The following is a 55,458-nucleotide window of genomic DNA, read 5'->3' as shown; positions in this document are numbered from 1 at the left end:
GCAGGAGATTGACGAAAGCTTCGGCCATTACCGGAAGCATCGATCGGATGCCGAAGCACAGGCCAAGGCCCTTCGAATACCTAGTGGCCACGTCAGACCAGTCGTTGTTAAGCACCTGCTCGACGCTTGCGATGTCGGGCATTGCGTCGTCCTCGGGTCGAAGATTCAAAGCGTTGAGTTCGCGGAGGAGCGAGTCGACTGAACTACGGATTCGCTGATACGGATTCACGAATTCGGTCCAGTCCTCGAGCGACTTTCGCAACTGAGCCATCTGCTGGCCGTGACTCGCAAAGTCAGCCTTGATCTGGGTGGCAAGATCTGGCATGTCCGCCTGGCTGATGCCAGGGACGTCAATAAGGACAACGGCGGTTCAGAAGTTCATCCCCTGGAACAGCACCCAACCAGTAGACATCCGTAGCATCCACTCCCAGTGGATCAAATTCTCCGAGCTGTCATTCCGCAAGAGGTTTTGCGGGCCATTCGGAACACCGAATCGAGCGCGGAAGTAGCAGTACAGATCGGCTGGCGCGACTTCGTTTCTGAGGGCAAGAAACGTCGACTTAGGTTTTCGATTTTTGCGTTGCAACTCAGCGACGATCTCGGTGAGCAGGGGGCATTCGAGATCAGCAACGAAATTGGTGGGAAGTGACATAGCAACTCGTCGACGGTGGACAGATGCCTAGGATAAGAACGGCACGATTGGAACACCGGCAGTCTACGCTTTGCGGACCGGCCGTTCGTGGCCGATGACAATCAGATGCGTCTCGCATAAGGCGACGCTACATCGAAACGAGGCAACTGGCCGAGCGCGACCCGCAGCGACCTCTCGACATTCTCCAGTGCGGACTTATCGTCCACGAATCAAACCGATGTCGTCGGGTCCTCACCAGAAGCTGCATCCCCGGCACCAATCGTTACCACTTCGATCCAAGCCTTAGGAATCGCGCGTCCCCACGCGGCGTAAATAGGAGCAAAAGCAATTTGCGCTTCATCTAGAAACGTTTCCGTCTCCCCCAGGGCTACGCTACCGTCTTCGCGCGCAATCAGCGCACGCAGTTCAACGGGAACACCGGTTTGGGTTACGAGGACGGCTGTTAGATACTCTGTTCTTTCAGGCGCGTCGACTGCCCGACGATAAGGATTGTTCGAATCATAGGGCGCGCACCAGACCTCACTGAGGAGGATCACTCCATCTGCACCATATTTGATCACCTCGTTCGCCAGCATTCTCATGAGAAGGTATTTTTCCCCGTGCTCTTGAGGAGCCAGTTGCATCAAATTTACGGGACGTGCGCCCTTCAGGAGGAAGGCAATGGTGTCGTGATGACCATCCACGGAAAACATCTTTCTGGCTGCATCGAACAGACCGTTCAACGTAGCTTCCGGCGCGGGGTCTGTCGACGGGAACATCTCCTTTGGATTGAGCCCGTATTTGCCTGCGGCCTGTTCCGCTCCCTTTCGGTCGAATTCAACAGCTTTCCGTTCGATCTCAATTGGCTGTCCCGTAGCAAGCCAGACATGGTGGCTACGAGCGTCGTCATGACCGATCATGCAGGGCAATCTTCCCCCTCGGGATTCTTCCCCCTCCGTGCGGTCGATGTCGCCGACCATCGTGGAAGGAGGTTCCAAGCCCAATTGTCGGTGCGCATCAGCCACTAACTGGGCGACCTTCCCATAGGCGATCCCTACAGCGTCTAAGAGCTCGTACTCTGGCAAGCTGTTTTCTACCCAACGCCTTTGAATACGTAGGATGCCATCTTTGAATACATGCTTTCGCAATGCTTCGGTGGGAATGCTGCTGATCAGTTCAACTGGACTCTGGAAGAGCTCGGCTGGGACCTCCATCCGTGGCCCTTCCTCGTAGTACGACGCCATGACCTCGGCTCGAACAAAGCTATGAGCTTCCAGATCGCCTTGCTTCTCGATTTTGTTGCGTGCATCCACCATCCAACGCATCAAGGAGTCAGCACGCAACCTGTTTTGCCACGACTCATACCAAGGATCGAAGTTGGTGAAGAGCCGCTTATTACTTTGCACAATGAAAGTGACGGTGCGCAGTGTCTGAATCGCGGTCTGAATCGAGACTCTAAAACTTTCGGGGTCAAAGTATCCACGTTCAGCCTCGTGCCATTGCCGGTGGACGTCCGCGAGCCGTCGGTCCACCGCGCTCAACGGACAGCGATTTTCATGCGCTGCTTCGGCCATCTCAATACCCCGCACAGAAACGCCTCGAATATCATCCGAGACCAAGAACTTAGCCTCGATTGAGCTACGCTTTGACATCCGTCCCGATTGTCAACGAATGGTACGCTGTTGTCGAATGTCTCATGTTGGCCGGCTAGCGACCTGCGCCGACCGGACCGTACCTTGGCCGCCACTTCCCGACGCCGCGTCTACTTTGGTAACCTCCACTCGCCCGCCCAGAGGTCGAAATACGCAAAGGCCGAGATGCGGCCGAGCACGATTTGCTCTCCAATGTCATCGACGACTTTGGATGGGACCGAAATCCCGGAATTGCCCTCCGGCAATGGAAAGATCTCGGCGAATGGCGCCGCATTGCCCAATTTCTCAACCACCTCCGCATGGCTCCCGGCCACAACCACGATTTGGATGCCCATCAGCGCTTGAACTCCACTGTGGCCACATCGCAGAGTTGCGCTCGGACTAGATCGATTGTCAGTTCACTCACCGTTTGCCCCCGCACATCGTAGACAAGTCGACATTTCCAAGACTCTGAAGGCAGGTGCGACCGACCATGCAGGATGCGTGCTCGGTTGTACTCGACGCTTAGCCGAGCGGCCTCCGTCGATTCCAAGCTGTGGTTGGCGACCAAAACGAATTCGCCCAACTCGTTGCTTACAAACTCCGGTGTGAACATCTGAGTCCTCTCCGCGACAAGGATACGATCCCACAGGTTTCGCCGAGTTTTAGCGGCGGCTTCTGGGCTGGTAAGCTTGCCCTTGTTCCACTGCGCACGGTGGACAACGACGACATTCTCGGATTCCATGACAATCTCCTCACAGGCGAAGGCGAGATTTAGTGTGCGCCTCTTCCGGCGGGCGCTATCCGGCCCTGAGCAGCCCTTGACAGTGAATGGCCGTTTAACGATGTGCTTATTCTCGCGCCCGCGAGTATGCTAAGAATCATAGCGGGCCAAAACGGCACCCGCCATCGCGCCCTCTAGCTTCCTGTGGGACCAAAAGCTACCCCACGACCGCGCCATCAGCGCCGTAAACTTCGCACTCTTCGCCTTGCACCTTTGCGCCGAGCCTCTGAGCTAACTGCCACATCTTTCCGAGGATCATGCTGTCCGGATTCTTGACTACCACATTGCCATTCCGAAAATCGAACCACGCCATATTTCCGTTCACGCCATTTCCTGCGTAAGCGATCCAGACAGCCAGCCCTTCGCTGTCTACCCTCAGGACACTGCCGTCACCCACGACCACGCTCGCATACCCGTCGAGACGCATGTCCGAGTCGGACTGAGCGATCGCCTTCCACTCGTCGATACCGATCTTGGGTCCGCTTTCATCGAACCAGTTTGACGTGCGTGTGATGTGAACGTCGTATCCCATAGTTGTCCTTCGAACTCTCAATTGGAAGCGTGTGACATTGAAATTTTCTCAGATCCAGACGTCGTTGTCGGCCGCCCGCTCCTGACGAACTTGGCCTCATGCAATCAGTATCATGGCGGAAGCCTAGCGCAGTGACGGAGGAACACGCCAACTCTACTTTCCTGCGCCTTTCACCCCATCGGCAGCTAACGAAATCCATAGGTCAATTTTGCGCTGTGTCTCCTCCGGGACTCTCGTGCGCAGGGCAGGCCAGAGCTGCCCCATGCCCTCGATCGCCTTTGCGATGAAAGGCATGCAGTACTGGAGTGGCAGTGACATGAGATAACTGCATTATCACGTTGAGGTAATAATCGTGAGTGATCCCGCTCACCTGATTGCGATCGCTCTGGATGCGGATGTACGCGGGCGCTTCGTTGACAGTAATTTTCTGTTGGACCTTTCTTGAAAGATTTCGGTAGAACGGATGAGCCATCGCCGCGTCATGTAGCCTTTTCGCGTCGTCCCGGCTTTGCTCAACATCCGGGCCTTCCGTTCCGATACATCTAACATAGTCAGCCGATGTCCCTTATCGTGAAGCTCCCATAACAGGATTCGCATTTCTCGTTCGGGATCAGTCACAGTTGCAAAGCGATATATCCCAGTAGCGCGGCGTTTTCGCGGCCTAGGCGTGGGAACACGGGTCGTCTTCGATTCGCTTTGGAAATATCCCGACCCGTGGCAGATATGGCACGTCAGGCAAAATTTGGGAGCAGCTGCGTTCTGGGCAAAGGTTATCCCAGTTATCTCCGCGGGTCAGTACGTCGTTCACTCTCTGCAGATTAAAGACTGCAATGCGACGCTGTACCGGTTCGACCGGTGAAAAAACGTTCGTCCGGGTGCGGCCAACATCGGTCGATCGACGTGTGGCGTAGGATTGCCAGGGATCGCGCTGCTTATACGCAAGCTACGGGGGCTCGTCATGATCGAACTGCTTGAGCCCTTCTCTCGCCAAATGGCGGGAGACCTTCTCTCAGTGTCTTTCCGAACTGGAGGGGCCATATTTCTATTGTTGCCAGCGCTGGAGAGAACTTCTTCAACGTTCGAGTGCCGTCGCTCGCAGGATCAAGAGGTGGCCCCTTGGAGGTTTCTTCTTTATACAACGATGAGGTGACGGTTTTCTACGCGACAACCCATCGGCATTTTTTCTCCGTGCTGGGCAAAGCTGACGAGGCCTGTGGTGCAGTCGACTTCATCCGGAAGATACTCGCCGAACAACTTGCCGTGGTCTCATACATTTGCACCGGCGACTCAACCATACAAGATGGGGTTTTTTCAAGCGTCGCGGTTCCGGCGGACAACATTCCACGCGCAAACTATGAGTATTACTACACTACGTCGATGCGCGTGCGCTCTTGGAAGGGCACTTACGACGCCGACTTCGCCGCTCCGTACGTCAGAGACAAGCCAACGGGCAAGGATGGGCGAGCGTCAAGATAATTCTGAATTGCTTCGGGTCGGGCTGCGGCCTCCCGGTGCGCCGAGCGTCGAAGCGGCGATGTCGGTCCGGGTGCGGCCATGAGCGGCCCTTCGACAAAGCCACCTAGTTCACTGACAATCCCCTCTTCCTGCATCCCGTTTTGCCATGGAGGCCGCTGATGGTGGGGGTGATAAGAAAAATCGCCGTCGTGGTCTTTTGCCTGATTGGTGTTTTCACTGTGGCATCGGGGGCCTTCCATTTTCGATCGCAGCGCACGTCGGGCGAAAAGCCCGAAGCTATCAAATCGCTCCGATCGCCGAATGGGTCCTATCAGGCGATACTGCTGACCTGGGCAGGAGGCGGTGGTTTGGCGCCATTTTGTCGCCAAGCGCTATATGTTGTTCCTAGCTCGATTGACGCCACCTTGAGCCATCTAGACAAACTTTATGAGGTGTACTCTGGGGTATGCGACGACTTTGCGGACCACAGCGCATCTCCCAAGGTTGTCTGGCGGTCTAATGAAGATTTAGATGTGTCATTCTCGATCAATCGTACCGCAGCGTTTCCCGGTACAGTGACCCTGAAAAAGATTGACGTGTCGGGGAACGTGAAGGTTCGTTTTAACGTGGAATAGTAGGCACATCGTGATTGATCCTTTCCCAAGTAGCTGAGTCGGCACGCGAGCGGCTGCTATCGGGAGAGACGGCCGTCCGCAACGGGGTCGTTTGCTGTCCTTGCGCAGGGGCAAAGCCGTCACTCGAAGAAGCCGCTGGTCCGACGACGGCAAAGCAACATATAACGGTTGTTAGCTGCCGCTCGGCCCGACGACCCTAAACGCCAAGAAGAGGACAGCTAGCTCCGATTTCCCGAATTGACCCACAGTTCGAACCACACCGCACCCCTGATGTTGCGTGGCCCCCTGGGCGAACAAAAATGCAAAGAAACCCAGTCAAAGCTCACATAGTGGGTAAAGCCCAAAGGTACCAGACATTGAAATCTAGTCGGCGAGCTATGCTCGATGCTAGCGGTTCGTAGTAAGCGTGTCGTGAGCGCCGTCTTGACGACAGCCCGGTGATGTTCAGGCGTGGTTACGAAGTTGCTCAGCCACAACCCACGGCATGAGTTGATCGACACGGTTGATCGCGTGATCAGCGATGCGAGCAAGTACGAAGCGCAGATATGCCTCGGGATCGATGTCGTTGAGCTTTGCTGTCCCGATGAGGCTGTAGATTGCCGTCGCGCGCTCGCCGCCAGAGTCAGCGCCGGCGAACAGGTAATTCCGCCTTCCGATGGCCACTCCGCGCAACGCGCGCTCAACCGGCAGATTATCGATCTCGAGTCGACCGTCGTCGCAATAGCGCGTGAGCGCAGCCCAACGGTTGAGCGCGTAGAGAATCGCGCGGCTGGTATCGGATTTGCGCGAGAGCGTGTCGAGCACTTCCCCCAGCCAAGTATGGAGCTGATCGAGTAACGGCTTCGCGTGCGCCTGGCGATAGGCTCGGCGCTCATCGGGAGGCTTGCCGCGGATGGCCTCTTCGATTTTGTAGAGTGCTCCGATTCGCTCGAGTGCTTCGGTATTGAAGGCATTCGGCCGAGCGGCGTGCAACTCATAGATCTGTCGCCTCGCGTGAGCCCAACACGCCGCTTCGACTACGCGTCCGGTTTCGTAAATGGCTTGATAGCCACCGTACGCATCGGCCTGTAGCGTGCCGGCAAACGATGCGAGATGTTGCTGCGGACGAATGCCCTTGCGGTCAGGCGTGTAGGTGAACCATACGGCAGCCGGCGTTGCATCGCCTGACGGTCGATCGTCGCGTACGTAAACCCAAAGTCGCCCGGTCTTGGTTGTGCCGTTGCCAGGTGCGAGCACGGGCACAGGGGTGTCGTCAGCGTGCAGTTTCGATGCCGCCATCACGTGGCGACGAATGGCTTCGACGAGTGGTTGCAACAGTGCCGCGCTATGACCGACCCACTTCGCCAGCGTCGCACGCTCGAGCTCAACACCTTCGCGTGCATAGATGACCGATTGTCGGTAAAGCGGCACATGGTCAGCGAACTTGGAGACGAGCACGTGTGCGAGCAATCCGGGGCCGGCGAGGCCGCGTTCGATGGGGCGGCTCGGTGCGCTCGCTTGCGCAATGTGATCGCAGCACGTGCATGCGAACTTCGGTCGTACATGCCGGATCACCCTGAAGCTCGCCGGTACGTACTCGAGCTGCTCCGAAACGTCTTCGCCGAGTCGCTTCATCGTGGCGCCGCATTGCATGCAACGCTCGGCCGATTCCGGCAGATATGTGCGCGTGTCGCGCGGCAGATGATCGGGTAACGGTTTGCGGTGCGGTGCTTCCGGCGCGGTGCGCGCCGTCTTCGGGATCTCGACGGGAGCAGCCCCCTCGTCGGCCTGCAGGTCCTCCAGACGTAGCTCGAGCTGCTCGATCTGGCGATCCAACTTCTCCGATTTGCGGCCGAACTGCATGCGGCGCAACTTGGCAATGAGCAGCTTCAGGTGTTCGACCTCGGCCGCCCGCGAAGCCAGTGCCGCTTCTTGCGACTCCACTCTTTCTTGTAATTTGGCGACCTGGACGTCACGTTCGCGAAGCGCCGCTGCCTGCTCGAGCAGCATGGCCTTGAGCGTTTCAACGTCGTCGGGAAGTGGGCTCGCGCGCGTCATGGGCGCAGTTTACGCGCCTGTACTGACGTTTACAACGCTGAAGTCGGTCGCGCAGTTCTCGTCGGTTGTCGCCAGTCGATGCCTTCAAGCAACATCGACAGTTGCGCCGGGCTAAGGCAAATGACGCCGCTGTCCGCCTGAGGCCAAATGAAGCGTCCCTTCTCGAGCCGCTTCATCAGCAAACACATACCGTCGCCACTCCACCACAGCACCTTGAGCAGGTCACCGCGTTTGCCGCGAAACACGAACACGTGACCAGAGAATGGATCGCGCTCCAGCACGGTTTGCACTTTAGCGGCAAGGCTGTTGAAGCCGGCTCGCATGTCGGTCGCGCCGGCGGCCAGCCATACGCGCGTCCCTGCGGGCAGACCAATCACGAAGCCGACCGCAACGTTGTCAGCACCGTCCTGAGCACGCCCAGGTCAAGTGGTCCATCGAAGCGCACCCGTACGGCGCCACATTCGACGACGAGACTGGACGTCACTTGCGCCGACACCGGCAACTGCACAGGAATGAACGTTTCGGACGGCCGCGCATGCGTGGCCGAATGGTTGCGCTCATGCAGGCGCCGCCAGCGCGCGATCATGTTGGCATTCAGGCCATGCTCATTCGCCACATCCGCAATGGAACGAGAAGGATCGTTAGCTTGCGCCACGACCATTGCCCGGAATTCCTTCGGGTAGTTCTTGGACCCAAGCCGTCGACCCCGTGCCTTCGTTTCCATCGTTCTGATTCCCACTTGATCTGGTGGGAATTAGGTTGCCGACTTCATGCCCTCATGAACAGACGGTGATGAGGCAACGCTTACGGTTCGTATAAAGTTCTCGTCAGCGGTGAGGAGGACATATGACAGCTAGAAATCGATTGATCGTTGGGAAATATTATTGGGTCATTCCGGCGCCAGCGCCGTCAGCAAATAGCGCGTGGGAAGACGGACCGCAGCCCGCCCGCTTCGTTGGTCGAGACTCAAATGGCGCGCCTCTTTGGAGCTGCGTCGGAATAGAACGCCCCACGAATTGGCCAATGCGCTGGATCGGGAATCGGATCCACGAGCCAACCAGAGCAATCGAACTGCTGGCGGAATTGCGGTAGACGGCATGCCGAGTTCTACACGCGCCCACCTCATTAGCCCGCAGCTTAACGTCCGCTTCCCGCTGCGTTGATGTAGGTCAGAACGGCCCAAGCTCGGTTCACTGATGCTGTCGGCCCCCCGGTGCGACCATGACAGCAGGAACGCCGTCGCCAACTGATCAAGGCTCAATATCCGAGACGCCGTCTCGCATTTTTCGGCCACGACCTTCGGTGGCAATTTCCTCGGAAATCCGGTCTGGCTGGTCCGCCAAATAGAACAGGCGCATCTGCTCCAGGTTATCAGTGCCAAGGGCTTCAGTAACGGCTCACGACGTGGCTCCTGATTGGCAAAGCAGGAGGTTACCTGATGCGCGGCGATTGGGGCTGAATCGCGGATCTCGCTCGAGCACGCGGCAACCGTTGCGCCAGCCCTAACCCCAAATCCTTAGCGCCGTAAAAACAAGCATCCCAACAACGATCGTGCCGAGCATGCTACGCCGCCAGAGAAACCAGGCGAGCCCGGCAAGCGTGCCATAGAGCGCATGATTGCCGAGCGCGACGGATAACCCCTGAGGCGTTTCGAGCACGTCAGGCACGATCACGGCGACGAGCGCGGCCGCCGGCGCATAGCGCAGCGCGCGCTGCACGCGCTCGGGCAGCGTGGCGCGCTCACCGCCGAGTAGAAAGAACGCGCGCGTCACCGCAGTGACGACCGTCATACCCGCAATGGTGAGCCAGATCTGCATCGCGCTCACGGCGCCTTCTCCTCGCGCACGCCAGGACCGGCCTCAGTGCCCATGCGGCGCCCGGCCGCCCGGTCAGCGAGCAGATCGGCGACACTTCCCGCGCCGAGCGCCGCGAAGACCGCGAGCGGCAGCCCGAGCCGGAACGGCAGATCGATCGCGACGATCGCGATGACGGCAGCCACGGCGACAGCCGCGAGCGTCGACCGGTTGGCAATCGCCGCCACGACGAGCGGCACGAGCGCAAGCGTGCCGGCGAGTTCGAGCCCCCAGTTGTCGGGAAAAATGCTCCCAAGCACGATGCCGGCAATCGACGACACCTGCCAGCTCGTCCAGCTGACGGCCGCCATCCCCCAGAAATAGGCTTCCTTGCCGGGTACGCGCCCCGTCGGGAACGACTTTTTCAGGAAGAGCAGATAGACGATGTCGCCGTTGAAGTAGCCGAGCGCGACGCGCCGCCAGAACGACAGATAGGAGAAGTGCGGCACGAGGCCGGCGCTGAAGATGACGAACCGGAGATTGACCATCGCCGCCGTCAGCAGAATGGTCCAGATCGGCAGTTTCGCGGCAAGGAGCGGCAGGATGGCAAGCTGCGACGAGCCGGCGTAAACCAGCACCGACATCACGAGCGCCTGCGGCATCGTCAGCACCGATTTGCTCATCGCGATCCCCGTCACGAGGCCCCACGAGATCAACGCCATCACCGTCGGGGAGTACGTGCGCGCGCCGTCGAGAAAAGCGGCACGGTCAGTCGGGCTTAGGCGGGAGAGCATGGGACAAAGAACGGCGGAACCGGCAAGCGCCCGATTATATCGCCCCTTTGCGCGCTCCATGTCCGGAATGAGTGCAAAAGACGCTAAAATGGCGCATTTACCGGACGGGGCCCACCCGCTAGGAGATTACGAATGTCAATGGCCGACCGCGACGGCAAGATCTGGATGGACGGCAAGCTGATCGAGTGGCGCGATGCCACGATCCACGTCCTCACCCATACGCTGCACTACGGCATGGGCGTCTTCGAGGGCGTGCGCGCCTACAAGACGGCCGACGGCAGCACGGCGATCTTCCGCCTCAAAGAGCATACGAAACGGCTCTTCAATTCGGCGAAGATCTTCCAGATGGATATTCCGTTCGATCGCGAAACGCTGATCGCCGCCCAAGCCGAGGTCGTGCGCGCGAACGGGCTCGAGTCGGCTTATATCCGGCCGATCGCCTGGGTCGGCTCGGAAAAGCTCGGCGTGTCGGCACGCGGCAACACCATTCACGTCGCGATCGCGGCCTGGCCCTGGGGGGCCTACCTCGGCGAGGAAGGCATCACGAAAGGTATTCGCGTGAAAACGTCGTCGTTCACGCGCCACCACGTCAACGTCTCGATGGTGCGCGCGAAGGCATCAGGCTGGTACGTCAACTCGATCCTCGCGAACCAGGAAGCGACGGCCGACGGCTACGACGAAGCGCTTTTGCTCGACGTCGACGGCTACGTTTCCGAAGGCTCGGGCGAAAACTTCTTCCTCGTGAACAACGGAAAGATCTACACGCCTGACCTCTCGTCGTGCCTCGACGGCATCACCCGCGACACCATCATCACGCTTGCGCGGGAAGCCGGCATCGAAGTCATCGAAAAGCGGATCACGCGCGACGAAGTCTATACGGCCGACGAAGCGTTCTTCACCGGCACGGCCGCCGAAGTGACGCCGATTCGCGAACTCGACAATCGGACGATCGGCAACGGCGTGCGCGGCCCGATCACCGAGAAGCTGCAATCGGCCTTCTTCGATATCGTCTCGGGCAAGAACGCCAAGTACGCCCATTGGCTCACGAAGGTGTGACGCGCGGCCCGCGCCGCGACGCCGGCAATGGTCCGGCGTCGTTTGCCGCGCCCGCATCGCCGCAGCATATCGCATACAACGAGAACTGGTCCTCATGAGCACCATCAAAGAAATGCCGCTGATCGAGCTGTCAGCGAAAGATCTGCCCGCTTATTGCCCCAACCCCTCGATGCCGCGCTGGAGCGCGCATCCGCGTGTATTCATCGACGTCTCGCACGGCGAAGCCCGCTGCCCCTACTGCGGCACGCGCTATAAGCTGCGCGACGGAGAAGTCGTCAAGGGCCATCATTGACGGCACACTCGACGCCGCATTGAATCATTGAAGCCGCAGCGCCCCGCTCGGACCGAACGGGCGGCGCGTGGCTTCGCTCGATTTCACTGCCTCCTGCGGCCCCATGAACGGCCGCGTTTGACCTGGACCTCGGATACTCACACTGATGCGTCGCGCGTTGGTTATCGCACCGAACTGGATCGGTGACGCATTGATGGCGCAGCCGCTTTTCGCGCTGCTGAGGCAGCTGCATCCGCGCATCGTCATCGATGCGCTCGCGCCCGCCTGGGTCGCGCCCGTCCTCGAGCGCATGCCCGAAATCCACGAGGTCCACGCCACCGACCTCGCTCACGGCAAGCTGCAGCTCATGCGGCGCTGGCAACTCGCCGCCGATTTGCGCGACGTAGGCTACGACGCGGCCTATGTGTTGCCGAATTCGCTGAAGTCGGCGTTCATTCCGTGGCTCGCCGGCATCCGTCTGCGGATCGGCTATACGGGTGAGCGGCGCTATGGGCTGCTCAACGTCCGCCACGCGAACCCAAGCAAGGACGCGCGCGGGCCGATGGCCGCGCATTACGCCGCGCTGGCCTATGCGCCGGGCGCCAACCTGTCCGACCTGTCGGCGCGCCTGCCGACGCCCCGTCTCGAGACCGACCTGAACGAGTCGATGCGCGTATCGACGCGCTTCAATCTCGACACGCGCGTGCCGCTCGTCGTCTTTTGTCCGGGCGCCGAGTACGGCAACGCCAAGCGCTGGCCTGCCGAGCATTTCGCGTCCCTCGCGCAGATGATCGGGCAATCGTTCCCTTATACGCAGATCGTCGCACTGGGCTCCGGCAAGGACGCGCCGCTCGCGCAGGCCATCGCCGAGCGAGCGCCGGCGCTGCGCAACCTCTGCGGCCAAACTTCGCTCGGGGAAGCCTGCGCGCTCATCGCGCGCGCGAGCGCCGTCGTCAGCAACGACTCCGGGCTCATGCACGTCGCCGCGGCGCTGCGGCGCCCGCTCGTCGCCGTTTTCGGCTCGAGCGATCCGCGCCACACACCGCCGTTATCGGACCTTGCGAAGGTACAATGGCTCCACCTCGAATGCAGCCCCTGCTTTGCGCGCGAATGCCCGCTCGGTCACTTGCGGTGCCTGCGTGAGCTCACCGCCGAGCAAGTGTTCGGCGATTTGCGCGGGATGCTGCTCGGCGAGCGCTGACGCACGGACGCCGCACCCGCCTTCGTGCGTTCATAGAGCGAGGGCGCGACACGGCGGGCGGAAGAACTGGGCTTGGCCGGCGGCGAACGCACATCGTTGCAGCGTGCGCATACGCCGACCAAGCCAGCCGAACCAAGCGCCTTGGTGCGCGAGAAAAAACCTGGACGAGCTATCCGATGCCACGCTTTGCCCGACTCTTCGAAGCCGCAGCCGACACACTGAACGCCTACTACCAGACCGTCGCTGAAAACGATATCGACGGCCTGATGGCCCTGTGGATCGACGAGGACTTCGCGAGCTTCATCGACGCGAGCGGGTCACATTGGCATGGCATCGACAGCATTCGTGCGGGGCTTGCGCAATTGGCGGCCGGGCAGGCGCTGCCGGCCGCGGTCGAGCCGCTCGACGTCCGTGTCTACGACAGCCTCGGAACCGTCGTCTATGCCGTCGCGGAAGCGCACCGGCTGCGTGACCCGCTCGCGCCACCGCGCATGGTCTACACGACCTACGTGATGGTTCACGAGCGCGGCGAATGGCGCATCGCGCACGTTCATGCGAGCACGATGCCGAACGAGACGGCCAACGAGTTCGTCGCGAAAATGCGGCAAGGACAGGGCGCATTGCACTAAGCGGGACGGCTTGCCGCCGCCCGCCGCGTTTTGGTGTTGGGGAAAGCAATGAGCACGGCAAACGGGAAGTCAACTTCGGTTCCGGCAGCGAGCCGGGTAGCCGCCGAGACGCTCATCGATCTGCTCTACTGCCCACCGCGATGGCTGCCGACGAACCACGCGCAGACGATCATCCCGGCGCTCTTCGCACGCCTGCCCGCCATCGATTACCGGCGGGAGCGGTGGACGACCCCCGATGGCGACTTCATCGAGCTCGACTGGATCGCCTACCCCGAGGGCAGCGCGGCGGCGCCCCCGCCCGACGCGCCGCTTTTCGTGTTGTTCCACGGTCTCGAGGGCAGCTCCGATTCGCACTATGCGCGCGTGCTGATGGCTACGGCGCGCGGTTTCGGCTGGCACGGCGTGGTGCCGCACTTTCGCAGTTGCAGCGGCCCGCTCAATCTCGCGCCGCGCTTTTATCACCTCGCCGACAGCGACGAGGTGGACTGGGTGCTGCGCCGCCTACGAGACGGACATCGCGGGCCCATCGTCGTCGCAGGCGTTTCGCTCGGCGGCAACGTGCTTTTGCACTGGCTCGGCGAGCGCGGCACGGACGCGGCATTCGTCGCCGCCGCGGCGGCCATCTCGACGCCGCTCGATGTTCACGCCGGCGGGCGGGCGCTTTCGCAGGGCTTCGCGCTCGTCTACACATTGAGCTTCCTGAAAACGCTCAAGAAGAAGGCGCTGCAAAAGCTCGAGCAATATCCGGGGCTCTTCGACCGCGACGCGATGCTTGCGAGCCGCACGATGTACGATTACGACAACGTTGTGACGGCGCCGCTGCACGGATTCCGCAATACGGACGATTACTGGACGCGTGCGACGACCAGGCCGCTTTTGCCAGACGTAGTCGTGCCGACGCTCGTCCTCAACGCGCGCAACGACCCGTTTCTTCCGAGCACGGCGTTGCCGACGCGCGCCGAGGTCTCGCCGGCCATCGAGCTCGATCAGCCCGAAGCCGGCGGGCACGTCGGTTTCATGACCGGGCCGTTTCCCGGGCGCATGGACTGGCTGCCGCGGCGCGTTTTCTCGTTTCTAGAGCCACACACGAAAAATGGATGACATCGTCAAGGCCGCGCTCGCGAAGTGGCCGAACGTGCCGCACTGCACAGGCTGGCTACTGCTCGACAGACGCGGCGCCTGGCGCATGCGCGACGAACGCGCCCAAGCGCTCGGCGAACTCGGCGCGCCTGTCAGGCATGTCGCGCTCTTAGGCTTCATCAACCGCAACTACGAATGCGACGAGCGCGGCATGTGGTTCTTCCAGAATGGGCCGCAACGCGTCTATGTCGAGCTTGCCTATACGCCATGGGTCGTGCGCCTCGCGCTCACCGATCGAGATGGAAAGCGCACGCTGACGCTCACCGATCAGACCGGCGGCGCATTCGAGCCTCGCTCGGCGCTGATCGACGAAGACGGCGCCGTTCTGTTGGTCGATGCGGCAACGCGGCCGCGCGTGGCGTTGCTGCACGATCACGATCTCGACCTTTTCAGCGACTTTGCCTCGCTCGACGACGCTGGGGGTGTGGGCCGCTTCCATTGGCGCGACGGACAAGACCTGCCGATCGAGACCATTGCCCGAGCCGATGTCGCCAGTCGCTTCGGCTTCGTCGCGAGCCCCGCCTCCGTGGGTGTCGGCGCGACACATTCGTCAGGCGATTGACGCCAAGTCGAGCGGCCTGCCGAGGTGCAATCGTTGCAACGAGCGCCTACACTCCATTAAAGGCGCGTCTCCTATAGATATACAAATGACTAGTTGACCAACGGGCTGTTCTTCGAAGGAGAAGGGGCGCGCCGGATATCGAGGGACGGAAGATGTCGATCGACACTCGCTTGCCGCGCTATCAACGGCTTCGCGACGAACTCGCCGGGCAGATCGCCGAACACCGTTGGGCGCCTGGCCAAGCGATCCCGACCGAGCACGAACTCGCCAACACTTATGGCCTCGCGATCGGCACCGTTCGCAAGGCCATCGATCGGCTCGTCGCCGACGGCTTGCTCGAACGTTTTCAGGGCCGCGGCACGTTCGTGCGCCGGCCGAACTTCGACGGCTCGCTTCTGCGCTTTTTTCGCTTGCACGACGAACGGCACGATCGATCCGTTCGTACGAGCCGGATTTTGATGCGGGAGGTGACGGAGGCGCCTTCGGAAGTCTGCGCCACGTTGCGAATCGAGCGATCCGCGCGAGTGATTCACATGTCGCGGCTGCGGCTTGTCGGCGACGCGCCGATCCTGGCCGAGGAAATCTGGTTGCCTTACAAGCCTTTCGCGGCATTCGCCATGCTCGATACGAGCGAGATCGGCGATCTTCTTTATCCGGTCTATGAAATGTATTGCCACCAGGTGATCGCCTCAGCGAGGGAGACACTGACGATCGAGATCGTCGACATGATGCACGCGCGGCTCTTGCGCATCGATCCGGGCACGCCCGTGGTCGTCGTCGAGCGGCTCGCCTATGGCTATGACCGTCGCCCACTGGAATGGCGCCGCTCGCGCGGACCGGCGAGCGAATTCGCTTATCAGGTCGAGATCCGCTGACCGATGCTGGGTGGCGCGGATCCGCGCATACTAGGTTCGACTGATCCAGCCGCCCGCACCTCGACCAGCTCGGCTAGCGCCGAGCGCGCGGGCGGCTGCTAACATAGGCGCCCTCTTAAGGAGCCCACGTGATGGCGGAACTGACACATTTCGATGCGGCCGGTCAGGCGCACATGGTGGACGTCGGCGGGAAGGATGAAACGAAACGCATTGCGGTCGCGCGCGGCTCGATCCGCATGCTGCCGGAGACGCTCGCGCTGATTCGCGGCGGCACCGCGAAGAAAGGCGATGTGCTCGGCGTCGCACGCATCGCCGCGATTCAGGGTGCCAAGCGGACGGCGGATCTGATCCCGCTCTGTCATCCGCTTGCGTTGACGCGCGTGGCGGTTGATTTCGCGCTCGACGATGCCCTGCCCGGCGTGCATTGCACGGCGCAAGTGGAAACGCTCGGACGCACCGGCGTGGAGATGGAAGCGCTGACGGCCGTGCAGATCGGCCTGCTGACGATCTACGACATGTGCAAGGCGGTGGATCGGGGGATGACGATTACCGACGTCGGCGTGCGCGAAAAGCACGGCGGGAAGTCGGGGGACTGGACGGCGCGGGGCTAAGAACCTGGTTCCGTCAGTCGAAGTGAAGCCGAAGCGAATACACTCCCGAGACTCAATGAATGTGGACGCTGCGCCCGCCAACGACGGGCTGGCGGCACTCGATAGATGTTTGAACGGCAAGATCGTCCGCATGATGACGACATGCGACGATGCACGATGGAACAACCAGGATGCGGACCCTCGCGCCGCCCAAACCCCATCTGGGGTATAATTTCCCTCCAAACGGAGATCGTCATGCTAACGACCGTCAAATCATCGCATCGCAGAAAAGCCTTGGAACCCGAGGCGACGAGCTCGTTGGTCGAGGAGTTCTATCTCCATGGCGATAAGCCGAAGAGAGGCCACGTCGTGCCTTCGACGAATCTGATCGCCGCGGTCTACGCGATCGAGCCGCAGACGCGCATTCATATCATTAAGAAAGGTGTCAGCCCGAAGATCTTTCTGATCTTGGCAAAATCGATGGCCTACAGCAAAGAAGAACTGGCGGAGACGCTGGGTTTATCCACGACGACCATCGACCGCAAGGCCAAATCGGGCGAGAGCCTATCTCCAGACCAAAGCGAACGAATCGTGGCAATGGCCAAGTTGATTGGCCAAGTACAAGCAATAGTCGAACAATCGGGCGACGCAACGGATTTCGACGCGGCCAAGTGGGTAGCTCGCTGGCTCGAGGAACCGCTGCCGGCGCTTGGCGGGCAACGACCGGCCGAACTTATGGATACAGCGGAAGGCCGGGAGGTAGTTTCGAACCTGCTCGCCATGAGCCAGTCGGGGGCCTACGCTTGAGGACGACAACTGCTGCACCTATCAATATTTGGCGAATTGCCACTGATACCACCGAATACGTCGCAGACGACCGAACCGGCGCCGGCGCAAAAGCAACGGGCGGCCGTTGGAATACAAAGGGCACGCCGATGCTTTACTGTTCCGAGAACATCGCGCTAGCCTGCCTGGAAACGCTCGTTCATATCAAGGCTGGGTCGCTTCCGTTGAACCGATACGTTGTACGAATTGAAGTGCCGCACGACTTGTGGAGCGGCGCGTTGGAACTGGATGCGCACGGCCACCCCGGCTGGGACGCCATTCCGTTCGGAATGGTTAGCCAGCGGGCCGGCCAGAAATGGGTTGCCAGTAGTGCAAGCGCGCTCTATAAGGTGCCATCTGTCATCGTGCCACAGGAACGGAACGTTCTCATCAACCCTCGGCATCCCGATGCCGCCAAGCTGCGCTTCCACAAATCGCGCAACCGGTGGACGTACGATAGTCGCCTGAGATAGCGGGTCGCGGCTGCTCGATGCAGGACGCCATTCAGTACCGAGAAGCGCTACGCGCAGACCGTGCGGCTCCCGAGCAACGCCGCGAACTTCTCGGCGTCCTGCGGCCGCCCGAGCAAAAAGCCCTGCACTTCGTCACACTTGAGCGCTTTCAGCCGCTCCAGTTGTGACGCCGTTTCGACTCCCTCCGCGACCACGTCCATCTGCAGCGAATGCGCCAGTGCGATGATGGCCTGCACGATCGCGCCGCCTTCATAGCCGTCCGCGTCGAGCCCGCTCGTGAAGAAGCGGTCGATCTTCAGTTGCTTCGCGCGGAATCGCTGCAGGTAGGCGAGGCTCGAGTAGCCGGTACCGAAATCGTCGATCGCGATCTCGAAACCGCTCTCCTGAAACGCCCGGATCATCTCGGTCGTGCGCGGTGCATCCTGCATCGCAACGGTCTCCGTGATCTCGAACATCAAATGTTCGGGCGCGACCTGCTCCGCACGCACGATGTCGAGGATCGACGCGATGAGATCCGGTTGCGCCAACTGCCGCGGTGAAAGGTTGATGGCAATGCGAACCGTCGGAAGCCCCTCCGCTCGCCAGCGCCGCATCTGCCGGCATGTCTCCCGCACGACCCAATAGCCGATCTGCACGATCTGGCCCGAGCGTTCCGCAATGGGAATGAACTCTTGCGGCGCGAGTACGCCCAGTTCCGGATGCGAGAGTCTCAGCAAAGCCTCCGCGCCCGCGAGATCGGCATTGGCGCCGCGGAATTTCGGCTGAAAATGCAGCGCGAAGTGACCTGATCGAAGCGCATCGTGCAACGCGCGCTGAATCTCCAGGGTGCGCGTGGCTGCCTCATTCATCGCCGTCTCGAAGAATCGGTACATGCTGCGTCCACCGCGCTTCGCTTCGTACATCGCCGCATCGGCGTTCTTCAGCAACGCTTCGGCGGTATCGCCGTCTTGCGGATACAGCGCTATGCCGATGCTGGGCGTCACCTGCAACCGTTGGCCGACGACGCGAAGCCCTTTGCGCATGCGCTGGAGCAAACTCTCCGCCATCCGGCGAGCATCGTCGCGCGCGGTGATGTCTTCAAGCAGCACGACGAATTCGTCTCCCCCGAGCCGAGCAACGGTGTCCGTTCCGCGAACGCAGTTTCGCAGCCGCCACGCAAAGGCTTTCAGCACCTCGTCGCCCATCGAGTGGCCCAACGAGTCGTTGATGGTCTTGAAACCGTCGAGATCCATGAACAGGATTGCGAACCGCGTATCGGCCGCGCTCGCCCTCGCGATCGCCCGTTCCAACCGCTCGTTCAGCGTCCGGCGGTTCGGCAAGTCCGTGAGGCTATCGAAGGTGGCCATCCGCACGATCTGCCCGTTCAGTTGTGAGACGGAGCTCGAGAGGAACGCAGTCCGCGCATCGAAGCGCGACAGGATGAGCGTGACGATCAGAATCGCGAACGTGAACAGCGTGACTGTCGTCGCGAGCCAATACATGTCGATACCGCTGGCCGCGCCGCATACCGAACCGGGCAGGAATGTGGCCGCGACGGTGCCGGTGTAGTGCATTCCGGTGATCGCGAGCCCCATCACACACGCGGCTGCCAGACGCTTGCGGCTCAAGTGACGCTGCGCCGCGTCGCTGAGCGTACGCGCGATCCATAGCGCGGCGCCCGAGGCAACGATTGCAATGACGACCGACAAGGCGAGCAGCGTCGGGTCGTATATGATCCCAGGCCGCATCAGCATCGCCGCGTCACCGGTATAGTGCATCCCGGCAATACCGAAGCCCATCAGGACGCTGCCGGCGGCAAGGCGCCGCCACGTCAGCCGCGCGCCGGTGATCACATAGAGCGCAAATCCCGAGACGAGTATCGCAATCAGCAGCGAGACGCCCGTGAGCGTGAGGTCGTAACCGATGGGAATCGGCAGCGAGAACGACAGTACACCGATGAAGTGCATCGACCAAATGCCGATGCCCATCGCGGTAGCGCCGCCGCCAAGCCAGGCGAGACGCAATCGCGTGTTCCCGAGCAGCACGATGCGGCCCGACAAGTCCAGCGCCGTGTACGACGCGAGCGTCGCGACAACGAGCGACAGCGCGACGAGCGGCAGATTGTAGGTGCCGTGCATGCCAATTCTCTTACCAGAACCCCGGTGAACCCCTTGTTACTTGATATCGGCACGGCGGGGCGCTTGCTTGAGAACAGTTAACCCCTACTCGTCATCGCCCTCGTCATCGTGTCCCGTTTCCGGCGGATTGCCGTATCGTTTTGCGAGTTCGGCCTTGAATCCAGCCAGCTTCGGTTCGTCGTCGCAAAGCTCGTAAAGCCCCGAAAGCTGGGCCGGCCAGTCGTGCAGTACGGTGGCAAAGATCTTCAGTCGTTCGACGGTATCGAGCGCGTCGGCCTGCCGGCCATCGAGCGCTTGCAACACCGCGTAGCGCCTCAGCACTGTCTCGCCCGGGAGCAGTGCGATCGCCCGTTTGTGCATCGCGAGCTTCGTCTGGAGATCGTTGCTATCGATCGGGAGCAGCGTCGCCATCCCGTATTCACCCCACGCGCCGAACAGGAACGACGGTGCCGCGCGATATTGCTCCCCCGGCCGGGCGCCGTAATAGAGCACCTCGGCGCGCGCATAGTCCCGATGGATCGGCTCGAGCGCCGCGAGCCCGGCGATAACGATGAGCGTATGCAGCGCCAAAGACGCGCGCGGCGGCACGAAGCTGAGCGGTTTCGTCTCCAGGATGCCGAGTACGAACATCGCGGGCAGCAGGAAGAACATGTACTGCTGCGGGTACTCGACGAGCGCATGCATGAGGAGCACGCCGATGAGCGAGAGGCCGAATACACGCGAACGCGTGTGCCGCACGCGCAGCACACGCACGAGCCAGGCGAGGAGGCCGATCAGCACCACGCCAAGGCCGATCACACCCGTCTTCGCAAGCAGATCTATGAAAACGTCGTGCGAGTTGTTGGCGATCTCCACGTCGCCGAGCGTCTTCACGAGCTCGAACTGATAACGCGGAAACTCGCCCCAGCCGACGCCGAGCCACGGATGCTGCTCGAACATCGTCCACCCGTATTTCCACATGGCGAGCCGCGGCGCGATTTGACCTATGTCATGGAAGCGGTGCGCCGCGGACACGTCGAGGTTAAGGTGATAGCGAACGTTCGCCCAGCGGACCGCGACGTTCACGATGACGAAAAGCGCCACGAGCACGACAGGGATCAGCCACGGGCGCCCGCCCGCACGCCAATGTTCGCGCCGTGCCGTGACAGCCGCCATCCAGAACCCGGCCACGACGACGACCCCCGTCTGCAGCCACGGCCCGCGTGAGACCGTCAGCGCCTGGCCGAGGACGTAAATCGATGAAAGGACCGCCCAAAGCAGGCCGTCTAGCCGACGCGTCTGCACCAGATACATCGCCGCGGCGAGCGCGAACGCGATGACGGTCGCCAAGTGGTTGGCTTGCGCCATATTGCCGAACGGCCGGCGGTCGACGGTCACGTTGTAGGCCACCACGAATGGCGCAAAGCGCGCCTCGGCATGAAAAAGCTGAACGAGCTGGCAAAACACGGCGAAGAGCCCGCCGACGACGAGCGCCCATGCCACCCACTGCAGCGCCTCTCTGCTGAGATTCGCACGCGCAAACCCATATCCCGCATGCGCCGCCATGAATGCCGCGAGCAAGAACCCGGCGCCGAGCCAGTTCATCGACGGCTGCTCGAGGCGCAGGACGAACGTCTGCGCGATCAGGACGAGCCCGAAGAGAAGCGGCACGAGCGCGACCGTGGGCGTCCCGAATGAGGGGGACGGCCGCGCGGTCGTCGCAAGCCATGCAACCGAAGCGCCGACCAGCAGGTAGAGTGCGAGAGCGGTGAATTCGGAATAAAACGTCGGGATCGGGTAGGTATGGTTGGTCACCGCGTACGGAAGCAACATCGCGAGGGCCAACAGCACAAACGACAGATAGCGCGCAAACGGTGAAGTCATGAAGGGAACGGACGGTCGGCAATCGGCGCACTATACAAAAAAAACGTTACGCTGTGCGACGCCCGTCATGACCTTTCGAGCCGCCCGTTCCCGTGGCGCCACGTCGACCGGCCCTTTGTCATGCTCGACATTCGGGCGGCGCGACGTTCGCGGGTAGCGTCGCGGCCTCGGCCGGCATCGGTCCCGAGCCCGGCGCCGGCAGCGACGAGGCGCTCTTGCCGCTGGCAAAGCATTCCCAGTTGACCGCGCCGGCCGGCATGGCGCCGCGCGTAAGCGCGACGCGCCCCGTCGGCGTAAAGGCGTCGTCAGGCACCGATGGGACGAGCACCAGCGTCTCGCTTCCCTGTGGCGCCACGCGCGCGGTATAGCGGATCGAGATTTCGCCGCTGTCGTCGTCGATCGCAATCGATTCGACGTTGCGCGTGGGCGGCGGCGACGCGTAGCCGCTGCCGAGCGCATTACCGCTCGCGGCGTTTTCGGCGACGGCGAGCCGCGCGGCCGCGGCAAGCGACAACCCCTCGCCCACGCGACTGCGCGCAAGATAGTCCTGATAAGCGGGAATCGCATATGCCGCGACCACGCCGACGATCGCGAGCACGATCATCAGCTCGACGAGCGTAAAACCCGAACCGCAACCATATGTGCGGCGAACGCGCGCCATCGATGCCAGCGCGGATACGAAAACGACGACGGACATTGCCAAACTCCTCGAACCGGATTGGCCCGAACGTCCAAAACGGAGCGACGCGAGACGAAACCCGCATCGGCCCCCGACGGACGCCTCGGATGGAAAAGCGCCCCTTTGAGCAGGGGCAGTGGTTCGGAGAGTAGCCGGCGGATGCCGGCGGGGGCAGTCAGCCGAACGGCCAATCCGCGGGCGGGATGCCGATCGATCAAAAGAACGCCGAGCGGCGGCGTCCGGAAGGATGCGAAAGAGCGCTCAGTCGCAGCCGGACGAGCGAGGCGTGCCGCTGTGCTAGGACGCGTCCCGCGCAGCCTCGCGCCGACGCATTCGGCGTTTGATCGCGTAGCCCGCGGCAACGACGAACACCGCACCGGCAATGCGGGCCCCATACTCAGCGGCGGGCGTATCGAGTAGCGGCCAGCGATCGCCGGCTGGGTCGTTGACGATGAGACCGCCCGCGATCCAGCCGAGCAACGCCGCGCCAAGTGTGACGATGATCGGAAAGCGATCGAGCAGCCTCAGCACCAGCGTGCTACCCCAGACGATGAGCGGAATGCTGACGACGAGGCCGAACACGACGAGCGCGACACGATGGTGCGGTTCGGCGGCCTCGGCCGCGCCGGCGATCGCGATGACGTTGTCGAGACTCATGACGGCGTCCGCGATGATGATCGTCTTGATTGCTGCGATGAGCTTGTCCGCCGGCTTGATGTTCTCGTGCGCGTCATGCGCCGGCGCGAGCAGCCTCACCCCGATCCAGAGCAATAAAAGCCCGCCCGCGAACTTGAGCAGCGGCACATCGAGCAGAGCGACGGCGAACGCAATGAGAACGACGCGAAGCAGGATAGCGCCGGCCGTTCCCCAGATCACGCCTTGCATCCGTTGGCTGCTCGGCAGCTTGCGACAGGCAAGCGCGATCACGACGGCGTTATCGCCGCCGAGCAGGATGTCGATGACGATGATCTGAAAAACCGCGCCCCAATGGAGCGTCGTAAAGAAGTCGAGCATGGAATCGAGCATAGAAGAGGCGCAATAGACGTTCCCGGACGGCAGCGACGATGAAAGCGAAGTGTCGAAGCGGCGCCGATAACGAGCGGCAATCGGCGAAGACGAAAAAAAAACGAGGAAGCCGTTCGTGCTTCCTCGCTTTGCGTCGGCTATCGGTTACCTTACGAAACGGTTTCGCAAGGATACCAAAACGCCGCGGTCTGATGCGCTTTGCTTCGCGATCCTGCCCGCGGTGCGGGAGGGGCTGCGAACGAGCCTCAGATAATCGACTTCAAAAGGCGGCCCATCTCCGACGGGTTCTTCGTGACCTTGATCCCGCAGGCTTCCATGATTTCGAGCTTTGCTTCGGCCGTGTCGGCTCCGCCCGAGATTAGCGCGCCCGCATGACCCATGCGCTTGCCCGGAGGCGCCGTGACGCCGGCGATGAAGCCGACGACGGGCTTCTTCATGTTGTCCTTGATCCAGTAGGCCGCGTTCGCTTCATCGGGGCCGCCGATCTCGCCGATCATGATGACGGCGTCCGTATCGGGATCGTCGTTGAACATCTTCATGACGTCGATGTGCTTGAGCCCGTTGATCGGATCGCCGCCGATACCGACCGCCGACGATTGGCCAAGGCCGAGCGCCGTCAGTTGAGCCACGGCTTCATAGGTCAGCGTGCCGGAGCGCGAAACGACGCCGATGCGGCCTTTCCGGTGAATATGACCGGGCATGATGCCGATCTTGAGCTCGTCCGGCGTGATCGTGCCGGGGCAGTTCGGCCCGAGCAGCAGCGTCTTGCGGTTTTCGCGACGCATGCGGTCCCGGACTTCGATCATGTCGCGCACCGGAATGCCTTCGGTGATGCAGATGGCGAGATCGAGATCGGCCTCGACGGCCTCCCAGATCGCCGCGGCGGCGCCTGCCGGCGGCACGTAAATGACCGAGACGGTCGCGCCTGTCTGGGCCTTCGCTTCCTTTACGCTCGCAAAGATCGGGATGCCCTCGAAATCCTCGCCGGCCTTCTTCGGATTCACGCCCGCGACGAACGCCTCGCGGCCGTTCGCGTACTCGCGGCATGCGCGCGTATGGAACTGACCCGTCTTGCCGGTGATGCCCTGCGTGATGACCTTCGTGTCTTTGTTGATCAGAATCGACATGTATTGACCTCTAACCGTATCCTGTTTCGCACGGGCGCGTTACGCCGCCTTGCCTTCAGCCGCCGCGACGACCTTCCGCGCGGCCTCTTCCATGCTGTCCGCCGAGATGATCGGCAGGCCCGATTCGGCGAGCATCTTCTTGCCGAGATCCTCGTTCGTGCCCTTCATGCGCACGACGAGCGGCACTTGCAGGTGCACGGCCTTCGAGGCGGCGATGACGCCTTCGGCGATCACGTCGCAACGCATGATCCCGCCGAAGATGTTCACGAGAATGGCCTTGAGGCCGGGATTCTTCAGCATCAGCTTGAACGCTTCGGTGACCTTCTCCGTCGTGGCGCCACCGCCGACGTCGAGGAAGTTCGCCGGCTCGCCGCCGAACAGCTTGATCGTATCCATCGTCGCCATCGCGAGGCCCGCGCCGTTGACGAGGCAGCCGATGTTACCGTCGAGCGAGATATAAGCGAGGTCAAACTTCGACGCTTCGATCTCGGCCGGATCTTCTTCATCGAGGTCGCGGTAGGCCACGATCTCCGGGTGACGGAAGAGCGCGTTCGAATCGAAGTTGAACTTGGCGTCGAGCGCGATCACCTTGCCGTCGCCCGTGAGGATCAACGGGTTGATTTCGGCCAGCGATGCGTCGGTTTCCCAAAATGCTTTGTAAAGCCCTTGGAGCACCGCGCGCGCTTGCGGCACGGAAGCGTCGGGCACGCCGATCTTCTTGGCGAGCGAATCGGCATCGGCGTCTGCCAGCCCCGCGGCCGGATCGACGAACACCTTGTGGATCGCCTCGGGATTCTTGGCGGCGACCTCTTCGATTTCCATACCGCCTTCGCTCGAGCCCATGACGACGACCTTTTGCGTCACGCGATCGATCACGAGGCCGACATAGAGCTCCTTCTTGATGTCCGCGCCTTCTTCGACGAGCAGACGGTTGACCTTCTGGCCTTCCGGACTCGTCTGGTGCGTGACGAGCTGCATGCCGAGGATCTGGCTCGCGTACTCGCGAACCTGCTCGATCGACTTCGCCACCTTGACGCCGCCGCCCTTGCCGCGGCCGCCCGCGTGAATCTGGGCCTTCACGACCCAGACCGGACCGCCGAGCTCCTCAGCGGCCTTGACCGCGTCATCCACCGAAAACACGGGCTTGCCGCGCGGCACCGCGACGCCGAATTTCCGCAGGATTTCCTTACCCTGGTACTCGTGAATCTTCATGCGTGATTCCCTTCAGTCTGAGAGTTGGATTGAACTTCGTGATGGGCTGATTCGTTCACGCCTGCCGCGTCGGGCAAGCGGGGATGGCGCGCCTATGCGGCGCCGCAATGTCCCATGGGCCATCGTCGCGCTCGAACGCTTGCGCCCGGATAGCACGCCGATGGTGCAAAGGCGGGACGCGGGCGGAAGGAGCGGCATGCTAGGAGAGACGGCTGGAGAAGAAACCGGGGAATTTTAACATAGTGGAAAGCCCGGGTTCCGCCAGGAAAGCGGGGAAGGAAGCGGAAGCAAGCTGGACGAAACGGCGCTTACTCGTCGCCGAGGCCGTCGTCGCCTTTCAGGGTCTGGACGATCGTCGCGCGCGAGAATCCGCGCCCGGCCAGAAAGCGCGCTTGCTTCGCACGCTCTGCCGGCGTTTGCGGCAATTGTCCGTACTTCTTGCGCCAAACCGCTTGTGCACGCGAGAGTTCCGTTTCTCGCAATTGGGCGCCGACCGATTCGATCAACGCATCGTCGACGTCATGGCGGCGCAACTCGCCGACGATCCGGTTCGCGCCCATCCGAGACGCACGGCGATGAACGACGCTTTCCGCGAACCGCGCGTCCGATAGCCACCCTTCCTGCTCGAGCGAATCGATCAATGCGTCGATCGATTCGTGCTCTTCGGCGAACGGCGCCAGCTTGCGAGCGAGTTCGCCACGGCTATATTCGCGCCTCGAAAGGTATCCTAGCGCTCGGGCTTTGAGCGAGCGCCCCGGTCGAGCAGGCCGCTCGCGAACCGTTGCGCCCGCCGCATCGCGGTCCTTGCCCGCCACCGACGCTTACTCCTCTTCGTCGGCTACTTCTGCGCCAGCGCCCGCCGCGGTTGGCATTGTATTGACGCCGAGCGATTCGCGAATGCGATTTTCGATTTCACGGGCGATATCAGGGTTCTCGCGCAGGAATTCGCGCGCATTGTCCTTGCCCTGGCCGATTCGTTCGCCGTTGTAGCTGTACCAGGCACCTGCTTTGTCGACGATCTTCGCCTGCACGCCGAGATCGATGATTTCCCCTTGGCGCGAGATGCCTTCGCCATAGAGGATATCGAAGATCGCTTCGCGGAACGGCGGCGACACCTTGTTCTTGACGACCTTCACGCGCGTTTCGTTGCCGATCACTTCGTCGTTCTTCTTGATCGAGCCGATGCGGCGAATATCGAGCCGCACCGACGCGTAGAACTTCAGCGCGTTGCCGCCCGTCGTCGTTTCCGGATTGCCGAACATCACGCCGATCTTCATGCGGATCTGGTTGATGAAGATGACGAGGCAGTTCGTCCGCTTGATCGTGCCGGTGAGCTTGCGCAGCGCCTGCGACATCAGGCGTGCCTGCAGCCCGGGGAGCGCATCGCCCATTTCTCCTTCGATTTCGGCTTTCGGCACGAGCGCCGCCACCGAGTCGATCACGATCATGTCGATCGAGCCCGAGCGCACGAGCGCATCGGCGATCTCGAGCGCCTGCTCGCCCGTATCGGGCTGCGAGACGAGCAGATCGGAAACGTTCACGCCGAGCTTGGCCGCATATTGAATATCGAGCGCATGCTCGGCATCGATGAATGCCGCCGTGCCGCCGAGCTTCTGCATTTCCGCAATGACTTGCAGCGTCAACGTGGTCTTACCCGACGATTCCGGACCGTAGATCTCCACCACACGCCCGCGCGGCAGGCCACCCACGCCGAGTGCGATATCGAGGCCGAGCGAGCCCGTCGAAACCACCTGAATATCCTCGGCCACTTCGCCATCGCCGAGCCGCATGACCGACCCCTTGCCGAACTGCTTCTCGATCTGCGCAAGCGCGGCGGCGAGCGCCTTGCTCTTTTCCGCAGTCAGTCCAGCCGAGCCTTTCTTGCTTTCTTCCATGAATCGTCCTTTGCTATGATGAGCAGCGTCTCTCGGCGGGCGGCCGACGCCGAGGAAAGGGTCGCGCGGTAGCCCTGGGAAACGCAGACACTGTATAAAAAAACAGGGTTCTTTGCAAGCCCGACGCGTTGCGGATTTGCGTTGCGACAACGAGCGCAGCACGGCGAGACGGGGAAAGCCGCCGGGACGCGGAGCACCGGATTGGAGACAACGGCGCATCGGGCCTTCCCGCCCGCGCCTCTCGCGCACCATGCGAATACTCATTGCCGAAGACGACAGCATACTCGCGGACGGCCTCGTCCGATCACTCCGCCAATCGGGCTATGCCGTCGATCATGTGAAGGGCGGCAGCGAAGCCGACGCGGCGCTCTCGATGCAGACGTTCGATCTCCTGATCCTCGATCTCGGCCTGCCACGCATGTCGGGTCTCGAGGTCCTGCGCCGGCTGCGCGCGCGCAATTCGAACCTGCCCGTGCTGATTCTCACGGCCGCCGACAGCGTCGACGAGCGCGTGAAAGGGCTCGACCTCGGCGCCGACGACTACATGGCCAAGCCGTTTCACCTGAACGAGCTCGAGGCCCGCGTCCGGGCGCTGACGCGGCGCGGCATGGGCGGCGGGCCGACCGTCGTGCGGCACGGCTCGCTCGCGTTCGATCAGGTCGGCCGCGTCGCTTATGTCAACGATCAGGTGGTCGAGCTTTCCGCGCGCGAGCTCGGCGTGCTGGAAGTGCTGCTCCAGCGAATCGGTCGGCTGGTGTCAAAAGAGCAGCTCGTCGACCATCTTTGCGAATGGGGCGAGGAAGTCAGCAACAACGCGATCGAAGTCTACGTGCATCGGCTGCGCAAGAAAATCGAGCCGAGCGGCGTGCGTATCATTACTGTGCGCGGGCTCGGCTACTGCCTCGAAAAGCCCGCGGCCGCCGGCCCGGGGCCGGGGCCTGGGCCGAGTTCGACGGCCGATGTCAGCGCTGCGGCGATCGCGCCCCCGCCCGCGAAGTAGGCAAACCGTGGCCTCGCCCGTTTCCTCGGAGGACGGCGGCACGCCGCGGCCGGTGGGGCCGTCCGACCCGATACGCAAAGCTGCGCCCGCTATCGCGTCGTCTCCCACGCCGTCTTCCTCGACCGCCCCCGCCCGCGCTGCAACGAGCCACGGCGGCCGAGACGATCCGTTCCTGCCGGCCGACGAAGCCGATGCCCCGGAGCCGGGGCGCCCGCGCTCGCTCTTCGGCGAAATTCTCGACTGGATGCTCGCGCCGCTGCTGCTTCTGTGGCCGATGAGCATCGCGGTGACCTATCTCGTCGCCAAGACACTCGCGAACGGCCCGTTCGACCGTGCGCTCGAAACCGACGTCTATGTGCTCGCGCGTCAGATCCATCCCGTGAATGGCGTGGCCGAGCTGTCGCTGCCCGATGCCGCGCGTGACTTTCTCTCAGGCGATAACCCGGACAAGGTGTTCTATCAAGTGCTGGGCGCGCGCGGCGAGCTGGTCGCCGGCGTGCCCGACATGCCGGCGCCGGCCGATGACGACCGTCCGCACCCGGGTATCGTCGAGTTTCGCGATGCGCAACTCCATGGCGATGACATTCGTGTTGCCTATACGACCGTCGAACTTCCCGCCGCGCCGGGCGGGCAAAGCGTGCTCGTCCAGGTTGGCGAGACGCTCGACAAGCGCAGCGCGCTCGCCAACGACATCATCAAAGGCGTGATCCTGCCGCAGTTCGTGATCCTGCCGCTTGCAATCGTGCTCGTCTGGTTCGGCCTTTCGCGAGGGCTGGCCCCGCTGACGGCGCTACAGGCCAATTTGCGCGCGCGCCGGCCTGACGACCTCTCGCCGCTCGAGGCTCGCCGCGCGCCGCCCGAGATCGAGCCGCTCGTCACGTCGTTCAACGAGCTGCTGACGCGCCTCGAACAGAACATCGACCTGCAGAAACGGTTCATTGCAGACGCCGCGCATCAGATGAAAACCCCGCTCGCGGGCCTGCATACGCAGGCCGAGCTCGCGCTGCGGCAGGAAGTCTCGCCCGAAGTGCGGCTCTCGCTCGAGCAGATCGCCGCGAGCGCCGATCAGGCGGCGCGTCTCGTCACGCAGCTGCTCGCGCTCGCGCGCGCGGAGAACCGGATGACAGGGCAGATCTTCACGTCGCTCGAGATCGCGCATCTCGCCCGACTCGCCGTGCGCGACTGGGTACAAGCGGCGCTCGCCAAGGAAATGGACCTCGGCTACGAAGGCCCCGAGGAACCGGTGATCGTGACAGGCAACGCGGTGATGCTGCGCGAAATGCTCTCGAACGTCATCGACAATGCCATCCGCTATACGCCGGCGGGCGGGCGCATTACCGTGCGCGTCGCGCCCGATCGTGCCAAGGGGTTGGTCCTGCTCGAAGTCGAGGACACAGGGCCCGGCATCGCACCGGCCGAACGTCCGAAAGTCGTCGAGCGGTTCTATCGAATACTCGGCCGCGAAGGTGACGGCAGCGGGCTCGGTCTCGCGATCGTCCGTGAAATCGCGACGATGCATGGTGGGACCGTGACGATCGACGATCATGTCTACCAGACGTCGCCGCGCCTCGCCGGCACGCTCGTCCGCGTCAGTTTGCCGCTGCTTGCGGCGGCTCGGGATTTACCCTGAGCGTGGCTCGCCGATTGACTCGAGTTCAATCAGAGGAAGCGGAGATAGAGAAATTTGAGCGTGGATTGATAGCTTTTACCGCAAAAAAGAGCGAAGAAATAAAAAAAGGGGGTCGATCGCAGCCCTCGCCTGCAAAGCGCCCGCGCGTCAGTCCGCAGTAAGTTTGTCTTCCAATAATCGCTGACAAGCGCTGCCGCGCGCGACGGCGGCGCTGTCCCATATCTAAATTGAGGAGACAACACATGGCAACGGTTGGCGGGCATTTGGCGCACGCGCCGATGACAGCCGACGAGAAGCGGGTCATCTTCGCTTCGTCGCTCGGCACGGTTTTCGAGTGGTACGACTTTTACCTCGCCGGCTCGCTGGCGGCGTACATCAGCAAGACCTTCTTCGCGGGAGTCAATCCGACGGCGGCCTTCATTTTCACGCTGCTCGGCTTCGCGGCGGGCTTCGCCGTGCGGCCGTTCGGCGCGCTGGTGTTCGGGCGGCTCGGCGATCTCGTCGGCCGCAAGTACACGTTCCTCATCACGATCACGATCATGGGTATTTCGACGTTCGTCGTCGGCCTACTGCCCGGATATGCGTCGATCGGATTCGCGTCGCCCGTCATCTTCATCGCGATGCGGCTGCTGCAGGGCCTCGCGCTCGGCGGCGAGTACGGCGGCGCGGCGACCTACGTCGCCGAGCATGCGCCCGCCAACCGGCGCGGCTATTACACGTCGTGGATTCAGACGACGGCCACGCTCGGCCTGTTCCTTTCGCTGCTCGTCATCCTCGGCGTGCGGACCTGGGTGGGCGAGGAATCGTTCGGCGCGTGGGCCTGGCGCATTCCGTTCCTGGCATCGCTGATCCTGCTCGGCATTTCCGTCTGGATCCGGCTCCAGCTCAACGAATCGCCGGCGTTCCTGCGGATCAAGAACGAGGGCAAGACGTCGAAGGCGCCGCTCACCGAATCATTCGGCCAGTGGAAGAACCTCAAGATCGTGATTCTCGCGCTCGTGGGGCTGACGGCAGGCCAAGCCGTCGTCTGGTACGCCGGCCAGTTCTACGCCCTCTTCTTCCTGACGCAGACGCTGAAAGTCGACGGCGCCAGCGCGAACATCCTGATTGCGCTCGCGCTGCTCATCGGCACGCCGTTCTTTGTGTTCTTCGGATCGCTGTCCGATCGCATCGGCCGCAAGCCGATCATCATGGCCGGCTGCCTCATCGCCGCGCTGACTTACTTCCCGTTGTTCAAGGCGCTCACGCACTTCGCGAACCCCGCGCTCGAGGCGGCGACGCAGAAATCGCCAATCGTCGTCATCGCGAACCCCGACGAGTGCTCCTTCCAGTTCAACCCTGTCGGCACCGCGAGCTTCACGAGCTCGTGCGACGTCGTCAAGAGCGCGCTGGCGAAAGCAGGTCTGAACTACTCGAATGTGGCCGCACCGGCCGGCACGATCGCGCAGGTGAAGGTCGGGGATACGGTCATCGATTCGTATGACGGCAAAACGCCCGGGGCAAAGGAGAAGGGCGCGGCGTTCACGAAGACGCTCGGCGCGACGCTGAAGAGCGCCGGCTATCCGGCGAAGGCGGATCCGTCGCAGCTCAATTGGCCCATGACGGTCGTGATTCTCGCGTTGCTCGTCATCTACGTGACGATGGTCTATGGGCCGATCGCGGCGATGCTCGTCGAGCTCTTCCCGACGCGGATCCGGTACACGTCGATGTCGCTGCCCTACCACATCGGCAACGGCTGGTTCGGCGGCTTCCTGCCGGCGACGGCGTTCGCGATCGTCGCGGCGAGCGGCAACATCTACTCCGGCCTCTGGTATCCGGTGATCGTCGCGCTGATCACGTTTGTGATCGGCATGCTGTTCGTGCGCGAGACCAAGGACTCGAACATCTATTCGCAGGACTGACACGGGGGCGGCGGCGAGCGGTGCCTGGCGGGCGGCGCGAACTCAGCGCCGTCCGGCCTGGGGGCCCGCCACGAGCGAAGCCCTGTCACGAGCGAAGCCCTTGACAGCATCGGCCGGCGCGGCCATAATTCGCCTTCTTTCGGCGAATTAGCTCAGTCGGTTAGAGCGACGGAATCATAATCCGCAGGTCCGGGGTTCGAGTCCCTGATTCGCCACCAAATCCACGGAAGCCCTTGACCTAACGGTCAAGGGCTTTTGTTTTGGTGGCCCCTATGGCAGGTAGCACAAACCTGCAGCACCTGCCGCTGCGCGGTCGCCGTCGGCGACCACGACGGCGCTGATGCACGTCGCAGGGATGTCCGTAAGCGAGAAGGCGGGCAACACCGACATGGCAAACCTCCCCTCTGCCTCGGCCGCGCGCGGCTTCTACCGCGCGCCGCATTGCGCCTTCTGCGATCGCGATGAGCAGCGTCGACGTCATTAGATCGGATGTCGTTGGCGATTGTCGTTTCGCCACGGCAACGCGCGGCAGCACCTTTATTGATAAATGGGGTCAATAGGTAAAAGCAACCGATGGAAGTCGTCGACCAAGCTCATGGCATTCGGCAATATCGTGTTCGGCGGCGCAGTTGGCGTTGTTGTCGACACGTCTTCAGGCGCTGCCTATGACTATCCGAATCTGATCCTGGTGCGCATGGGCACCAACCCCGTTGTCAGCATTCCTGGCGCAGGGGGAACGGGACACGCGCAGGCGTCCTTGCCGGCCGCGACGTCAGTCAAGGATCCGCCGGCCACCCGGCACTTACAGCCCAGACGCGAAGGGAAGTACCGGGCGGGGGTAGCGACCGTCTGTAGGAATAAGGTACCTCTTGCTTCTTCGCCCGCCACCCATAATAATTATGGGTATGCCGTCCCAAGTTCTACCGTTCAAGCTCAATGACGCAAACCTGCGGCGACTGATCCACGAAGTGGCACGCGATACCGCTCGCGTGTTCTTCGTCCCGCATGCAAAGAAGCGAATGCGGGAACGAAAGATCACGCCAACGCAGGTCTACGATTGCCTGAGAAACGGGCAGGTATCGGAACGCGCGCACGTCAATCTGCATGGCAGCTGGCAGTCACGCTCACCCGACGACATGCCGGCGACGAGGTCACAGTCGTAGCCGCGCTGGAGCGCGATGACCACGATGACTGGGTAGTCGTCATTACCGTTTATTAAGGAAGCCATGTACCACTACACAGAAACAGGGTTGCAGAACGTGTGGCTGGCCAACGGCTATCACGTTCGGAAAACGGCGTATGGCAAAGCCGTCTCCATTGAAGACGCGGACGGCCTTCATCGCGCCATCGGCCGAGCGCTTGCGCGCAAGAGCTATCTCACAGGCGCCGAATTCCGCTTCCTGCGTAAGGAGCTCGATCTCTCGCAACATCGCGCGGCCGACCTGCTAGGCACTTCGGAGCAAACCGTAGCGCTTTGGGAGAAACGAGGCAAGATTCCCAAAACCGCCGACAGGATGTTCCGCGCCATCTACCTGGAGACAGTCGATGGCAACGTGAAGCTGCAGGAATTGATCGAGCGTATCTCGAACCTCGATCGACATGTCGACGAAAAAATGATCTTTCAGGACACGGAGGAAGGCTGGCTGGCGCAAGCCGCTTAAGCGCTCGGCCGTCGTGCCGCCGTCATCAACCGAGCGGCGTCCATGGCCATCCGGTTTTTCCGAGCGGTGAACGCTCCTGCACAGGCGCTGGAGTCGATGGCCCCACTGTTTTCGTATCCGACGTAGAGGTATCGGGAAGCTCCACCCCGAACCAAACGACCTTTTGCCGCATATAGCCGACATACGCGTCCCAACCGTCCGCGCCGCGATCGAACAGTTCGCGCCGGACAGGCAAAGCCAGCGCCGCATGATCGAGCTCGGCGTCGAGCAGCGCCCGCGGCCAATGCCCATATGCGCTCGCCACGCGTTGCGGAAAATCCTTGGCAAGCACGGTAGTCGCCACGTTGCGCAAGAACGGAAAGGCCTGCAACGAGGAGTCGCTCAAAGCGACTCGCGAAACGGGTTCGTCGGGTCGGTCAATCTTCGCGACACCGCTCGCTGCTTCGAGCACATCGCCAAGGTGTAGAAGAAGTTCTCGCCGGTCGAATCGATCATCCACGGTAAGCCTCACTGGTGCATGGCTGGTAGCGCAGGATTCGACAAATCCAAGATCGTGAGCGCCATATCGCGCCGACATCGCTACCAGCTCGATCAGGAGGTGAAAGTTTACCGGCTATCGGCCGACCGAGCGACCAAGCGCGCATCCAAGACGAATCGCGCACGAGGCGCTAACTGCTGCTGCGCTACGGAGCCGCCGAGAACCACGAGCGATAAGATTCACGCAAGTTGTGCAAGATAGGTCCACGGATAAATGCCGCGCGCGTGGCCATCGCTGAATGCGATTTGCACGCCGTAGCCCATCGATCGCAAATCGGTCACCGTGACACCAGGTGCCGCGCGCACCACATCGCCGCCAAGGCGGAGCCGGCGGCATTCGGCGCAAGGACATGCCTCGCGAAGCTGTGCATGGCCGATCGTTCGTTCGTCGCCGTCCGGCCAGCGCAGCGTGAGCACGCCTGCGCCATGGTTTACTCGGACTTCGGACGGCCACTTCATCAGCCGGCACTTTCGATCTGTTGAATCGCGATCCGCGCCGCTTTGCGCACATCGGGATCCGAGTCGTCGAGCGCGTCGTGCAATGCAGCCAGGGCTGTGCGATCCCGCAATTCGCCGAGCGCGAGGGCCGCTTCTTTACGCAGATTGCTGATCGTATGAATCAGCAATGCCTGCAAAGGCCGGACCGCCATGGCATCGCGAAGTTGGCCCAGCGCACGCGCCGCACGCACACGGACCTGCCAATACGCGTCGTCGAGTGCCGCAATGAGCGCGTCGCGCGCAATCGGAGCACGCAATTTGCCGAGCGTGGTCGCCGCTTCCTCGCGCACTTGCCATGCGTCGTCGAGGAGCGCATCGAGAAGCGCCGCAACGACGAAACCGTCCGCGGGCGTCGCAAAGCCAAGCGCGCCGACCGCGGCGCGGCGTACGCCGGCGTCCGCATCGCCGGTGGCCTTCTCAGCCAGCGTCGACAACGCTCGCGCATCCTTGAGCCATCCCAGCACAGCGACGGCCTCGAGCCTGACCGTTGCGGCCTCGTCGGCAAGCGCACGCAGCGCCAGCGCGAAGCTGTCCGCGAAACGCAATTCACGGAGACCACGCAATACAGCCGCCCGTACGAACGGTTCCGGCCGGTCCGCCCATCCGACGAGGACATGCGCGGACGCCGGATCTTTGAGCTCGGAAAGGCTTTGCGCCGCCGCCTCGCGAACGTCGGCATCGGCATCGAGCAACGCCTCGCATAGTGCGGCGATCACGTCGCCCTCCTCCCACGACGCCAGCACGCGCGCCGCCTCGCTGCGCACTTCGGCGGCGTCGTCGTTGCGCAATACGCTGACGAGCGCAGGCAGTAGATCTGCGTCCTCGAGATCGGCAATATCGAGGACCGCAATGCGACGCACGGTGGCGTCCGCATCGGTAAGACGCGCAATCAGCGCCGTCGCTCGAGCGGGCAACGCATCCGCATTCGCGGCAGTAAAAAGTGGAGCAGTCATAATGGATCGGCGAACAAGGTCGAAAGCACGCGCGTGCGATGGGTGAATAGCGGCCGATCGTCAATCCGACTCGCGCAGCAGCGCCAGGCAACGGCGCTTGATGTCGACAAACGCCGCTTCCGTCGTCGACTCGTCGCAGCGCGGGCGCGGCAGCGGCACGGCAATATCGGCGACGATCCGCGCGGGGCGTTGCGACAGCATGACGATGCGATCGCCGAGAAACAGCGCCTCGTCGATGTCGTGCGTGACGAAGACTACGGTCGTCCCGACTTTGGACCAGATGTCGAGCAGCAGTGTCTGCATCCGGCGGCGCGTCTGCGCATCGAGCGCGGCGAACGGTTCGTCCATCAGCAAGATGCGTGGTCGATTGATCAACACGCGCGCGATCTCGACGCGTTGTTGCATGCCGCCCGACAACTGTGCCGGGTAATGCGATTCGAAGCCGGCGAGCCCGACGAGAGCGAGCAATTCGGCTGCCTCGCGCCGCCGCTCGTGCTTGGGCAAACCCTTCATCTTCAGGCCGAAGGCGACGTTGTCGATGACGCGCTTCCATGGAAAAAGCGTGTGCTGCTGAAAGACGAGGCCGCGCTCGGGATGCGGACTGTCGACCCGCACACCGTCGATCGCGATTTCCCCTCCGGTAGCGGCGATGTGACCGGCGATCGCGCCAAGCAACGTCGATTTCCCGCAACCCGACGGTCCGAGCACGCAGACGAATTGTCCGGGCTCGACGTCGAGGTCGAGAGCATCGAGCGCGGCGACTCGCGCGTGCGGCGGCCCGACTTCGATCGTGAGCGCCCGAACGTCGACACGGCCTGGCCCATAGTGAGCGAGAGATTCCGCACTCACTGGCGCGCTCCTCCCAAGCGGTACCACGGCGTCAGCGCTCGTCCGATCCGCTTCACGAGCAGGCTGCTGCTCATGCCGAGTATGCCGATCAGCGCCATGCCGACCACGATATCCGCGTAGTTCTGCAGCGTGTAGGACTCCCACGTGAAATAGCCGATCCCGTACTGGCCGGCAATCATCTCCGCCGTCACGAGGCAGAACCATGCTGTTCCCATGCCGATCGAGAGCCCCGTGAAAATCGCCGGCGCGGCGCCCGGCAGCACGACTTCGGTATAGAGAGCGAGCCGCCGCGTGCCCAGGCTGCGCGCGGTTGCAACCAGGCGGGCATCGATCGCCTCGACTCCATGAACGGTATTGAGCAAAATCGGAAAGAGCGCACCTATGAACGTGATGAACATCATGCTGAGCTCGGACGACGGAAACATCAGCACCGCAAGCGGTATCCACGCAACGGCGGGAATTGGCCGCAGAACTTCGAGCGGCGGCAACAGTGCGTCTTCGAGCACGCGATGACGCCCGATTGCAAGACCGAGTCCGACGCCGACGATGGCGGCGGCACCGAAGCCGGCCAGTACGCGCGTCAGACTGGCCGCCAGGTGCATCGGCAGCTTCGGCGAATGCAGCAGGGCCCACAATGCGGGTATCACGTCGGTCGGCGCCGGCACGCTCCGCATGCTCACGACACCAAGTGAGAGTTCGTAGTGAGCGGCAAGTTGCCATAGGCCAATCGCGAGCGCGAGCGATACGAAACGCACGGCGTTTCGCCGCGTGGCTAGCGCGGGTTTCCGCGGCGCGGCCGCACTTGCGGCGTCCTGTTTCACCGGCGGCATTGGGTCCGGTGAGCGGCGGTCTACATATTCGAGTGTGGCAGCCATGCAGTGTCCGTATCGGTGAAGCGTATGAATCGCGGAATGCCCGTGCGGCGGTATGCGGCCGGTTCAGCGTACCGCGACGGCCTGTGAGCCGCTCCTCGCGGCTGCGTAATCGACTACCGAACCGGATACGCGCCGTGCGTATGCATCGGCCGCGCCCTTGAGCAGGAACGCAGTGACAGTTCCCGTGGCATCCTTCACATACCAGGCTTGATCGGCAAAGAGCTTCAGACCGGTACCGTGGTCCTGCACGTACACCGCGCGGACCTTGGCGCCCGAGCCGAGCTTGCCGAGCGCATCGAACGCCTGCGCGGGTGTCGCGTAGTCGCGCACTTTATCTTCGCCGACGAGCCAGATCTGCGCGACATCGTTGAGATCGCGTATCGGCTTGCCCGTCGCGGCGTCGTTCGCGATGAGCGGCTCTTTCGCATAGTTCTTCAATGCCGCCTCGTAGTCGATGCCCGATTCCTTGAACGCTTCGCGGATATAGCGATCGTCGATGAACGTGTTCACGTCGAGATGGCTGTCCGTCTTCTTCAGCAGCCTCAATGTCTCGATCGCGGTTGCAACCGCTTGCCGGTATTCGGGTTTCCACGTGAGGTCGCGCGTCTGGACGCCGAGCGGACCGTGATAGAGGTAGTCGACAGGTGCCTCGATGCCGGTAACATTCTCGATGAGCAGGCTGTATTTCTCCGGATCCTGCGCGAGCAGGCGATTCGCTTCGAGGGCCGCCCTCAAGTAGGCGACGACGACTTCCGGATACTTTTGCGCGTATGCCGCATCGACGAGCGAGCCGTGGAACGTCGGTGCATGGCTCTGCGCGCCGTCGTAGATCTTCCGCGCGATTCCACGATAGGGAAAGAGGTCGGCGAACGGCACGAAATCGGCATGCGCATCGATCTTCCCGGCTTTCAACGCGCTTCCGGCTACTTCCGGCGCTTGCGTGATGATGTTGACGTCGGTGTCGGGATTCCATCCCTGCGCCTTGATCGCGCGCAGCAGCATGCCGTGCGACGTCGACGCGAACGGCACCGAGATCGTCTTGCCTTTGAGATCGGCGATCGAATGCAGCGGCGAATCGACAGGCACGACGATGCCATTGCCGCTGCCGTCGATGCTGCCTTCGAGCACGGTGATGAAGACGCTCTTCCGGCCGCCCTTCTCGAACGCCGCACCGTTGAGCGTACCCGGAAAGTCGGCCATGACGCCGAAATCGAGCTTGCCGGCGATCATTTCGTTCGTGATCGGCGCGCCCGATGTGAAGTCCTTCCACTGCACGTCGTACCGAGCATCCTTGTATTTCCCGGTATGCGGCAGGTATTTGTCGAGCAGATGCAATTCGCGAATCAGCAGGCCGCCGGCCGCGCAGTTGATCGTCGTATCCTGCGTGCCGATGGCTACACGAATCGTTTCGGCGCGGGCGACGCCTGTCAGCGTCAACAGCAGCAGCGTCGCGAGGATGCGCGATATTCGCTTTCGAATTCTCATCATGGTCAGGGCGTGTCGAATAGGGTTGGGAAGAGCGATGGCGTTTGCGGGCCAATTGCCGTCGCTAGCGCAACAGATACGGAATCTCGACTTTCACGGCACCGGTCGGGCAGTCGCGCTCGCACGGCATGCAGTACCAGCATTCGTCGAACTGCATATAGGCCTTGCCCTTCGTCATGTCGATCGCAAGCAGATCGAGCGGGCATACGTCGACGCAGACGGTGCAGCCCTTGTCGGCAATGCAAAGGTCCTCGTCTATCGTCACCGGAGCGCTCGTGCGCTGAAAGATTTCGTGCGGGGTGTGGGGCATATGAGGCTCCTCAATGGGCCGCGGCTTCGGCAAGGCCGGCCGGTTCGCGAATCCGCAACATCTCATACGCGCTTCGCTCTTCGTTTGCGAGCGGGACGATGTACGGCTCGATTTCGCGCTTCTTGCTCGCCATCCGGCCGTCCGCATCCTTGTAGAGATGCGTATGGCAAAACCACTCGGCGTCGTTTCGATGCGGGTAGTCGACGCGATGGTGGTATAGCCCCCACCGGCTTTCGGTCCGAAACAGCGAAGCGCGGGCGGCCATTTCCGCGCAGTCGCGAATCGCGCGCACTTCGGCCGCCCGCATGAGCTCGTGCGGGTTGTTCGCCTTGATCGACTCGATGTCCTCGGCGATCTCGTCGAATCGCTGCAGCGCGATTTCCATCTTGCGTGTCACCTTCGGCGGCTGGAGATAGTCGTTCACCATCCGGCGCAACTTGTACTCGACCTGCATCGGCGCAAGACCGCTCTCACGCTCGAGAGGGCCATAGATACGCGCGCGTTCCGCCGCAACCTGCGCTTCGTCGATCGGCGTATGCGCGCGGCCTTCGACATCACGAGCAGCGTTTTCCCCCGCGAACCATCCGTAAGTGAACGCACCGAGCATGTAGTTGTGCGGGACCGCCGCCATGTCGCCGGCCGCGTACAGCCCAGACACCGTCGTCTCCGCTCGCGCGTTGACGTAGACGCCCGACGCGCTGTGTCCGCTGCAAAAGCCGATCTCGGAGATATGCATCTCGACCATCTGATGCCGGTAATCGGTTCCGCGACGCGCATGAAAGCGCCCCCTGCTCGGCCGCTCGTTCGTGTGCAGGATCTGCTCGATCGTCTGAATCGTCTCCTCGGCGAGATGATCGAGCTTCAGGAACACGGGGCCGTTGCCGCCTTGCAGCTCCTGATAGAACTCCCACATCATCTGTCCGCTCCAGTAATCGCATTCGATGAAGCGCTCGCCCTTGCCGTTGGCCGTGAAACCGCCGAGCGGGCCGGTCACGTAGGCGCAGGCCGGGCCGTTGTAGTCCTTGATGAGCGGGTTGATCTGAAAGCATTCCAGATTGGCGAGCGCGGCGCCCGCGTGATAGGCCATCGCATAGCCGTCGCCCGCGTTCGTCGGATTCTCGTAGGTGCCCATCAGATAGCCCGAGGCCGGCAAGCCGAGCCGGCCGGCCGCGCCGCAGCAGAGAATGACGGCCTTTGCGCGCACCACATAGAACTGCGCGGTTCGGCAATCGAAACCGAGCACGCCGTTCACCCGGCCTTCGCTATCCGTCATAAGCCGGGTCGCGACGATGCGATTGGTGATCTCGACGCGCGCACGCTTCAGTTGCCGATAGAGAATGCGTTTGATGTCGTGCCCCTCCGGCATCGGCAGCACGTACGACCCCATGTGATGAACCTTCTTGACCGCGTAGTCGCCGGTGCCGTCCTTTTCGAATTTCACGCCCCAGCGGTCGAGCTGCTCGATCGTCGTAAAGCTGTGCTTCGCATAGGCGTAGACGGCCTCCTGGTCGACGATGCCGTCGTTCGCGATCGTGATCTCGCGCGTGTATTGCTCAGGGGTTGCGTGGCCGGGAATGACCGCGTTGTTGAGCCCGTCCATGCCCATCGAGATCGCGCCGCTGCGCTTGACGTTGGCCTTTTCGAGCAACAGCACTCTCAAGTTTTTGTCGTGTTCCTTGGCCTTGACGGCCGCCATCGGTCCGGCCGTGCCGCCGCCCACCACCACGACGTCGTATTCGAGTACTTCGGTGTTCATCGCGCTTTCCTTGCGGGGTTGCGGCCTCTGTCCTTGTCGCGGTCGATGCGCAATCGATACTGGAATGCGTCGCCGCGGAAATAGAGGTATTCGTAATCGATCGGTTTTCCGCTTGCGTCGTGCGTCAGGCGCTCGATGCGCAACACGGGGCTGCCCTCCTCGACGCGAAGGGCATCGACGATGTCCTCGTCCGCGAGGATCGCGTCGATCGATACGTCCGCGTGGCCGAGCGACACGCCGCAGTCGTTTTCGAGGATGAGGAAGATGTCTCGCGTCGCAAGATCCGCGTTGGCGAGCCGCTTGCCGAGCGCCTCGGGCACCCATGTCAGCTCGAGCGAGACAGGCTCGCGGTTCAGCAGCCGCACGCGGTGGATTTGCGCAACCGGTGCGCCCTCCGGCAATGCGAGCCGCGCTGCGATATGGCGATCGGCCTTCACGATGCTGAAGCTGCGAAGCTGGTTGACGATTTCATAGCCCATCGACGACATGGCCTCCGCGAACCCTTGCAGCGACCGAATGTTCTGGAACGCCTTCGGCTTAGAGACGAACGTGCCCTTGCCATGCAGCCGAAAAACGAGGCCCTCCTTCTGCAAGTCGCCGAGCGCCTGCCGCACGGTGATGCGGCTCACGCCGTACATCGCGCACAGTTCGTGCTCCGACGACATTCGACTATGGGGGGGATACGTGCCGTCGAGGATGCGCGCGCGCAGCGCATCCTTGATCTGGACATATAGCGGCTGCGGCACCAGCGGCACGAGGTTGCTTCCGGTCATGTTCCACTTGTAATGACAAGATGAGACCGGAGTGTAGACAGGGCCGCGCGTGCGGCAAACGAAGCATTTCTGCTATCGATTTTCCACTTTTGAGGGAAACCCCACGGTTGCGGTACGAGGACTCGCGCCGGATATCATAGGGCTCCGAGCCGAATTTCGCGGCCGCCCGGCTCCCGTGCGACTCGACGGCAACCAGCGACTTCCACCGAGACTCCCATGAACTCCAGCGCAGACAGCTCTTCGCGCCACGCAATACGTCATCTCACGCAACTCGAGGCGCGCGTGGCAGGTGTCCTCTTCGAGAAGCAGTACACGGTGCCCGACACGTATCCGCTATCGCTCAACGCCTTGGTCTCCGGCTGCAATCAGAAAACGGCTCGCGTGCCGGTGATGAATGTCAGCGAGGCGGAGGTGCTGACCGCGATCGACGGCTTGAAGCGCCTGAGTCTGGTGCTGGAAGGCAGTAGCAGCCGCGTGCCGCGCTTCGAGCACAACATCAACCGCGTGCTCGGCATCCAAAGCCAAAGCGCCGCGTTGCTTGCGACGCTGGTGCTGCGCGGCCCGCAGACTGCCGCGGAATTGCGGCTCAACAGCGCGCGTCTGCACAACTTCGCCGATATTTCATCGGTCGAGGCATTTCTCGACGAACTCGCCAATCGCGAACCCCCGCTTACCGTCAAGCTGCCGCGCGCACCAGGTGAACGGGAGAGTCGCTGGATGCATCTGCTATGTGGTGAAGTCAGTGCAAGTGAAGCGCCTGAGCACGGCGGCAGCGAGGAAACCATCTCGCCAGCGGCGATCGAAGCACTGAGGGCCGAGCAAAAGGAGTTGATCGAGAAGGTGAACCGGCTGCAGGCGTTCGTCGAACGGATGGCCACGGAACTCGGAATCAATATCGACGACCTGATGCGTCGATCGTGAGCGCGGCGCGATGACGACCGCGCCCGCGCCCGCGCGGGCGACGAGCCCTATCGCCGCCGAACGCCCCTGCTTTCGAGCGCGCTGAGCAGGACGTTGGTCTGATCGAGCAACGTCGTATGGTAGACGCCCGGCAGTTCCATGTCGTCGGTGCGCGCCATCGCATCCTCGACGCCGCGCCGGAACGACCGGTCGATGTCGGCGCACTGCACAGCGGTCAATTGCGGCAGGACCGCATCGACGAATTTGCAGAGCACGACCATGCGCGCGCCGATGCGCGACACCGCCTCGCCGTACCCTTCGACCATCTCGGCCCACGACCCCACCATCTCACCCATGTTTTGCGCTGCCGACGTATACGTCAATAGGGCCGCCACCGCTTGCTTGTCGATGTCGCTCATGAAATCGTTCACTCGTCAGAAGGTCTGCCAGTCGGCACCAGCCGATTCGACGGCGGCCGGCGCCGAGACCGCCGGCGCGGCGTCTGCCGACTCGGCCGCTGCCGGCTTCACCGGCTTCAGCGCCGGCCGCTTGAGCGGTGCCGACGGCCTCGCGGGCGCACGTGCCGCGGGGCGAGCGGAAACCTTGGCCGATGTGAAGGCCGTCGCGCTCGTCGCGATCCGGAAGGCGGAAACGGCGCGTCCGAGCTCGCTGCCCTGGTCTTCGAGCGACTGAGCGGCGGCGGCGGCTTCCTCGACGAGCGCGGCATTCTGCTGAGTCACCTGGTCCATCTGCGTGATGGCCTGATTGACCTGCTCGATGCCGCGGCTCTGCTCGTCCGACGCGGCGGCGATCTCGCCCATGATGTCCGTCACACGGCTGATGGCCTGCGTCACTTCCGACATCGTCCGCCCGGCCTCCTCGACCTCCGTCATGCCGCCGCGAATCTTGTCGATCGAGGCGCCGATGAGTTCCTTGATTTCCTTGGCCGCGGCCGACGAGCGCTGCGCGAGGCTGCGCACCTCGCTCGCGACGACGGCGAAGCCCCGACCTTGCTCGCCGGCGCGCGCCGCTTCCACGGCCGCGTTCAACGCGAGAATGTTGGTCTGGAACGCGATGCCTTCGATGATGCCCGTGATGTCGCCGATCTTGCTCGAACTCTCGTTGATGTCGCTCATCGTGGCCACCACACGGCCCACCGCATCGTTCCCCTTGTCCGCGACTTCCGACGCATTGGCGGCGAGCCCGCTCGCCTGACGCGCATTGTCCGCGTTCTGCTTCACCGTCGCCGTCAGCTCTTCCATGCTGGATGCCGTCTCCTCGAGGGAGGCGGCCTGCTGCTCGGTGCGCGACGACAGGTCGGCGTTGCCGGCGCGCACTTCGCCTGCCGCGACGTTGATCGAGTCGGTCGAAGTCTTGATGGAGGAAACGACCGAGACGAGTTTGTCCTGCATGCCGGCGAACGCACGCATCAACGAGCCGACTTCATCGGTGGTCCGCGAGACGATCGTGCGTGTGAGGTCGCCGCCCGCAATCGCCTCGGCAAGCGCCACCGCCTCGCGCAGCGGCACCGCGATGAGCCGCGCGATCCACGTCGCAAAAACAAGCGCGAGCGCAATTGCCGCCAAGGTACCGGCGATCAGCACAATCTGCGTTTTCGTCTGCAGCGACTTGACCTCGGCCTCGCGCACGGAAAGCAGCGCAGACTCGTTGCCTGCCACTTCCGATAACGTCGCGCGCATCGCGTCCATTTGCGCCTTGCCCGTGTTTCCCTTGAACGACGCGATGAACTGGTCCATCGTCGTGCTGCCCGAGATCACGGTCTTGCGCTTGGCAAGCAGGTCGTCCGCAAAGCTCGACGCCCATTGTGTCTCCTGATTCTCGAGCTTGCGCAGCCGCTCTTGTTGCTGCGCGTTGTCGCTCGTGAGATTCCGGATCGTCGCCAAGTGCTGCTTGAACGATTCGCTGCCATTGCGGTACGGCTCGAGCATCGCATCGTCGCCGACGATCGCATAGCCGCGCAGACCCGTTTCCATATTGATGAGACTTTCGGTCAACGCGCGCGTCTCGTCGATTACCTGATAGGTGTGGACGTTCCATCGGTTCGCCTCCATCACCGACGAAAAGAATGAATAGAACGTAATGCCCAATATCACCAATATGGCAATGACGATGCCGAATGTAGCGTAAAGCTTCCGGGCAATGGAAAGGTTAGCGATGCTCATGCAATCTCCGAAACACAAGTGGCTGTCAAGCGGGCCATGCTCGATGCGAATCGCGCAATGACGGAGCGGTATTACGACCTGCATTCGTATTACTTTACGGTTGCTTTCGACGCTTTCCAGCGTCCTTACCTGAGATTCAGGATATCCCTACAACCACTCGCGGATGAATCAGCCGAGAATCGTTGGTTCTCGATTTCTTACCGATTCTTTTCACGCGAACTGGAATAGGACGCCTATCGATATTTGATGTCGCCCTGAAGGGATCCGGATTGGCGGTGAAACATCGGTCCCCAACCCCGACGCATCTAAGCGCCTTCGATGCGCCTCTCGTCTTGCAGGCGTTCGATCGCCGCCATCTTCAAAGCGGCTCGATCGATTTTGTTCGTCGCGGCGAGCGGAAATCCGTCGACGAACCAGACGCGGCGTGGGTGTTGATAGGCGGGAGCCTGCTCGAGCGCAAATCGTTTGACGTCGTCGGCGCTCAGTGCGGCGCCAGGCTTCACCTTCACGAACACGACCGGTTTTGTGCCCTTGATCTCGTCGACGACGGGCACGACACACGCCTGCTCGATAAGCGGATGGCGTTCCAACATTCGCTCGACGTCGCCGGGATAGATGTTCTCGCCGCCCGAGACGAACATGTCGTCGCGCCGGCCGATAAAGGTGTAGAAACCGTTCGCGTCGCGCTGAAACACATCCCCGGTTCGGTAATAGCCATCGGACGTGAACGGCAGCGGCAGGCCGGGCCGATTGTGATAGCCATTCATGAGGCCCGGGCTGCGCAGCTGCAACTCGCCCTCGTCGGCTTCGGCACCTGTCTCGTCGACGAGACGAAGATCGACGAGCGGATGCGCGGCGCCGACCGAGAGCGTCGGGGTCGGCAATCCCCGCGGGTGCGGGCCGAACACGACAGGACCGCCCTCGGTCGTGCCGTATGCGTTGATGATGCGTGCGTTGGGGAGCAGCTCATGAATCTGATCGAGCAACGCAGCGCTGACAGGCGCGGAGCCCATGCGAATGAAGCGCAACGACGACAAGTCGCTTTGCGTGAGCAATGCGCGCTCTTGCATCATCATCGCGATCATCGGCGGCACGGCCGTGAGCCATGTGCAACGCCATGCATCGATCGCGCGAATGTAGTTGGCCGCGTTGAATTGCGGCAGCATCACCATCGTCGAACACGCCGCGAGCGCGAGAAACGCAAGCGCCAGGGCATTCATATGAAAGAGCGGCGCCGCGATCAGCAGCCGCTCGCCGGCGAGCGGCTGCGATTGGAGGCGCGTGCGAACCACCCACCTATGACTCTCGTGCGAAAGCACCACGCCCTTGGGCCGGCCCGTCGAGCCCGACGTATAGAGGATCAGCGCCGCCTCGCGCGGCTCGGGTTCGATCGCTTCGAAACGTGCGCCGTGTGCGTCGGTATCATTGCAAGGGCTCGCGCCGGCAACGAACGCCGAAAAGGTCACGACGTTGGCGGGCGGCGGTTCGGACAACATGGCCGTGCCGCGTGCATCGAACACGACGCCCGGCAGCGTCGCGGGCACATGGTCGATTCGCGCGGCGTCGCAAAAGACGAGCCGGGCACCGCTATCCTCGATCACATCCTCGATGAGCGCCCGCGGAAAGCGGAAATTGATCGGCACGGCGACAAGGCCCGCACGCATGATGCCGAGCACGGCAGCGACGAAATGCGCCGAATTCGCGGCTAGGATCGCAATGCGATCCCCCCGATCGTATCGGCCGGCCAAGGTCGCAGCCACGCCGTCGGCGATCGCGTCGAGCGCACCGAAGGTATATCGAACGGGGTCCATCGCATCGTCAAGTTCGATCAGCGCCACGGCATCGGCATGCGCGCCGTTCTCGCGGTCGATCAACATGCCTAGGTTGTCCGATGGGGTCACGGGATGAACTCCAGCAACATGTCGAAGCGCGGCAGCGCAACGACGCTGCGCATGCCGTCGATTTCGACGGGCTGTCCTGCCGTGATCGCGCGCGTACCCGTCTCGTGCCATTGCGGCGTGCGGATCGTGATGGCGGCAAAGCGCGGCGATCGATCCTCGATCCGCGCGGCCGCGGCGCCGAAACGCGCAACGAAGTCCGCGCGCGTCCAGAAGGCCAACGAAAAATCTGACGTCGGTTCGCCAAGGCGCTCATAAGCTTCGCGGTCCGCGCCGATCAGATGGAGCTGCGCGAGCGCATAGGCCCCGTTTGCATGACTCCTCCACTGCTCGCGGAACACGAGTTCGGGCGTCAAATGCTGGCAGAAGTAGACCCGGCCGCCCGGCAACTGCCCCGGTGCGAGACGCACCGTCGTAAAGCGCGCATCGCCGAACGGCTCAACCGGGCGGGAGAAGGTTTGCGGTGAACCCGCATCGAAGCCCACGCGGCCTAGCCACTCGAAGGTCCGACGAGCGTCGTCGCTGCGAAACACCAGACCTTCGGGCCCGATCGGGCTCCCAACGATCTCCTCGCGAATCGTCTTGCCATCCGCCGGCAGACCGACCAGCTCGAGATAGTGGTCGTCGAACACGATCGTATGGTTGACGGACCCGAGCGTGTGGTAGCCGCGCGGCGTCACCGTAAAGCCGAGCTGGGCGAAAAGCGTCGCGGCCGCGTCGATATCGAAGCGCGCGTTGACGACGAGATGATCGAGCGTCACGCCTTGCTTGCCGCGGGCGGCGCCGAAGGTGTCGCGCTCGCGTATGTCCCGCGGCCGCTCGCGACGAGCTTACCGTCCGCATCGTAGACATAGGCCTCGGCTGTCGAGACTTGTCCGCCGAAGCGAACGACCTTGCCGGTCACGCGCAAATCGCCCGGGAAGGCGGCGCGATGGTAATCGACACGCAAATCGATCGTCGGTACGCCACGCCCGGTCTTCGAGACGAGCGCCCAGTCCGCGGCGAGATCGACGAGCGCGGCAAGAATGCCGCCGTGCGTATAACGCTTCTCGGGGTTCACGACCCACTCGTCGCGCCATGTGGCCGCGAGCTCGATCTCGCCCTCGCCCACGGATAGCACCTTGAGCCCCAGCCAGTCGTGAAACGGGGCGCGCCGCAGACGCGCCTCGATCTCGCGCGCATCGGGCAGCGCTTTCGCATCCGCGTTTTCGGTCATCTTCGCTTCCTCGAATTGAATGGGAATGCGTCCGGTTGGATCGGAATGGTTCGATGTGCGATTCAGGGATTGACGACGACCTTGCCGAGGACCTCGCGGTCGCGAATCAGACGCAAGCCTTCGGCGGCCTCGCCGAGCGACAGCACGCGGTCTATCGACGGCTTCAGTTCGCCTCGCGCAATCTGCTCGACGAGCGCGCGCAAGTTGTCGTCGTAGAAGCTGTTCGAGCCGATCACTTTGAGCTCGAAGCTCCAGATGTAGCGCAGGTCTTCCTTCGGATCGTGGCCGGCCGTCGCGCCGCAGACGAGCAGCGTGCCGCCGCGCTTGAGGCACTTGAGCGACGGCACCCATGTTTCGCCGCCCGTGAAGTTCACGACGACATCGACGCCGCCCTCATAGTTGCGCCGCTGCGGCTTGCCATAGTGCTCGATCGCCCATTTCGAAAAATCGGTCGTCCGATAGTTGACGACATGGTCGGCGCCGAGCGCCTTCAGCTGCGCTGCCTTCTCGTCGCTGCCGGCGCAGGCGATCACCTCGGCGCCGAGCTGCTTCGCAAGCAACAGCGACGCCGTGCCGACGCCGCCACTCGCGCCGAGGATCAGCACACGATCGCCGGCCTTGACGGTGCCGTGCGTGACGAGCATGCGGTGAGCGGTGCCATAAGCCACCGGCAACGCCGCCGCTTCGTTGAAGCCGACCGCGTCGGGTAGCGCGATGAGCTGTGCCGCGGAGACGGCACAATACTCGGCCATGCCGCCGTCGAGCATCTCGCCCATCAATCCCTTCTCACGATTGAGCGGGTTCACGAGCACGCGATCGCCCGTCTTCCAGCCGTCGACACTATCACCGACCTGGACGATCTCGCCCGCCATATCGAGCCCGATCACCACCGGCAGCGGTACTTTGATGCCAGGCATGCCCTTCACCGTGAAGACGTCGTGATAGTTGAACGATGACGCGCGCACGCGGATGACGACGCCATCGGACGCGGCGCGCGGCACAGGCTTGTCGCTCACGACCGCGAGCTGATCGAGCTCGCCGTGCGCAAGCAGGACGAGCGCTTTCATCGTCGACGGAAGGGAGGATGCCATATAGGACTCCTAATGGTTATCGAATGAACTCATCTAACGCGGGCCGAGCCTGGTCTCCGGTCGAATGCTGGCGCGTGGATCAGGCGTCGATCACCGCCGCAGCTCCGCAACCGAGAAGACCGGCAGCGATGCTCCGGCGCTCGACAGGCTGGCATAAACCTTTTCCATCGTCATGTCGCGAAAGGTCTCGATATGACGGCGTGCGATTGTTTCGGCCCGGCGCTCGTCGCCCGCCTCGAACGCCTCGATCATCGCGTTGTGGTCATGCTTGATCTCAGGCTTCGTGCCCTGCACGCCGAAGCCAAGCGCGACGAGTCGCGTCATCTCATCGAGCAGATTCGCGAGTGCGCGATGCAAACGTTCGTTGCCGCTTGCCCGCGCAATCGTCAGATGGAACTCGCGGTTCGCATCGAGGAAGACGCCGATCTGATCCGACAGCTCTCGCTCGGGGTGAGGGACACGGCAGGCGGCCTCGAGCCTTCTCAGGAGCGGTACGTCCACGCGGCCGCACGCGAGCCGCGCGGCGAGCGGCTCGAGCTGCACGCGTAGCGCGAACACCTCCTCCACGTCGCGCAGCGTGATCGGCGCGACGCGATAGCCCTGACGCGGCATCGAGCGGACGAAACCTTCGTGCACGAGCCGCACGAGCGCGATGCGACAGCTGTTCTTGCCGATCTGATAGGCGCTCATCAACTGGCTTTCGGTCAGCGTCGAGCCGGGCATGAAGCGGCACGAGAGGATGTCCCGGCGGATTCGCTCGTACGCGTCGTCCCCGCGCGATACCGCTGCCGCGGAAACGACCGCTTCGGATACCTCGTCGCACAATGCCGGCTCGGCGGTTTCGGATTCTTGGGTCATCGGTGGATCGAGTCGTCGTGAGCTGCTCACGACAGTGTTGTGGGAGAACCAAGCACACATCGTAGGATGATGCGCCGGTTTAGACAAAGAAAAATTTTTGCGAAAGGCTCGTCAGGTTCTTGCAATCGTGAGCCGCTCAGCGATGTTTCCCGCCCGCGGCGGGCGGTGCTTTGTGAGTTCTGAAACCGATTATTTCGGCTGCGGACGCGGGCGCTCGTCGGCGTGCTACGTCAGCGCGATCCGCGTGCCACGTCTTGTTACACACCCACACATCGGTAATACGGTCGCTCCCTAAACTGAGCGCACCACTCACCCACGGGGACTTTCATGAAGCGGATCATCGGCTGGATGCTGGCGGCGGCATTTCTCGCAGGCGCGCTGAGCGGTTGCATCATCGTGCCGGACGACGGTTACCACCACCACCATCATCATGACTGGGACGATCGCTATTGATGATCGATCAGTTCGTCTGCTCGACGGGCGTCAGCCGCAGCACGAGTTTGTGCGTCAACCTCAAGACGGTCATCTCGACCACGCGGTCGATCCGCGATGCATCGAGTGTGCGCTGCAAGGCGTCGATGCCGTCGACCGGGATGCCGTCGATCGCGACGATCGTATCGTCGACACGCACGCCGCCTTCGGCCGCGGGGCTACCTTTGATGACTTCCATCACGCGCACGCCCGTCGTACCCGGCAATTCGAAGTAGCGCTGCACCTTGCGCGGGATCGGCACAGTCGTGCCGGCCACGCCGATATGCGCCCGCCGCACGCGCCCGTAGGCGAAGAGCTGCATGATCACCCACTTTGCCGTATCGATCGCCGTTGCGAAGCAGATGGCCTGTGCGCCGGGGATGATCGCGGTGTTGACGCCGACCACCTGGCCCGCCGAGTTGACGAGCGGTCCGCCCGAATTGCCGGGATTGAGCGCGGCATCGGTCTGGATCACGTCGTAGATCATGCGGCCCGATATCGATCGCAGCGAACGGCCGAGCGCGGAAACGACGCCCGTCGTCACCGTTTGCGCGAGGCCCAGCGGGTTGCCGACCGCGATGGCGATCTGCCCGACGCGCAGCTTCGACGATTCGCCGAGCTCCGCATGCGGCAGCGGCTCCGCCGAGCCGATACGCAAGACGGCGAGATCCGTGCTCGGATCGTCGCCCACGATGCTGGCTTCGTGCGTGGAACCATCCGCGAGCGTCACGCGAACGGACGTGGCGCCGTGAACGACGTGGCTATTCGTCAAAAGATAGCCGTCCGGAGTGAACAGAAATCCCGATCCGCTTCCCCCGCGTGCACCGCGCCGCCCGGTCTCTCCGGGTGCGCTGCGGTCTACAGAGATGAACACGACGGCCTGCTGCACGTGCTCGAGCGCGCCGATGACGGTGCGCGAGTAGGCGTCGAGCAGCGCATCGTCGTCTTGGCCTGACAGGTTGCTCGCGGTGCCCGCTATGTCGTCGCCGGATGTACCGCGCGCAAGGTCGTCGATAAAGGCTGGACGGCTTCCCATGATCAGCGATCCTGAAAAGAAACAGTGGCTGCCAGATGCGGGGGAAGCGATGCGATTTCAAGGGGTGCACCCGGCGTCGCACGAAAACACAAGCCCGCGCAAAAACGCGCGGGCTTGTCGATCGGATTGGCGGTGCAGCCGCGGCTGATTGGCCGTCCGGCACATTGCACCGCCTCACGCTGAGCTTACATGCCGAAATAGATCGACTTCGCGCCGGCGTTGTTCGTGGACACGCTCGAGTGAGCGACAGCGCCCGTCACGCCACCGACGTCTTGTGCCGGCGTTTGCACGTTGCCATTGGCAGCCGCGATGCGCGCTTGCGCGGCTTGAAGATCGGCGGGGTAGTACGGGTCCGTCCCGGCGTTGGGACGATAGCCGGCCGCCTCGAGTTGCTGCAGCTCCGCCTTGACTTGCGCGCGAGTAACGGGTTGAGCGTCCTGGGCAAACGAAGCGACGGGAGCCGCAACTGCGACAGCAACGATAACAGCCTTGATGAGCGAGTTCATGATCGATTCCTCCGAAACTTGGTTTTCCTGAATGCCGCTGAGATCGTCATCAGCAGCGGGTGATTGAAGTCTACGGAGGTGAAGACTCGCGATAAATACGCGATTCGCAACAACACTTTCGCAAAAAACGATAACAATCGGCGCGCTTGTGTCGCTCTATCGGCCCCTTCGTTTGCTCAGGCGAACGTCACGTTGGGCAGCAAACGCATTCCCGAACCGATCACCGATCTCACACGCGCCGCGCGTCGTCATGCAAGTAGGCGCGAATCACATCGGCGAAGGTGCGGTCGCCGCGCAAGCCGAGCGATTCCGCGCGCGACGCATCGCATCGGCCGGGCCAGCTCGCGACGATCCGTTCAATGCGCTCGTCACGCCGCCATATGATCCGCGAGACGATGGCGTCGCCCGCGACTTCGCGCAACGCGTCGACCATCTCCTCCACGCTGACCGAAAGACCGGGCAGATTCAGGACCGGGCGATCGCCAAAAGCGCGCTGCTCGAGTTCATATACCCCTATCAGCGCGTCGATCGCGGCGCGCGGCGAGAGCAGCCACAAGCGCGTCCTGGGCTCGACGGGGCAGATGGTCTCGACGCCCGCAAGCGGCTCGCGAACGATGCCGCTCGCGAACGACGACGCCGCCGCGTTGGGCCGGCCCGGTCTAACACTGATCGTCGGAAGTCGCACGGCGCGACCTTCGATAAAGCCGCGCCGCGCATAATCGCAAACCATCAGCTCCGTCATCGCCTTTTGCGTACCGTAGGACGACTGCGGATTGAGCGCCGTGTCGTCGCCCACGACGTCCGGCAGCGTGCCACCGTAGACGGCCACCGAGCTCGCGAAGACGACCCGCGGACGATGCCCTCGTGCTCGACATATATCGAGCAGCAGCCGCGAAGCGTCGAAGTTGATGCGCATGCCGAGCTCGAAATCGGCTTCGGCCTGGCCGCTCACGATGGCGGCGAGATGAAAAATCGCGTAGGTGTCCGAATCGATGGCGGCTTCGAGGACATCGCGTTGCGAGATGTCGCCGGTGTGGACGCACACGCGGGCGTCGCCCATGTCGGGCGCGGCGGCAACGTCGAGCAGCACGAGCTGCGAGATCGGCTGTGGCTTACCGTCCGGACCGGCGAGAATGCCGCGTTCGAGCAGCTTGCGCGCAAGACGTTGGCCGAGAAAACCCGCGCCTCCCGTGATCAATACTTTCATTGAGCGTCCTCTTGGTTATGCGTGTCCGCGATACGGCGCGAACCATCTGAGCCCTTCGGACGTGCCCGCGCGCGGCCGATATTCGCAACCGATCCATCCGTCGTAGCCGAGAGCGTCGATGCATTCGAATACATAGGGATAGTTGATCTCGCCGGTATCGGGTTCGTGCCGCTCCGGCACCCCGGCAATCTGGATGTGGCCGATGCCGCCGATATCGCGCTTGAGCTTCACGGCGAGATCGCCCTCCATGATCTGGCAGTGATAGCAGTCGAACTGGACGAGCAGATTCGTCGCGTCGAGCTCGCGGCGGATCGCCTGGCCTTCGTCCTGGCGGTTGAGAAAATATCCCGGCATGTCGCGCGTATTGATGGGCTCGATCAGAATCGTGATGCCAGCCGAACGCGCCGCTTTTGTCGCATGCTCGAGATTACGCAGGTAGACGTCTCGATGACGGACGCGATCGTCGTTGGCACTGACGAGCCCCGCCATCACATGCAGCTTTTTGTTGCCGATGACGGCCGCATACTCGAGCGCCGTCTCGATACCGCGCTCGAACTCGTCTTCGCGCCCCGGCAGCGCGGCGATACCGCGCTCGCCGCTGGCCCAGTCTCCGGGCGGGGCGTTGAAAAGCGCCTGCACGAGCCCATGCGCGTCGAGCCGCGCCTTGATTTCGGGCGCGGCAAAATCATACGGAAAAAGGTACTCGACCGCCTTGAAGCCGTCCTTCGCCGCCGCGGCGAAGCGTTCGAGAAACGGAACCTCGTTGTACATCAAGCTCAGATTCGCAGCAAAGCGCGGCATGGTGCGGTTCCTCGGATAGCTATTCGATGATGCCGGGAAAGATCTTGATGACGGCCGAATCGTCCTCGCCCCCGTGCCCCGCGCTCGAAGCCATCATGAACATCTGGTGCGCGGCCGCCGAGAGCGGCAGCGGAAACTTGCTGCGTCGCGCGGTATCGAGAACGAGGCCGAGATCCTTCACGAAGATATCGACCGCGGAAAGCGGCGTGAAATCGCCGGCAAGAATATGCGGCACGCGATTCTCGAACATCCACGAGTTGCCGGCGCTGTTCGTAATCACCTCGTAAAGCGCTTGCGGGTCGACGCCTTCGCGGATGCCGAGCGCCATGGCCTCGGCCGCGGCCGCGATATGCACGCCGGCCAAAAGCTGATTGACGATCTTGACCTTGGAGCCGATGCCGTGCTCGGCGCCGAGCCGGTAGACCTTCGTCGCGATCGCGCTCAGCACATCCTCGCATTTCTCGTAGGCGGCGGCCGGACCCGAGGTCATCATCGTCATCTGGCCCGACGCCGCCCGCGCGGCGCCGCCCGAAACCGGCGCATCGAGCATCTGAAGGCCCGCCGCTTCGACGCGCTTGCCGAGCGCAGCCGCGAACTCCGGACCCACGGTCGCGCTCGCGATCACGACACCGCCGCGCGCCATCGCGGGCACCGCGCCTTGTTCGCCGAAGAGCACTGTTTCCGTCTGTGCCGCATTGACGACGAGCGTCAGCACCACTTCGCAACGCTGCCCCAGTTCCGCCGGCGTCGCGCAGGCTACGCCGCCTTGCGCCGCGAACGCATCGAGCGCGTCGCGACGCAGGTCGCACGCGTGGGCCGCGAAGCCCGCGCGCAGCAGCGACTGTGCAACGCCCGCGCCCATGGCGCCAAGTCCGATGACACCGATATTTCTCGACATGTTGTACCTCTATCGACGTTGAGAACTGCTACCCAAGACCCGCCGCCGCGACCCGGCGAGCCGCCGCGATATTTTATCTGGAGTGCTTCACCTGGAGTCGCCCAACCCGGACATACCCTTAGACAATCGGGGCCGTGACGGGCGACCCATCAACGGGTTCGCCGCAATCGATCGAAATGGGCACCATACACCGCTCGTTTCGAGGAATTGATCCAACGGACCCGCGACTACACTTCTTCTCATGGGGTGCGGCATCGACCCCATCCGCGCGCTCCCCTCGCGTGGGCAGTTCAGCAGTGCCGGAAATCAAGGCCATGCCAACAGCAGTAGCA

General features: G+C 62.6%; 58 protein-coding genes, 1 tRNA gene and 3 pseudogenes (1 of these 62 cut by a window edge). 20 read left to right on the top strand and 42 right to left on the bottom strand.

Annotated features, from left to right (window positions below; all coding sequences use genetic code 11):
- From B0G57_RS13225 to B0G57_RS13200, 6 genes are all read right to left on the bottom strand, one after another.
- Positions 1-325: the beginning of a hypothetical protein gene (locus tag B0G57_RS13225; protein ID WP_018443839.1), read on the bottom strand. Its footprint begins 536 nt before the window's first position; the window shows 325 of its 861 coding nt (coding positions 1-325); its start codon is at positions 323-325; its stop codon lies beyond the left edge, outside the window.
- Positions 326-370: 45 nt separating this feature from the next.
- A complete protein-coding gene (locus B0G57_RS13220; RefSeq protein WP_018443838.1) occupies positions 371-652 on the bottom strand; it encodes a hypothetical protein in 282 nt (93 codons plus the stop codon).
- A gap of 209 nt (positions 653-861) precedes the next feature.
- Positions 862-2,205, bottom strand: a complete 1,344-nt coding sequence (locus B0G57_RS13215; protein WP_051090138.1) for an immunoglobulin domain-containing family protein — start codon at positions 2,203-2,205, stop codon at positions 862-864.
- Between the two features lie 188 nt (positions 2,206-2,393).
- Complete coding sequence (locus B0G57_RS13210; RefSeq protein WP_018443836.1) at positions 2,394-2,618, bottom strand: hypothetical protein; 225 nt, start codon at positions 2,616-2,618, stop codon at positions 2,394-2,396.
- The gene (locus tag B0G57_RS13205) at positions 2,618-3,007 is read right to left on the bottom strand and encodes a hypothetical protein (RefSeq protein ID WP_018443835.1); all 390 of its coding nucleotides are present in this window, start codon (positions 3,005-3,007) and stop codon (positions 2,618-2,620) included. Before B0G57_RS13205 ends, B0G57_RS13210 begins: the two co-directional genes overlap by 1 nt.
- A gap of 196 nt (positions 3,008-3,203) precedes the next feature.
- Positions 3,204-3,578, bottom strand: a complete 375-nt coding sequence (locus B0G57_RS13200; protein WP_018443834.1) for a hypothetical protein — start codon at positions 3,576-3,578, stop codon at positions 3,204-3,206.
- A gap of 1,116 nt (positions 3,579-4,694) precedes the next feature.
- Here B0G57_RS13200 and B0G57_RS13195 point away from each other — a divergent pair.
- Both B0G57_RS13195 and B0G57_RS13190 read left to right on the top strand, forming a co-directional pair.
- Positions 4,695-5,054, top strand: coding sequence for a hypothetical protein (locus tag B0G57_RS13195; protein WP_018443832.1), 360 nt, complete (start codon positions 4,695-4,697; stop codon positions 5,052-5,054).
- Between the two features lie 158 nt (positions 5,055-5,212).
- Positions 5,213-5,668: a hypothetical protein gene (locus B0G57_RS13190; RefSeq protein WP_018443831.1), complete on the top strand. Its 456-nt coding sequence runs from the start codon at positions 5,213-5,215 to the stop codon at positions 5,666-5,668.
- Positions 5,669-6,112: 444 nt separating this feature from the next.
- On the opposite strand, the gene tnpC is transcribed toward B0G57_RS13190, so the two are convergent.
- The 5 genes from tnpC to B0G57_RS13165 form a co-directional block, all read right to left on the bottom strand.
- Entirely contained in the window at positions 6,113-7,705 is a 1,593-nt protein-coding gene (gene tnpC, locus B0G57_RS13185) for an IS66 family transposase (RefSeq protein WP_018443830.1), read from the bottom strand.
- 29 nt (positions 7,706-7,734) lie between these two features.
- A complete protein-coding gene (gene tnpB / locus B0G57_RS13180) occupies positions 7,735-8,082 on the bottom strand; it encodes an IS66 family insertion sequence element accessory protein TnpB (RefSeq protein WP_018443829.1) in 348 nt (115 codons plus the stop codon).
- A complete protein-coding gene (gene tnpA / locus B0G57_RS13175; RefSeq protein WP_026230257.1) occupies positions 8,079-8,429 on the bottom strand; it encodes an IS66-like element accessory protein TnpA in 351 nt (116 codons plus the stop codon). The genes tnpB and tnpA overlap by 4 nt, the downstream gene beginning before the upstream one ends.
- A gap of 778 nt (positions 8,430-9,207) precedes the next feature.
- Positions 9,208-9,531, bottom strand: a complete 324-nt coding sequence (locus B0G57_RS13170) for an AzlD domain-containing protein (protein ID WP_018443827.1) — start codon at positions 9,529-9,531, stop codon at positions 9,208-9,210.
- Positions 9,528-10,292, bottom strand: a complete 765-nt coding sequence (locus B0G57_RS13165) for an AzlC family ABC transporter permease (protein ID WP_102607118.1) — start codon at positions 10,290-10,292, stop codon at positions 9,528-9,530. The genes B0G57_RS13170 and B0G57_RS13165 overlap by 4 nt, the downstream gene beginning before the upstream one ends.
- Positions 10,293-10,424: 132 nt before the next feature.
- On the opposite strand from B0G57_RS13165, the gene B0G57_RS13160 reads away from it, so the two are divergent.
- The 10 genes from B0G57_RS13160 to B0G57_RS13115 all read left to right on the top strand — a co-directional run bounded on the left by B0G57_RS13160 (position 10,425) and on the right by B0G57_RS13115 (position 17,914).
- Positions 10,425-11,348 carry a branched-chain amino acid transaminase gene (locus B0G57_RS13160; RefSeq protein WP_026230255.1) on the top strand — a complete coding sequence of 308 codons (924 nt, stop codon included), beginning with the start codon at positions 10,425-10,427 and terminating at the stop codon, positions 11,346-11,348.
- Positions 11,349-11,442: 94 nt separating this feature from the next.
- The gene (locus B0G57_RS13155) at positions 11,443-11,640 is read left to right on the top strand and encodes a zinc-finger domain-containing protein (RefSeq protein WP_018443823.1); all 198 of its coding nucleotides are present in this window, start codon (positions 11,443-11,445) and stop codon (positions 11,638-11,640) included.
- Between the two features lie 145 nt (positions 11,641-11,785).
- Positions 11,786-12,820: a lipopolysaccharide heptosyltransferase II gene (waaF, locus tag B0G57_RS13150; protein ID WP_018443822.1), complete on the top strand. Its 1,035-nt coding sequence runs from the start codon at positions 11,786-11,788 to the stop codon at positions 12,818-12,820.
- A 176-nt stretch (positions 12,821-12,996) separates the two neighbouring features.
- The gene (locus B0G57_RS13145) at positions 12,997-13,449 is read left to right on the top strand and encodes a nuclear transport factor 2 family protein (RefSeq protein WP_018443821.1); all 453 of its coding nucleotides are present in this window, start codon (positions 12,997-12,999) and stop codon (positions 13,447-13,449) included.
- A gap of 48 nt (positions 13,450-13,497) precedes the next feature.
- Positions 13,498-14,550 (top strand): YheT family hydrolase, encoded by a 1,053-nt coding sequence (locus tag B0G57_RS13140; RefSeq protein ID WP_018443820.1) that lies wholly within the window; start codon positions 13,498-13,500, stop codon positions 14,548-14,550.
- Positions 14,543-15,151 carry a DUF2946 family protein gene (locus tag B0G57_RS13135; protein WP_018443819.1) on the top strand — a complete coding sequence of 203 codons (609 nt, stop codon included), beginning with the start codon at positions 14,543-14,545 and terminating at the stop codon, positions 15,149-15,151. The genes B0G57_RS13140 and B0G57_RS13135 overlap by 8 nt, the downstream gene beginning before the upstream one ends.
- A gap of 152 nt (positions 15,152-15,303) precedes the next feature.
- On the top strand, positions 15,304-16,026 hold the full coding sequence (locus B0G57_RS13130) for a GntR family transcriptional regulator (protein WP_018443818.1): 723 nt from the start codon (positions 15,304-15,306) through the stop codon (positions 16,024-16,026).
- 131 nt (positions 16,027-16,157) lie between these two features.
- Positions 16,158-16,637 carry a cyclic pyranopterin monophosphate synthase MoaC gene (moaC, locus tag B0G57_RS13125; RefSeq protein ID WP_018443817.1) on the top strand — a complete coding sequence of 160 codons (480 nt, stop codon included), beginning with the start codon at positions 16,158-16,160 and terminating at the stop codon, positions 16,635-16,637.
- 234 nt (positions 16,638-16,871) lie between these two features.
- Positions 16,872-17,423 carry a type II RES/Xre toxin-antitoxin system antitoxin gene (parS, locus tag B0G57_RS30885; protein ID WP_108912780.1) on the top strand — a complete coding sequence of 184 codons (552 nt, stop codon included), beginning with the start codon at positions 16,872-16,874 and terminating at the stop codon, positions 17,421-17,423.
- Positions 17,420-17,914, top strand: coding sequence for an RES family NAD+ phosphorylase (locus B0G57_RS13115; RefSeq protein WP_317615667.1), 495 nt, complete (start codon positions 17,420-17,422; stop codon positions 17,912-17,914). The genes parS and B0G57_RS13115 overlap by 4 nt, the downstream gene beginning before the upstream one ends.
- A gap of 47 nt (positions 17,915-17,961) precedes the next feature.
- Here B0G57_RS13115 and B0G57_RS13110 read toward each other — a convergent pair whose 3' ends face one another.
- The 9 genes and pseudogenes from B0G57_RS13110 to recA form a co-directional block, all read right to left on the bottom strand.
- Positions 17,962-20,031 carry a putative bifunctional diguanylate cyclase/phosphodiesterase gene (locus B0G57_RS13110; RefSeq protein ID WP_102607119.1) on the bottom strand — a complete coding sequence of 690 codons (2,070 nt, stop codon included), beginning with the start codon at positions 20,029-20,031 and terminating at the stop codon, positions 17,962-17,964.
- Between the two features lie 84 nt (positions 20,032-20,115).
- Positions 20,116-21,894, bottom strand: coding sequence for a Wzy polymerase domain-containing protein (locus B0G57_RS13105; RefSeq protein ID WP_018443813.1), 1,779 nt, complete (start codon positions 21,892-21,894; stop codon positions 20,116-20,118).
- Between the two features lie 118 nt (positions 21,895-22,012).
- Positions 22,013-22,591 carry a pilin gene (locus tag B0G57_RS13100; protein WP_018443812.1) on the bottom strand — a complete coding sequence of 193 codons (579 nt, stop codon included), beginning with the start codon at positions 22,589-22,591 and terminating at the stop codon, positions 22,013-22,015.
- Positions 22,592-22,870: 279 nt separating this feature from the next.
- Entirely contained in the window at positions 22,871-23,587 is a 717-nt protein-coding gene (locus tag B0G57_RS13095) for a TerC family protein (RefSeq protein ID WP_026230253.1), read from the bottom strand.
- Between the two features lie 257 nt (positions 23,588-23,844).
- A complete protein-coding gene (gene sucD / locus B0G57_RS13090; RefSeq protein ID WP_018443810.1) occupies positions 23,845-24,726 on the bottom strand; it encodes a succinate--CoA ligase subunit alpha in 882 nt (293 codons plus the stop codon).
- A 39-nt stretch (positions 24,727-24,765) separates the two neighbouring features.
- A complete protein-coding gene (gene sucC, locus B0G57_RS13085; RefSeq protein ID WP_018443809.1) occupies positions 24,766-25,938 on the bottom strand; it encodes an ADP-forming succinate--CoA ligase subunit beta in 1,173 nt (390 codons plus the stop codon).
- Positions 25,939-26,038: 100 nt separating this feature from the next.
- A pseudogene (locus tag B0G57_RS32485) lies at positions 26,039-26,136 on the bottom strand (DUF2889 domain-containing protein); the annotation flags it as partial.
- A 110-nt stretch (positions 26,137-26,246) separates the two neighbouring features.
- Positions 26,247-26,714 (bottom strand): annotated as a pseudogene (gene recX / locus B0G57_RS13080) (recombination regulator RecX); the annotation flags it as partial.
- Positions 26,715-26,759: 45 nt separating this feature from the next.
- Entirely contained in the window at positions 26,760-27,833 is a 1,074-nt protein-coding gene (recA, locus tag B0G57_RS13075) for a recombinase RecA (RefSeq protein WP_018443807.1), read from the bottom strand.
- 250 nt (positions 27,834-28,083) lie between these two features.
- Here recA and B0G57_RS13070 point away from each other — a divergent pair, with 250 nt between their 5' ends.
- From B0G57_RS13070 to B0G57_RS13055, 4 genes are all read left to right on the top strand, one after another.
- A complete protein-coding gene (locus B0G57_RS13070) occupies positions 28,084-28,833 on the top strand; it encodes a response regulator transcription factor (protein ID WP_018443806.1) in 750 nt (249 codons plus the stop codon).
- Between the two features lie 70 nt (positions 28,834-28,903).
- The gene (locus B0G57_RS13065; protein ID WP_051090137.1) at positions 28,904-30,463 is read left to right on the top strand and encodes a sensor histidine kinase; all 1,560 of its coding nucleotides are present in this window, start codon (positions 28,904-28,906) and stop codon (positions 30,461-30,463) included.
- Between the two features lie 242 nt (positions 30,464-30,705).
- Positions 30,706-32,364: an MFS transporter gene (locus tag B0G57_RS13060; RefSeq protein ID WP_018443804.1), complete on the top strand. Its 1,659-nt coding sequence runs from the start codon at positions 30,706-30,708 to the stop codon at positions 32,362-32,364.
- Between the two features lie 141 nt (positions 32,365-32,505).
- A tRNA-Met gene (locus B0G57_RS13055) sits at positions 32,506-32,582 on the top strand.
- Positions 32,583-32,658: 76 nt separating this feature from the next.
- Here B0G57_RS13055 and B0G57_RS31725 read toward each other — a convergent pair.
- Positions 32,659-32,890: pseudogene (locus tag B0G57_RS31725) on the bottom strand (M81 family metallopeptidase); the annotation flags it as partial.
- 379 nt (positions 32,891-33,269) lie between these two features.
- Between B0G57_RS31725 and B0G57_RS13040 the strand changes: the two are divergent.
- Both B0G57_RS13040 and B0G57_RS13035 read left to right on the top strand, forming a co-directional pair.
- A complete protein-coding gene (locus B0G57_RS13040; RefSeq protein WP_158256612.1) occupies positions 33,270-33,527 on the top strand; it encodes a DUF4258 domain-containing protein in 258 nt (85 codons plus the stop codon).
- A gap of 63 nt (positions 33,528-33,590) precedes the next feature.
- A complete protein-coding gene (locus B0G57_RS13035) occupies positions 33,591-34,025 on the top strand; it encodes a helix-turn-helix domain-containing protein (RefSeq protein WP_018443802.1) in 435 nt (144 codons plus the stop codon).
- A gap of 25 nt (positions 34,026-34,050) precedes the next feature.
- On the opposite strand, the gene B0G57_RS13030 is transcribed toward B0G57_RS13035, so the two are convergent.
- The 9 genes from B0G57_RS13030 to B0G57_RS12990 all read right to left on the bottom strand — a co-directional run bounded on the left by B0G57_RS13030 (position 34,051) and on the right by B0G57_RS12990 (position 42,061).
- A complete protein-coding gene (locus B0G57_RS13030; protein WP_146013358.1) occupies positions 34,051-34,410 on the bottom strand; it encodes a hypothetical protein in 360 nt (119 codons plus the stop codon).
- Between the two features lie 332 nt (positions 34,411-34,742).
- Complete coding sequence (locus B0G57_RS13025) at positions 34,743-35,021, bottom strand: gamma-butyrobetaine hydroxylase-like domain-containing protein (protein WP_018443800.1); 279 nt, start codon at positions 35,019-35,021, stop codon at positions 34,743-34,745.
- Positions 35,021-36,013 (bottom strand): HEAT repeat domain-containing protein, encoded by a 993-nt coding sequence (locus tag B0G57_RS13020; RefSeq protein ID WP_018443799.1) that lies wholly within the window; start codon positions 36,011-36,013, stop codon positions 35,021-35,023. Before B0G57_RS13020 ends, B0G57_RS13025 begins: the two co-directional genes overlap by 1 nt.
- Before the next feature lie 60 nt (positions 36,014-36,073).
- Positions 36,074-36,862, bottom strand: a complete 789-nt coding sequence (locus B0G57_RS13015; RefSeq protein WP_018443798.1) for an ABC transporter ATP-binding protein — start codon at positions 36,860-36,862, stop codon at positions 36,074-36,076.
- Positions 36,859-37,692, bottom strand: coding sequence for an ABC transporter permease (locus B0G57_RS13010; protein WP_018443797.1), 834 nt, complete (start codon positions 37,690-37,692; stop codon positions 36,859-36,861). Before B0G57_RS13010 ends, B0G57_RS13015 begins: the two co-directional genes overlap by 4 nt.
- A gap of 108 nt (positions 37,693-37,800) precedes the next feature.
- Positions 37,801-39,222 (bottom strand): ABC transporter substrate-binding protein, encoded by a 1,422-nt coding sequence (locus B0G57_RS13005; protein ID WP_026230250.1) that lies wholly within the window; start codon positions 39,220-39,222, stop codon positions 37,801-37,803.
- 64 nt (positions 39,223-39,286) lie between these two features.
- The gene (locus tag B0G57_RS13000) at positions 39,287-39,532 is read right to left on the bottom strand and encodes a 4Fe-4S dicluster domain-containing protein (RefSeq protein WP_018443795.1); all 246 of its coding nucleotides are present in this window, start codon (positions 39,530-39,532) and stop codon (positions 39,287-39,289) included.
- Positions 39,533-39,542: 10 nt separating this feature from the next.
- Positions 39,543-41,288, bottom strand: a complete 1,746-nt coding sequence (locus B0G57_RS12995; protein ID WP_018443794.1) for a fumarate reductase/succinate dehydrogenase flavoprotein subunit — start codon at positions 41,286-41,288, stop codon at positions 39,543-39,545.
- The gene (locus B0G57_RS12990; protein WP_018443793.1) at positions 41,285-42,061 is read right to left on the bottom strand and encodes a GntR family transcriptional regulator; all 777 of its coding nucleotides are present in this window, start codon (positions 42,059-42,061) and stop codon (positions 41,285-41,287) included. The genes B0G57_RS12995 and B0G57_RS12990 overlap by 4 nt, the downstream gene beginning before the upstream one ends.
- Before the next feature lie 216 nt (positions 42,062-42,277).
- Between B0G57_RS12990 and B0G57_RS12985 the strand changes: the two genes are divergently transcribed.
- Complete coding sequence (locus tag B0G57_RS12985; RefSeq protein WP_018443792.1) at positions 42,278-42,982, top strand: YceH family protein; 705 nt, start codon at positions 42,278-42,280, stop codon at positions 42,980-42,982.
- Positions 42,983-43,029: 47 nt separating this feature from the next.
- On the opposite strand, the gene B0G57_RS12980 is transcribed toward B0G57_RS12985, so the two are convergent.
- The 7 genes from B0G57_RS12980 to B0G57_RS12950 form a co-directional block, all read right to left on the bottom strand.
- Complete coding sequence (locus B0G57_RS12980; RefSeq protein WP_223258650.1) at positions 43,030-43,380, bottom strand: hypothetical protein; 351 nt, start codon at positions 43,378-43,380, stop codon at positions 43,030-43,032.
- 15 nt (positions 43,381-43,395) lie between these two features.
- Positions 43,396-45,144: a methyl-accepting chemotaxis protein gene (locus B0G57_RS32125; RefSeq protein ID WP_026230248.1), complete on the bottom strand. Its 1,749-nt coding sequence runs from the start codon at positions 45,142-45,144 to the stop codon at positions 43,396-43,398.
- A gap of 305 nt (positions 45,145-45,449) precedes the next feature.
- On the bottom strand, positions 45,450-47,021 hold the full coding sequence (locus B0G57_RS12970) for a class I adenylate-forming enzyme family protein (protein ID WP_018443789.1): 1,572 nt from the start codon (positions 47,019-47,021) through the stop codon (positions 45,450-45,452).
- 20 nt (positions 47,022-47,041) lie between these two features.
- Positions 47,042-47,803 (bottom strand): VOC family protein, encoded by a 762-nt coding sequence (locus B0G57_RS12965; protein WP_018443788.1) that lies wholly within the window; start codon positions 47,801-47,803, stop codon positions 47,042-47,044.
- Positions 47,800-48,258 carry a PaaI family thioesterase gene (locus B0G57_RS12960; protein WP_018443787.1) on the bottom strand — a complete coding sequence of 153 codons (459 nt, stop codon included), beginning with the start codon at positions 48,256-48,258 and terminating at the stop codon, positions 47,800-47,802. Before B0G57_RS12960 ends, B0G57_RS12965 begins: the two co-directional genes overlap by 4 nt.
- Before the next feature lie 62 nt (positions 48,259-48,320).
- On the bottom strand, positions 48,321-49,325 hold the full coding sequence (locus B0G57_RS12955) for a zinc-binding dehydrogenase (protein WP_026230246.1): 1,005 nt from the start codon (positions 49,323-49,325) through the stop codon (positions 48,321-48,323).
- 114 nt (positions 49,326-49,439) lie between these two features.
- Positions 49,440-50,207: a GntR family transcriptional regulator gene (locus B0G57_RS12950; protein WP_018443785.1), complete on the bottom strand. Its 768-nt coding sequence runs from the start codon at positions 50,205-50,207 to the stop codon at positions 49,440-49,442.
- 327 nt (positions 50,208-50,534) lie between these two features.
- Here B0G57_RS12950 and B0G57_RS32120 point away from each other — a divergent pair, with 327 nt between their 5' ends.
- Positions 50,535-50,660 (top strand): hypothetical protein, encoded by a 126-nt coding sequence (locus B0G57_RS32120; RefSeq protein ID WP_018443784.1) that lies wholly within the window; start codon positions 50,535-50,537, stop codon positions 50,658-50,660.
- A gap of 7 nt (positions 50,661-50,667) precedes the next feature.
- Here the strand turns inward: B0G57_RS32120 and B0G57_RS12945 are convergent, their stop codons facing one another.
- The 5 genes from B0G57_RS12945 to ltnD form a co-directional block, all read right to left on the bottom strand.
- Positions 50,668-51,714 (bottom strand): S1C family serine protease, encoded by a 1,047-nt coding sequence (locus tag B0G57_RS12945; protein ID WP_018443783.1) that lies wholly within the window; start codon positions 51,712-51,714, stop codon positions 50,668-50,670.
- Between the two features lie 185 nt (positions 51,715-51,899).
- The gene (locus B0G57_RS12940; RefSeq protein ID WP_018443782.1) at positions 51,900-52,220 is read right to left on the bottom strand and encodes a DUF4148 domain-containing protein; all 321 of its coding nucleotides are present in this window, start codon (positions 52,218-52,220) and stop codon (positions 51,900-51,902) included.
- Between the two features lie 229 nt (positions 52,221-52,449).
- Positions 52,450-53,427 carry a D-erythronate dehydrogenase gene (gene denD / locus B0G57_RS12935; protein ID WP_018443781.1) on the bottom strand — a complete coding sequence of 326 codons (978 nt, stop codon included), beginning with the start codon at positions 53,425-53,427 and terminating at the stop codon, positions 52,450-52,452.
- Between the two features lie 15 nt (positions 53,428-53,442).
- Positions 53,443-54,228, bottom strand: coding sequence for a 2-oxo-tetronate isomerase (gene otnI, locus B0G57_RS12930; protein ID WP_018443780.1), 786 nt, complete (start codon positions 54,226-54,228; stop codon positions 53,443-53,445).
- Between the two features lie 19 nt (positions 54,229-54,247).
- Positions 54,248-55,126 carry an L-threonate dehydrogenase gene (ltnD, locus tag B0G57_RS12925; RefSeq protein ID WP_020566551.1) on the bottom strand — a complete coding sequence of 293 codons (879 nt, stop codon included), beginning with the start codon at positions 55,124-55,126 and terminating at the stop codon, positions 54,248-54,250.
- Between the last annotated feature and the right edge of the window lie 332 nt (positions 55,127-55,458).

Source organism: Trinickia symbiotica, from assembly GCF_002934455.1.
Taxonomy (GTDB): domain Bacteria; phylum Pseudomonadota; class Gammaproteobacteria; order Burkholderiales; family Burkholderiaceae; genus Trinickia; species Trinickia symbiotica.
The sequence above is the reverse complement of the archived record's forward strand: the minus strand, read 5'-3'. Positions and strand labels throughout refer to the sequence as shown.

What these genes read in the sequence shown, in the direction of transcription:
- B0G57_RS13220 (WP_018443838.1), bottom strand. Translation starts at nt 652, where the DNA reads ATGTCACTTCCCACCAATTTCGTTGCTGATCTCGAATGCCCCCTGCTC.
- B0G57_RS13215 (WP_051090138.1), bottom strand. Translation starts at nt 2,205, where the DNA reads ATGGCCGAAGCAGCGCATGAAAATCGCTGTCCGTTGAGCGCGGTGGAC.
- B0G57_RS13210 (WP_018443836.1), bottom strand. Translation starts at nt 2,618, where the DNA reads ATGGGCATCCAAATCGTGGTTGTGGCCGGGAGCCATGCGGAGGTGGTT.
- B0G57_RS13205 (WP_018443835.1), bottom strand. Translation starts at nt 3,007, where the DNA reads ATGGAATCCGAGAATGTCGTCGTTGTCCACCGTGCGCAGTGGAACAAG.
- B0G57_RS13200 (WP_018443834.1), bottom strand. Translation starts at nt 3,578, where the DNA reads ATGGGATACGACGTTCACATCACACGCACGTCAAACTGGTTCGATGAA.
- B0G57_RS13190 (WP_018443831.1), top strand. Translation starts at nt 5,213, where the DNA reads ATGGTGGGGGTGATAAGAAAAATCGCCGTCGTGGTCTTTTGCCTGATT.
- tnpC (WP_018443830.1), bottom strand. Translation starts at nt 7,705, where the DNA reads ATGACGCGCGCGAGCCCACTTCCCGACGACGTTGAAACGCTCAAGGCC.
- tnpA (WP_026230257.1), bottom strand. Translation starts at nt 8,429, where the DNA reads ATGGAAACGAAGGCACGGGGTCGACGGCTTGGGTCCAAGAACTACCCG.
- B0G57_RS13165 (WP_102607118.1), bottom strand. Translation starts at nt 10,292, where the DNA reads ATGCTCTCCCGCCTAAGCCCGACTGACCGTGCCGCTTTTCTCGACGGC.
- B0G57_RS13160 (WP_026230255.1), top strand. Translation starts at nt 10,425, where the DNA reads ATGTCAATGGCCGACCGCGACGGCAAGATCTGGATGGACGGCAAGCTG.
- B0G57_RS13155 (WP_018443823.1), top strand. Translation starts at nt 11,443, where the DNA reads ATGAGCACCATCAAAGAAATGCCGCTGATCGAGCTGTCAGCGAAAGAT.
- waaF (WP_018443822.1), top strand. Translation starts at nt 11,786, where the DNA reads ATGCGTCGCGCGTTGGTTATCGCACCGAACTGGATCGGTGACGCATTG.
- B0G57_RS13145 (WP_018443821.1), top strand. Translation starts at nt 12,997, where the DNA reads ATGCCACGCTTTGCCCGACTCTTCGAAGCCGCAGCCGACACACTGAAC.
- B0G57_RS13140 (WP_018443820.1), top strand. Translation starts at nt 13,498, where the DNA reads ATGAGCACGGCAAACGGGAAGTCAACTTCGGTTCCGGCAGCGAGCCGG.
- B0G57_RS13135 (WP_018443819.1), top strand. Translation starts at nt 14,543, where the DNA reads ATGGATGACATCGTCAAGGCCGCGCTCGCGAAGTGGCCGAACGTGCCG.
- B0G57_RS13130 (WP_018443818.1), top strand. Translation starts at nt 15,304, where the DNA reads ATGTCGATCGACACTCGCTTGCCGCGCTATCAACGGCTTCGCGACGAA.
- moaC (WP_018443817.1), top strand. Translation starts at nt 16,158, where the DNA reads ATGGCGGAACTGACACATTTCGATGCGGCCGGTCAGGCGCACATGGTG.
- parS (WP_108912780.1), top strand. Translation starts at nt 16,872, where the DNA reads ATGCTAACGACCGTCAAATCATCGCATCGCAGAAAAGCCTTGGAACCC.
- B0G57_RS13110 (WP_102607119.1), bottom strand. Translation starts at nt 20,031, where the DNA reads ATGCACGGCACCTACAATCTGCCGCTCGTCGCGCTGTCGCTCGTTGTC.
- B0G57_RS13105 (WP_018443813.1), bottom strand. Translation starts at nt 21,894, where the DNA reads ATGACTTCACCGTTTGCGCGCTATCTGTCGTTTGTGCTGTTGGCCCTC.
- B0G57_RS13100 (WP_018443812.1), bottom strand. Translation starts at nt 22,591, where the DNA reads ATGTCCGTCGTCGTTTTCGTATCCGCGCTGGCATCGATGGCGCGCGTT.
- B0G57_RS13095 (WP_026230253.1), bottom strand. Translation starts at nt 23,587, where the DNA reads ATGCTCGACTTCTTTACGACGCTCCATTGGGGCGCGGTTTTTCAGATC.
- sucD (WP_018443810.1), bottom strand. Translation starts at nt 24,726, where the DNA reads ATGTCGATTCTGATCAACAAAGACACGAAGGTCATCACGCAGGGCATC.
- sucC (WP_018443809.1), bottom strand. Translation starts at nt 25,938, where the DNA reads ATGAAGATTCACGAGTACCAGGGTAAGGAAATCCTGCGGAAATTCGGC.
- recA (WP_018443807.1), bottom strand. Translation starts at nt 27,833, where the DNA reads ATGGAAGAAAGCAAGAAAGGCTCGGCTGGACTGACTGCGGAAAAGAGC.
- B0G57_RS13070 (WP_018443806.1), top strand. Translation starts at nt 28,084, where the DNA reads ATGCGAATACTCATTGCCGAAGACGACAGCATACTCGCGGACGGCCTC.
- B0G57_RS13060 (WP_018443804.1), top strand. Translation starts at nt 30,706, where the DNA reads ATGGCAACGGTTGGCGGGCATTTGGCGCACGCGCCGATGACAGCCGAC.
- B0G57_RS13040 (WP_158256612.1), top strand. Translation starts at nt 33,270, where the DNA reads ATGCCGTCCCAAGTTCTACCGTTCAAGCTCAATGACGCAAACCTGCGG.
- B0G57_RS13035 (WP_018443802.1), top strand. Translation starts at nt 33,591, where the DNA reads ATGTACCACTACACAGAAACAGGGTTGCAGAACGTGTGGCTGGCCAAC.
- B0G57_RS13025 (WP_018443800.1), bottom strand. Translation starts at nt 35,021, where the DNA reads ATGAAGTGGCCGTCCGAAGTCCGAGTAAACCATGGCGCAGGCGTGCTC.
- B0G57_RS13020 (WP_018443799.1), bottom strand. Translation starts at nt 36,013, where the DNA reads ATGACTGCTCCACTTTTTACTGCCGCGAATGCGGATGCGTTGCCCGCT.
- B0G57_RS13010 (WP_018443797.1), bottom strand. Translation starts at nt 37,692, where the DNA reads ATGCCGCCGGTGAAACAGGACGCCGCAAGTGCGGCCGCGCCGCGGAAA.
- B0G57_RS13005 (WP_026230250.1), bottom strand. Translation starts at nt 39,222, where the DNA reads ATGAGAATTCGAAAGCGAATATCGCGCATCCTCGCGACGCTGCTGCTG.
- B0G57_RS13000 (WP_018443795.1), bottom strand. Translation starts at nt 39,532, where the DNA reads ATGCCCCACACCCCGCACGAAATCTTTCAGCGCACGAGCGCTCCGGTG.
- B0G57_RS12995 (WP_018443794.1), bottom strand. Translation starts at nt 41,288, where the DNA reads ATGAACACCGAAGTACTCGAATACGACGTCGTGGTGGTGGGCGGCGGC.
- B0G57_RS12990 (WP_018443793.1), bottom strand. Translation starts at nt 42,061, where the DNA reads ATGACCGGAAGCAACCTCGTGCCGCTGGTGCCGCAGCCGCTATATGTC.
- B0G57_RS12985 (WP_018443792.1), top strand. Translation starts at nt 42,278, where the DNA reads ATGAACTCCAGCGCAGACAGCTCTTCGCGCCACGCAATACGTCATCTC.
- B0G57_RS12980 (WP_223258650.1), bottom strand. Translation starts at nt 43,380, where the DNA reads ATGAGCGACATCGACAAGCAAGCGGTGGCGGCCCTATTGACGTATACG.
- B0G57_RS32125 (WP_026230248.1), bottom strand. Translation starts at nt 45,144, where the DNA reads ATGAGCATCGCTAACCTTTCCATTGCCCGGAAGCTTTACGCTACATTC.
- B0G57_RS12970 (WP_018443789.1), bottom strand. Translation starts at nt 47,021, where the DNA reads ATGTTGATCGACCGCGAGAACGGCGCGCATGCCGATGCCGTGGCGCTG.
- B0G57_RS12960 (WP_018443787.1), bottom strand. Translation starts at nt 48,258, where the DNA reads ATGACCGAAAACGCGGATGCGAAAGCGCTGCCCGATGCGCGCGAGATC.
- B0G57_RS12955 (WP_026230246.1), bottom strand. Translation starts at nt 49,325, where the DNA reads ATGAAAGCGCTCGTCCTGCTTGCGCACGGCGAGCTCGATCAGCTCGCG.
- B0G57_RS12950 (WP_018443785.1), bottom strand. Translation starts at nt 50,207, where the DNA reads ATGACCCAAGAATCCGAAACCGCCGAGCCGGCATTGTGCGACGAGGTA.
- B0G57_RS32120 (WP_018443784.1), top strand. Translation starts at nt 50,535, where the DNA reads ATGAAGCGGATCATCGGCTGGATGCTGGCGGCGGCATTTCTCGCAGGC.
- B0G57_RS12945 (WP_018443783.1), bottom strand. Translation starts at nt 51,714, where the DNA reads ATGGGAAGCCGTCCAGCCTTTATCGACGACCTTGCGCGCGGTACATCC.
- B0G57_RS12940 (WP_018443782.1), bottom strand. Translation starts at nt 52,220, where the DNA reads ATGAACTCGCTCATCAAGGCTGTTATCGTTGCTGTCGCAGTTGCGGCT.
- denD (WP_018443781.1), bottom strand. Translation starts at nt 53,427, where the DNA reads ATGAAAGTATTGATCACGGGAGGCGCGGGTTTTCTCGGCCAACGTCTT.
- otnI (WP_018443780.1), bottom strand. Translation starts at nt 54,228, where the DNA reads ATGCCGCGCTTTGCTGCGAATCTGAGCTTGATGTACAACGAGGTTCCG.
- ltnD (WP_020566551.1), bottom strand. Translation starts at nt 55,126, where the DNA reads ATGTCGAGAAATATCGGTGTCATCGGACTTGGCGCCATGGGCGCGGGC.